Genomic DNA, 56,886 nt, shown 5'->3' on the forward strand with positions numbered 1-56,886 from the left:
ATGACGAAAGAAGAATGGGGCCAGCTGAAGCAAGATCTGCGGAGCACTGTCGGGGCAAGCAACTACAAGAACTGGATTGAACCGCTTGACTATGTCGGCGTAACCGACGGGATCGCCGTGTTTCATGTCCCGACCAGTTTCATGGGCAATTACGTGTCGCAGAATTTCGGCGACCGCATTCTCTACCAGATCAACCAGATGTCGTCGGATGTGCGCCGGGTGCAGTTCAAGGTACCTGCCAACGCCCCGCGCCGCCCGACCCGCACAGCGCCCCAGCCCGAAGCCGCGGCCGCCAGGCAAGAGGATGACATGCTCATCCCGACCGCTCCGCTGGATGAGCGCTTCACCTTCGAGACCTTCGTCGTCGGCAAGCCGAACGAGCTCGCCCATGCCGCCGCCAAACGCGTGGCAGAGGGCGGCCCGGTCACCTTCAACCCGCTCTTTCTCTATGGCGGCGTCGGCCTGGGCAAAACGCACCTGATGCACGCCATCGCCTGGGAATTGCAGGAAAACCGCCCCGAGCTGAATGTCGTCTACCTGTCGGCGGAACAGTTCATGTACCGCTTCGTGCAGGCCCTGCGCGACCGCAAGATGATGGATTTCAAGCAGATGTTCCGCTCGGTCGATGTGCTGATGGTGGATGACGTGCAATTCATCGCCGGCAAGGAAAGCACACAAGAGGAATTCTTCCACACGTTCAACGCGCTGGTGGATCAGAACAAGCAGATCATCATTTCCGGCGACCGCGCCCCGGGCGAGATCAAGAACCTCGAAGAGCGCATCAAATCGCGCCTGCAATGCGGGCTGGTGGTGGATCTGCATCCCACCGATTACGAACTGCGCCTGGGCATCCTGCAATCCAAGGTCGACCGCTATCGCGCCCAATATCCGGATCTCGACATGGCCGACGGTGTGCTGGAATTTCTGGCCCACCGGATCAGCACCAATGTCCGCGTGCTCGAAGGCGCGCTGACCCGGCTTTTCGCCTTTGCCTCGCTGGTCAAGCAGGAGGTGACGCTGGAGCTGACCCAGGATTGTCTGGCCGATGTGCTGCGCGCCTCCGAGCGCAAGATTTCCATCGAGGAAATCCAGCGCCGCGTGGCCGAACATTACAACATCCGCCTGAGCGAGATGATCGGCCCCAAACGCCTGCGCAATTTTGCCCGGCCGCGGCAGGTGGCGATGTATCTGTGCAAGCAGCTTACCTCGCGCAGTTTGCCCGAGATCGGCCGCCGCTTTGGCGGGCGTGACCACACGACGGTCATGCATGGGGTCAAACGGATCGACGAGCTGCGCATCCAGGACGCCCAGATCGCCGAAGACCTCGAAATCCTGCGCCGCACGCTCGAAAGCTGACCCGGGCCGCTCGTCCGCCCTCTCAGGCGGCCTCGCAAGGGCGGGGCCGCGCTTGACCTTCCGGGCATATCATCTGAAAACGGCATAAACCGCTTGATCGGGCAGGGGAAGGTGATACCGTGCCCCTCCCGGCTGAGACCGGGCACCTGATACGAGGGAGCGAGGGCATGAAATTCTCCATCGAACGCGGCGCGCTGCTCAAGGCTGTGTCACAGGCACAATCCGTCGTCGAGAGGCGCAACACGATCCCGATCCTCGCCAATGTGCTGATCGAGGCCGAGGGCGACACCGTTCAGTTCCGCGCCACCGACCTCGATATCGAAGTGGTCGACAAGGCCCCGGCCAAGGTCGAGCGCGCAGGCGCCACCACGGTCAGCGCCGTGACCCTGCACGAGATCGTGCGCAAACTGCCCGATGGTGCGCTGGTCACGCTCAGCGATGACAGCGCCGCAGGGCGTCTGGCGGTCGAGGCGGGGCGGTCGAATTTCAACCTCGCCACCCTGCCCAAGGAAGATTTCCCGGTGATGGCGTCGTCGGAATATGCCTCCAACTTCAAGGCCAAGGCGGCCGAACTGCGCCGCCTCTTCGACAAGTCCAAATTTGCCATTTCCACCGAAGAAACCCGCTATTACCTCAACGGGGTCTATATGCATGTGGCGGATGCCGATGGCGGCAAGCAACTGCGCTGTGTCGCCACCGACGGGCACCGCCTGGCCCGGATCGACGCCGATCTGCCCGAAGGCGCCGCCGACATGCCCGGCGTGATCGTGCCGCGCAAGACCGTGGGCGAGTTGCGCAAGCTTCTGGATGAGGACGACATGGATATCGCTGTCTCGGTGTCCGAGACGAAAGTGCGCTTTGCCACGCCCGAGATCATCCTGACCTCCAAGGTGATCGACGGCACCTTCCCCGATTACACCCGCGTCATTCCCACCGGCAACACCCGCAAGATGGAGGTGGACGCCGCCGAGTTTGCGCAGGCCGTGGACCGGGTGGCGACCGTCAGCTCCGAACGCTCGCGCGCGGTGAAACTGGCGCTGGACGAGGATCGGCTGGTGCTCTCGGTCAACGCCCCCGACAGTGGCGCGGCAGAGGAAGAGCTGGCCGTGGCCTATGGCGACGAACGGCTTGAGATCGGCTTTAACGCCAAATACCTGCTGGAGATTGCCAGCCAGGTGGACCGCGAGAACGCCGTGTTCCTGTTCAACTCCGCAGGCGATCCGACGCTGATGCGCGAAGGCAATGACACATCGGCGGTTTATGTGGTCATGCCGATGCGCGTCTGACGGCATGGGAATGGCCCGTTCCGCTTTGCTGCTCAGCTGCCCGGACTCACGCTGCGCCGGGATGTGATCTTGTCACGCACGGTCTTTCATGCGCGGCTTTTCGCGATCGGTCTCTGTCTGTCGATGGCCGCCTCGGTCATGGCGGAAACCTGCATCGATGCGCCCGGCGCCCCCCCGCAAACCGACGTGCAGCGCGGGCTGTCCACCCTTTATGAAAATGCGATGCGGGCGCTGGAAAGCTTTCCGTCGCTTCGGGACACCGTGTCGGACCGGTCCCCCGGCCTTTGCTATGCAGAGCGGATGGATGGGGCGCATGGTTATCTCGATGTCGAGCGCAACCGCATCTACATCACGCAAGACCTGCCGGAGGAGATGCAGCTGGGAATCCTTCTGCATGAAATCCGCCACCTGGATCAGATCGCGCTGGGGGCCTGCCCCTCTGATCACCTGGCGATGGAGGAATATGCCCGCGCCACCTTCGCGCTCGAAGCGGATGCAAGTGCGATCTCCCTTCTCGTTGCCTGGCAGCTGAAGGAAAAAGGCCAGCCCGCCGTCTGGTCGGCGCTATCCTCCTGGGACAGCCAGTCAGACATCGCGGCGCGTTTCAAGCAGGAGATGGCAACCGTTGGAACCACCGGCGCAGCCGTTTCAGCAGCCTTCGATCAGTGGTACGCCTCCGATCACCGGCGCGCGCAATACTACCTGTCGATCTGTAGCGCCTATCTCGACAGGCAGGACGCCAGCAAAGCCTTGCCGCGGTACCTCGTGCTCTCCCCTGCCTTTTTCGACGAACTGTGTACCCTGCCTGACGGTCAGCGCTACCTCTGCTCGGAACCGGAACATGCACGGCCCTGACCGCAAGGATTTGCCACTGGAAAGCAACTCGCTCTCACGCTAGTCCGGATATATGGCCCTTTACCTGTCCTCCTTGTCGCTCTCGCATTTCCGGTCGCATCTCGGGGCGAAGCTGACGCTCGATGCGCGCCCTGTCGCGATCTACGGGCCCAATGGCGCGGGCAAGACCAACATCCTCGAAGCGGTTTCGCTGTTTTCTCCCGGGCGCGGGCTCCGGCGGGGGGCCGCGCAGGACATGGTCCGCAGGCCCGAGGCGCTGGGCTGGAAGCTGACCGGCATCCTGCACTCGCTCTACCAGACCCACGAGGTCGAGATCTGGTCCGAAGGCGGGGCCGCGCGCCAGCTGAGGATCGACGGCAAGGCGGCAAGCCAGGTGGCGCTGGGCCGCATCGCGCGGGTGCTCTGGCTGATCCCCGCGATGGACCGGCTCTGGATCGAAGGGGCGGACGGGCGGCGGCGGTTCCTCGACCGGATCACGCTCAGCTTCATCCCGTCCCATGCCGAGGTCTCGCTTGTCTACGAAAAGGCCATGCGCGAACGCAACCGCCTGCTGAAGGACCAGGTGCGCGACGGGCATTGGTATGTCGCGGTCGAAAAACAGATGGCCGAGGCGGGCAGCGCCATTCATGCCAACCGGCAGGCCGCGCTTGAGCTTATTCAGGGCGCGCAGGATGAGGCAGAGACAGCCTTTCCAACCGCCGAGCTGGAGCTGACCATGACCGAGGGCGAAATGCCCGCCAACGCCACCGATTTCCGCGAGGCGCTCTCGGAAAGCCGCTTTCGCGACCTCGCCGCGGGGCGCACGCTCATTGGCCCGCACCGCGCGGATCTTTACGGGGTCTATGCGGCCAAGGGCGTGCCTGCCCGCGATTGCTCCACCGGCGAACAGAAGGCGCTTCTGGTTTCGCTCATCCTCGCCAATGGCCGCGCGCTCAAACGTGACTTCGGCGCGCCTCCCATCCTGCTGCTTGATGAGGTGGCCGCCCATCTCGATGCCACCCGCCGTGCCGCGCTTTATGACGAGATTTGCGCGCTTGGCTCTCAGGCGTGGATGACCGGCACCGGGCCCGAGCTTTTTACCGAGCTGGGCGACCGCGCGCAGCACCTTGAGGTGACCGAGGCAGAGGGAACAAGCGCGGTGATGCAGCATTCATAGTACACTGCGACCTCGCGGCGATTGAGCTACCCGGTCGATACTGCTAAGCCCGGTCAAGCCAGAAGAGCACCGGGTGAGGGACCCCATGTCGAACAACGATTTTGAGCCGCGTCACCTTGAGACGCTGGACCGCGACCTTGGGCGCCTGTCCAATCTGGAAATGGCCACCGCCTATGTCGGCCGGCCCCTTGTCGCCCCGGCCATCGGGCTGATTTTCATCATCATGGCCTGCCTGCTGGCGATGCTGCTGCTGGGCGAGACCACCAACACCTTCATCATCGTGGTGGCCGCCGGGTTCGGCGCCTACATGGCGCTGAATATCGGGGCCAATGACGTGGCCAACAATATGGGCCCCGCCGTCGGCGCAAATGCCCTGACGATGGGCGGGGCCATCGCCATTGCCGCCATCTTTGAAAGCGCCGGTGCGCTTCTCGCGGGGGGCGACGTGGTATCGACCATCGCCAAGGGCATCATCGCGCCCGAAAGCATGCAGACGGCCTCGGTCTTTGTCTGGGCAATGCTGGCGGCACTCCTGTCTGCCGCGCTCTGGGTCAACCTGGCCACCTGGATCGGCGCGCCAGTCTCGACCACCCATTCGGTCGTTGGCGGCGTCATGGGCTCGGGCATCGCCGCGGCGGGCTTTGCTGCGGTCAACTGGGCCACGATGAGCAAGATCGCCGCAAGCTGGGTCATCTCGCCCGTGCTTGGCGGGCTGATCGCCGCCGCGTTCCTCTGGCTGATCAAGGCGCGGATCATCTATCAGGAGGACAAGATCGCCGCGGCCCGCAAATGGGTGCCGATCCTTGTGGGCATCATGGCAGGCGCCTTTGCCACATACCTCGCGATGAAAGGCTTGAAAAAGGTCATCAAGATCGACCTCGGCACCGCCGTGATGATCGGCGCGATGATCGGCGTGGCCATCTGGCTGGTGATGATCCCTGTGATCCGCCGGCAATCCGAAGGTCTGGAAAACCGCAACCGCTCGCTCAAGGTGCTCTTCGGCATTCCGCTGGTGATCTCGGCAGCGTTGCTGAGCTTCGCACACGGTGCCAATGACGTGGCCAATGCGGTGGGCCCGCTCGCCGCCATCGTCCAGGCCAGCCAGTCGGGCAACTTCACCGATGCGGTCTCGATCCCGCTCTGGGTCATGGTCATCGGGGCGATGGGCATCTCTTTCGGCCTGTTCCTCTTTGGCCCGAAACTGATCCGCATGGTCGGCAGCCAGATCACCAAGCTCAACCCGATGCGCGCCTATTGCGTGGCGCTGTCGGCGGCGATCACCGTGATCGTGGCAAGCTGGCTCGGCCTGCCGGTCAGCTCCACCCACATCGCCGTTGGCGGCGTTTTTGGCGTCGGCTTCTTCCGCGAATGGGACAGCGCGCGGCGCATGCGCAACGCCCGTCTGGCCATCCCCGACCCGGCCGAGCAGCCGACCGAAGAGCGCCGCCGCCGCAAGCTCGTGCGCCGGTCGCATTTCATGACCATCATCTCGGCCTGGATCATCACCGTGCCCGCCGCTGCCGGGCTGTCGGCGGTGATCTTCCTTGTAATCCGGTCGATCTCGGGCGGCTCGTAAGGAGCGCGCCCGATGACCGATACCGCCGTCAGTCCGCAGATGCGCGCCGCGATCGTGGCGCGCCTGAAGGATATCGAGGCTGAAGAGCAGGTGCGTATCCTCTTCGCCATCGAATCCGGCTCTCGCGCCTGGGGGTTCCATTCACCCGACAGCGATTATGATGTCCGGTTTGTCTATGCCCGCCCGGTCGAATGGCATTACCGGCTGGAAAAGACCCGCGATGTCATTGAGCGGCCTATCGACGACGAACTCGACATCTCCGGCTGGGAACTGGGCAAGGCACTGGGTCTGGCGATGCGCTCCAACGCCGTCATCGCCGAATGGCTGCAATCCCCCATCACCTATCTGGCCGATACAGAGGCGGTGCAACAGCTTACCGCCTTTGCGCGCGATGTGCTCGACCGCCGCTCTGTCACCTGGCATTACCTGGCGCTGCTTGAGCGTCAGAGGTCGCGGCTGGCGGCCCCGGAGGGCGGGATCCGGATCAAGCGGTATTTCTACGTGTTGCGCCCGTCTCTGGCACTGCGCTGGATGCGGCTCAACGATCAGGCGATGCCGCCGATGGACATGGCAACCCTGCGCGCCGGATGTGATCTCTCGCCCGATCTTGCCGCGTCGCTGGACCGGTTGACCCAGCAGAAGATGGCCGCGAAAGAGCGCGCCGAAAGCGCCGGGTCCGATCCGCTTCTGGACCGCTTCATCGCGGGCGAAGAGGTGGCTGCGCGCGATTGGCTGTCGCGCTCGGAAAGTCGGGCGCAGCCGCGTGACTGGCAGGCCGCAAACGCCCTGCACATGGCCCTGTCGCGTCGCGCCGGGTGAGCTTCGGAGTTTTGTACAAAACAGGGGTGGATTTTGTACAAAACGTACAATTCTCCGCTGGTTTCGCCTGAGCGGGGCCTCTTGTTATAAATGCCACGCCGACCCACAAAATCTTGTGGTCATTGCGTGACAAGGCCCCTGAAAAATCGTATAAAATCCGAAAGTACAGAGGGACATTTCGCATGGCGGAACCGGCAGCGGCACCCGAAGAATACGGCGCTGATTCTATCAAAGTTCTCAAGGGCTTGGAGGCTGTTCGCAAACGGCCCGGGATGTATATCGGGGATACCGATGACGGCTCGGGCCTGCATCATATGGTCTATGAGGTCGTCGACAACGGCATCGATGAGGCGCTCGCCGGTCACGCCGACGCCGTGACAGTCACAATTCACGCAGATTCCTCTGTGTCTGTTAGCGATAACGGCCGCGGCATCCCTGTTGAGACGCACGAAGAAGAAGGTGTTTCGGCGGCGGAAGTCATCATGACCCAGCTCCATGCGGGCGGGAAGTTTGACAGTAATTCCTACAAGGTTTCCGGGGGGTTGCATGGTGTTGGCGTGTCGGTGGTCAACGCGCTCAGCGACTGGCTGGAGCTGCGGATCTGGCGCGGCGGCAAAGAGCATTACGCCCGGTTCGAGGGCGGCGACACCGTGGAGCATCTGCGCGTGGTCGGCGAAGCCAATGGGCGCAAAGGCACCGAAGTACGCTTCCTCGCCTCCACCAACACGTTCTCAAATCTCGACTATTCCTTTGAAACTCTTGAGAAAAGACTCCGTGAGCTGGCCTTTCTCAACTCCGGTGTGCGGATCATCCTGACCGACGAACGCCCCGCCGAACCCCTGCGCACCGAGCTGCATTACGAGGGCGGCGTCAAGGAATTCGTCAAATATCTCGACCGGCACAAAACTCCGATGGTCCCAGAGCCGATCTTCATCACCGGAGAGCGTGACGATATCGGCGTCGAGGTGGCGATGTGGTGGAATGACAGCTACCACGAAACGGTGCTGCCTTTTACCAACAACATCCCGCAGCGCGATGGCGGCACCCATATGGCGGGCTTCCGTGGCGCGCTGACCCGCACGATCAACAATTACGCCCAGACAAGCGGCATCGCCAAGAAAGAGAAGGTCAGCTTCACCGGCGACGACGCCCGCGAGGGGCTGACCTGTGTCCTGAGCGTCAAGGTGCCGGACCCGAAATTTTCCAGTCAAACCAAGGACAAGCTGGTCAGCTCCGAGGTGCGCCCGGCGGTTGAAGGGCTGATGAACGAGAAGCTGGCCGAATGGTTCGAGGAAAACCCGAACGAGGCCAAGATGATTGTCGGCAAGATCATCGAGGCCGCACTCGCCCGCGAAGCCGCCCGCAAGGCCCGCGAACTGACCCGCCGCAAGACGGCGATGGATGTGAATTACCTCGCTGGCAAGCTCAAGGACTGCTCGGAAAAGGACCCGTCCAAGACGGAGCTTTTCATCGTCGAGGGTGACAGCGCCGGCGGCTCCGCCCAGACCGGCCGCGACCGGGGCACGCAGGCAATCCTGCCGCTCAAGGGCAAGATCCTGAACGTGGAGCGCGCGCGGTTCGACCGGATGCTCAGCTCTCAGGAGATCGGCAATCTGGTCATGGCGCTTGGCACCGGCATCGGCCGGGACGAGTTCGATATCTCCAAACTGCGCTATCACAAGATCGTTCTGATGACCGATGCCGATGTCGACGGCGCGCATATTCGTACGCTGCTGCTGACCTTCTTCTATCGGCAGATGCCCGAGCTGATCGAGGGCGGGTATCTCTACATTGCGCAACCGCCGCTTTTCAAAGTGTCGCGGGGCAAGTCGGAGGTTTATCTCAAGGACCAGCCCGCGCTGGAGGATTACCTGATCGCGCAGGGCACCGAGGATGCGGTGCTGCGGCTTGGCAGTGGCGAAGAGATCATGGGCCAGGACCTTGTGCGTGTCGTGGAAGAGGCCCGCACCGCCAAGCGGATTCTGGAAGCGTTCCCAACGCATTACCCGCGTCACATTCTAGAGCAGGCGGCGATTGCCGAGGCCTTCGTGCCGGGGCGTGTGGACGCTGACCTTCAGGGCGTCGCGGATGCGATCGCGGCCCGGCTGGACCTGATCGCCGTCGAGTATGAGCGCGGCTGGCAGGGCCGCCCGACACAGGATCATGGCATTCGCCTGACCCGCGTGCTGCGCGGGGTGGAGGAGGTGCGCACGCTTGACGGCCCGGTGCTGCGTGGCGGCGAAGCGCGCAAGATCGCCACGATCACCGACAGCCTGCGCGAGGTCTACACCCGGCCTGCAACCCTGCACCGCAAGGATCGCTCGCAAATCATCAATGGCCCGCTCGACCTGCTCGATGCCATCCTTCAGGAGGGCGAGAAGGGCCTGGCCCTGCAACGCTACAAGGGGCTGGGCGAGATGAACCCCGACCAGCTTTGGGAGACGACGCTGGACCCCGAAGCGCGCACGCTGTTGCAGGTGAAGGTGGACGACGTGGCTGATGCCGACGATCTGTTTACCAAGCTGATGGGCGACGTGGTGGAGCCGCGCCGCGAGTTCATCCAGCAAAATGCGCTGAACGTCGAGAACCTCGATTTCTGATCCGCTGTCAAGCGGAGTGCGCTGACGCGCACGCATGGTATCTCGGGCCTGCCTGCGGCCGGACCCTGCGCGCGTGTGGCGGGCGCGACGCCTCAAGCGAATTGTCTTGACAAGTGGCGGCCGTGGTCACAGCGTCACGCCAGAGATTTGATGAGGGGCGCGATGCCACATCAGGTGCAGAACCGGCGTATTGGCCGCCGCGCGGAGCGGGTGGATCTGGTCGTCTAGACCGGGCGCATAACCGGGCGTCGGCCCGATATTGTCTGCTTTATCCTCACATCTCCGGACACATACATGACCACATCCGCCCTCAGGGTCGCCGTCGATATTGGTGGTACCTTCACCGATACCGTTCTCATGACGGGTGACGGCACCGTCATCGCCACCGCCAAGACCCCGACAACACCGAGAAACCCGACCGAAGGTGCCCTGCATGGCGTCCGCGACGTGTTGCGCGATGTCGGGGCTGACTGGGCCCGGATCACCGGGTTCATCCATGGCACCACGCTCGCGACCAATGCGCTGATTGAACGGCGCGGGGCGCGGGTGGCAAGCGTTACCAACGCGGGCTTCCGCGATATTCTCGAGATCGCCTATGAGCGGCGCTACAGCCAGTATGACATCAATATCGACAAGCCTGATCTGATCGTGCCGCGCGCGCGCAGCTTTACCATTGCCGGGCGGATGGACGCACAGGGGCGCGAGTTGACACCGCTCGATGAGACAGGAGTGGACGCGCTGGCGGATGCCCTGCGCGACAGCGGGGCCGAAGCGGTCGCCATTTGTCTGTTGCACAGCTATGCCAACCCGGCCCATGAACAGCGGCTGCGGGACCTGCTGCTGGCGCGGCTGCCTGGGCTTGCGATTTCCATTTCCAGCGATGTCAGCCCCGAGGCGCGCGAGTTCGACCGTCTCTGCACCACCGTGGCCAATGCGTATATTCAGCCGCTCATGGCGCATTACCTGGCGGATTTCGCATCCGCCTTTGCCGCTGAGGGGGTGCGATGTCCGATCCTGATGATGACGGCGGGCGGGGGCATGACGACGATTGAAACGGCCGCCGCGCTTCCGATCCGCCTGGTCGAATCCGGCCCGGCCGGGGGGGCGATCCTTGCGGCGCGCATTGCCGAAAGGGCAGGGGCGCGCGAGGTGCTGAGCTTTGACATGGGCGGGACCACGGCAAAGCTGTGTCTGATCGACGAGTATCAGCCGCAAAGCGCGCGGAGGTTCGAGATTGCCCGTGCCGAACGGTTCATAAAGGGCAGTGGCATGCCTGTGCGTATTCCCGTTCTGGAAATGATCGAGATCGGGGCAGGCGGCGGCTCCATCGCGCATGTCGACCGGCTTGGACGCATTCAGGTGGGCCCCCATAGTGCCGGGAGCGAGCCGGGGCCCGCTGCCTTTGGCAAGGGGGGCCAGAACGCCACGGTGACCGATGCCGACATTCAGCAAGGGCTGATCGAACCGGCAAGTTTTGCCGAAGGGCGGTTGCGGATCGATACAGGTGCCGCGGCTGATGCGATTGACCGCTGTTTTGAGGGCGCTGGCCTTGGCACCGATGAGGCTGCTGCAGGGATCAGCGAGATTGTCGACGAGAGCATGGCGGGCGCGGGCCGGATGCACGCGGTGGAGTCGGGCAAGGACCTGGGTGCGCGTATCATGATCGCATTTGGCGGCAACGGTCCTCTGCATGCCACGCGTGTGGCGCGCCGTGCCGGTGTTCAACGGATCCTCATTCCGCGTGCCCCGGGCGTTGGGTCTGCGGTCGGGTTTCTCTATGCGCCGGTGTCGTTCGAGATTGTGCGCAGCCGCTATGCAACGCTGGACAGCCTCGATATTGACGGGCTGAATGCTTTCTTCGACACGATGATCGCGGAAGCTGAATCGGTGGTCCGGGCAGGCGCACCCGAGGCGTTGCTGACCACCCGACGAACGGCCTTCATGCGCTATCACGGGCAGGGTCATGAGATTGAGATCACACTGCCCGACAGGGCGCTTGCCGCCGAAGATCTTGCACATCTGCGACACCTGTTCGAAGCCGAGTACCGCGCGCAATTTGCCCGCTCCGTGCCGGGGATGGTGATCGAAATTCTGAACTGGTCGGTGCGTGTGGCCTCCTCTGCCGATCCGGCGGGACGGGTTGCCCGGACCGAACCGGCGGGGAGAGCTGTACCGCAGCGGCGGAGCTCGATCCTCTGCGAGGTGAGCCAGACCCGGCGGGAGGCTGATATCTATGACCGCGCCACCCTGCGCCCCGGTCAGAGCCTGCAAGGCCCCGCCCTGATCATTGAGCCGCAAACCACCACCTATGTCAGCGCTGATTTTTCCGCCACGGTGGACGGCGATGGCACCCTCATCCTCACTGCCGAAGGATACACCGCATGACCCAGATCACCACCCCCCGCCTGCAAGTCATGTGGAACCGGCTTCTGGCGGTTGTCGAAGAGCAAGGTCAGGCGCTGATCCGCGCGGCCTTCAGCCCCATCGTGCGCGAAAGCGGTGACATCTCGGCCGGCATTTTTGACCGGCGCGGGCGCATGCTGGCCCAGGCCGTGACGGGCACGCCGGGGCATATCAACACCATGGCCGAGGCGGTGAAGAACCTGCTGGAGAGGTTCGAAATCCAACACATGAAACCGGGCGACATCTACATGACCAATGACCCCTGGCTCGCCTCGGGGCATCTCAACGATTTCCTGCTGATGCAACCGGTCTTCTACAAGGATCGCGTGGTGGGCTTCACCTCCTGTACTTCGCATCTGGCCGATCTGGGCGGGCTTGGCATGGGGCCGGATGGTTCGGACGTTTATGACGAGGGGCTTCTGATCCCGCCCTGCAAACTGGTGGATGCGGGCGAGGTCAACGCGCTGCTGATGGAGATCGTGCGCGCCAACTCGCGCGAGCCGATTGCCAATGAAGGCGACATTTATGCGCTCATTGCCTGTTGTGAAACCGGGGCGCAGCGGCTGGCCGGGATGATGGCGGAGTTCGACCTCGATGACCTCGATCCGCTGGCCGAGTATATCATCGAGACGTCGCGGCGTGGTACGCTGGAGGCAATCGCCGAGGTTCCAAAAGGCACTTACCGAAGCGAGTTGATGGTTGACGGCTATGACATGCCGATCCTGCTCAAGGCCGCGCTGACGGTGGCCGATGACCACATTCTCCTGGATTTCGATGGCACCTCCCCTTGTTCGCCCAAGGGTATCAACGTGCCACTCAACTATGCCACCGCCTATTCCGTGTTTGCCCTGCGCTGCATTATCGGGGCCGATATTCCCAATAATGCCGGGTCTTTAGAGCCGTTCCGCGTGACCGGGCCGAAGGGGTGTATCCTCAACGCGCAGCGCCCGGTGCCGGTTGCGATGCGCCACTCCATCGGGCAGATGACACCCGATCTGGTCTATGGATGTCTGTCGCAGGCCCTGCCTGAGAAGGTGCCTGCCGAGGGGGCATCCTGCCTCTATGACGTGCCGCTGCGCCACACGGCGGAAAGCGCGCGCGACGGCGGGCAGGCCTTTGCGCTGGAGCTGGTGTTCAACGGCGGCACGGGCGCGCGGCCCACCAAGGACGGGCTCAGTGCCACGGCCTTTCCCAGCGGTGTCTGGGGCAGTCAGGTGGAGCCGACCGAAGCCGTGGCTCCCGTTCTGATCACCCGCCGCGAGCTTCGCGAGAACAGCGGCGGTGTGGGCCAGTTTCAGGGCGGCCATGGCCAGCATATCGAGATTGCCGCCGCAGGGGAGGAGGCGTTTCTGGTCTTCCTGTCGGTTGAGCGCGTATGTTTTGCCGCTGCTGGTCGGCATGGCGGTGGCGAGGGGGCCAAGGGGCGCATCCGGGTCGGGCATGACGGCCCGGAGCTGCCCAGCAAGGGAACGATCCGGGTGCCGAATGACAGGCCGCTGATCCTTGAGACGCCCGGTGGCGGCGGCTTCGGTCCTCCGGGCAAGCGCGATGCGGCACTGATCCGCCGCGATCTGGAGGAAGGCATAATCAGCCGTGCCACCGCCGAGGCGCATTATCCGCATGCGTTGGAGGACAGGTCATGATCCCCCCCGTTCCCCATATCGGCTCCATGGCGGGCTATGCCCTGGCTGATCTGAGCGCACCGGCGGGCAAGCGGCTCGTCTCGCTCAGTCAGAACGAAAGTCTGCGCCCGCCGAGCCCCGCCGTGGCCGAGGCGCTTGCCCGGGCCGCCACATCACCGCAGCTTTATCCGGACCCGGACTGGACCGTCCTCAGAGAGGCGATTGCCGACAGGCATGAGGTGACTGCCGCCAATATCCTTTGTGGAAACGGGTCGCTTGATCTGATCGGATGCTTGGCGCGTGCCTATCTCGACCCCGGCACCGCCGCCCTTGCCCCGGCCCATGCCTATCCGTTCTTTCGCACCGCGACGCAGATGACCGGCGCGCGGTTCGATACGGCCTCTGAGACAGGCGCCACCGTCGATGTCGATGCCCTTCTTGCGCAGGTCACGCCGGAGACCCGGATCGTCTTTGTCGCCAATCCCGGCAACCCGACCGGTACGCGCATTTCCCGGGCCGGGCTCCTGCGTCTGCGCGAGGGGCTGCCGGGCGATGTGATGCTTGTGATCGACGAGGCTTATGGCGAGTTTGCCGACCATCTGGGCGAGCGGATGTTCGACCTTGTGGAGCGGGGTGATACGGTTGTCCTGCGGACCTTTTCCAAGGCCTACGGGCTGGCCGGGATGCGGGTTGGCTGGGGGCTGTTTCCGCCTGCCATCGCGGCCGAGACGCGCAAGGTCATGAACCCCAACAACGTCGCCCTGCCCGGGCAGATGGCCGCTCATGCCGCGCTACTTGATCACGACTATATGCGTGAAACCTGCGCGCAGACCGCTGTGCTGCGCGATGCCTTTGCAACCCGCCTGCGCGCTGCCGGATACGAGCTGCATGAAAGTTTCACAAACTTCGCGCTGATCCGTTTCGCCTCTCCGGAGGCGGCGGAAAGCGCCAATCGGGCCCTGCGGACGGACGGCGTTTTTCTGCGCCCCCAGGGCGGCGCGGGCCTGCCCGAGTGCCTGCGTGCGACCATTTCCGTCGCGGACGACATGGACTTGGCGGCTTCGCTGTTGGAGGATTGGGCCAGAAACGGAGGGAAACGATGAGCGACTATTCGTCCAGAGGCCGCGCGCGGATCGGCGTTCTGGTGCCCTTCACCAATACCAACCTTGAACCCGACATGGTGCTGCTGCGCCCCGATGGCGTGTCGGTCCATTTTGCGCGCATGGGTGGTTATGACGCCGATGAGATCCCCGATGAGGATCAGATGGCGGGCCTTGGCGAGGCCGATCTCGATGGCCCGCTCGGCCTGCTGCTGGGGGTCAGACCAGATGTGATCCTGTATGGCTGTACCTCTGCAACCCTGGCGCATGGCCCCGGCTTTGACCGGGATCTGGCGGCCAGGATCAAGGCGCAGAGCGGGGCCGAGACGGTCACGGCGGCGGGCGCGCTGGTCAACGCCCTGCGCACGCTTGGATGCGACAAGATCGCCTTCGCCTCGCCCTATGTGGCCAGTTTGAACGACGTCGCCATTGCCTTTCTCGCCGATGAGGGGGTCACCACCGTGTCGCGCGCGGATTTTCCCGAGCAGCTTGGCAATGACGGGCAGGGCGCGCTGACCCCGGATCAGGTGGCCGCGCTTGCCCGGCAGGCCGATAGTGACGCGGCGCAGGCGATTGTCCTCTCCTGCACCGATATGCGCGCGGTGGAATGCATCGCCGCGCTGGAGGCAGAACTGGGCAAGCCGGTGATCACCTCCAATCAGGCGATGATGTTCCAGACATTGCAAATGCTCTCCCTTACCTATGCCTCTGCCGGTTATGGCGCTCTTTTCGAAAGGCTGAACTGATGAATGACATGTCCCGTAATATCGCCCGCACCAATGACCCGCAGTTTTCGGCCATTGCCGAGTTTGCCCTGAACGGTGCGCTCGACATCCCCGAGCGGGCGCTCAAACACTGCGCGACCCTGCTGATCGACACGCTGGGCGTGGCCGCCGGGGCCACGGTGCTGGAGGTGGGCCAGATTGCCCGCGATCATGCGGTGGAGTTTCATGCCGCCGGGTCAGCGGCGAACGCGGCCACCATGCTTTTTGATGGACGCCGCGTGTCACTGACCGGGGCCGCCTGGGCGCTGGGCACCCAGATCGACAACCTGGATGGCCATGATGGCTTTGCCCCCTGCAAAGGCCATATCGGGGCGGCGGTGGTTCCCGCGCTCATGGCCTTTGCCGAGCGGCACTCCGAAATAAGCGGCCCGCAGGCCCTGGCGACCATGACAATGGCCTATGAGATCGCCGCGCGCGCGGGGCTCAGCCTGCATGCCACGGTGAGTGATTATCACACGTCAGGGGCCTGGAACGCGCTGGGCGTGGCGGCACTGGGCTGTCGGCTTGAGCGGAGCACACCAGAGCAATTGCGCCATGCGCTGGGCATTGCCGAATACCACGGCCCGCGCAGCCAGATGATGCGCGAGATCGACAATCCGACCATGCTGCACGATGGCTCGGGCATGGGGGCCCTGGTGGGCAGCACCGCCGCGTTGCTTGCCATGCGCGGCTTCACCGGTGCACCGGCGATCACCATCGAAGCGCCGGAGGTCGCGCATTACTGGTCTGATCTGGGGGAGCGGTGGACCGTTGCGGAAAACTACATCAAACCCTATCCAAGCTGCCGATGGGGGCATGCCGCGATGGATGCCGTGCGGCACCTGATGCGAACCGAAGGGCTGACCGCCGATCAGGTGGAGCATATCGAAGTGCGCACCTTCGACGAGGCGGCCCGGCTTTTTGCCGGGATGCCCGAAACCACGACGCAGGCGCAGTATTCCATGCATTTCGTCATTGCCACGATGCTCAAGCACGGCACGGTCGCGCCCGAGCATATCGAAGGCGCGGGCCTGCGTGATCCGGATGTGGCCGCGCTGATCCCGCGCATTTCGGCCGTGGCGAGCGACCATCACAACGCGACCTTCCCCGAAGGACGCTGGTCTGATGTGGTGGTGACCACGCGCGACGGGCGCACCCTTGCGTCAGGCGATATCGCCGCGCGCGGGGGCGTGGATGCCTGGATGAGCGATGCCGAGGTTGAAGAGAAATTCCATGGTTTCTGTGCCGGGGTGCTGAGCGAGGAGCGTGCCCACGCGCTCTGGGCGATGCGCGACCGGTTGCTGCAGCCGGACAGCCGCATTGCCGACCTGACGGAGCTTGTCAACGCGCCGGGAGATACTGCATGAGCCTGCGCGTTCTGATCCTCGACAGCGATCCCGCACCGCTGCGCGACCGGCTGGCCGAAGCGATGCCCGATGTGGTCATCGAGACCTGCGACAGTTACGCGGCCATGCACGATCTGGTCCCGGCCTTCAAACCCGATGTGCTTTACTCGGTCAGTTTCGCGGGCCGGGCGGGCTATCCCTGGCAGCCGCTTTATGGTGCGGACGGGCCGAAGTGGATTTCGGTCGGCGGCTCGGGCGTGGACCACCTTGAGCCGTGGGACCCTTCGCGGATCACCGTGACCAACTCGGCTGGGGTCGCCTCGGCGATGATGGCCGAGTATGTTTTTGGCAGCATCCTGCATTACACGCTCGATATCGATGGGCTGGCGGCGGACAAGGCAGCCCGGCGCTGGGATCCGGCGCGCGAGATGCAGCCGCTACAGGGTAAGACGATGCTGATCGTGGGGCTTGGCCATACCGGTCAGGCCGTGGCGCAGCGGGCGAAGGCGTTTGAGATGAGCGTGATCGGTACCCGCGCGCGGCCCGTCCCGATGGAGCATGTGGACGAGGTCCGTGCCAGCGATGACCTGCCCCAGCTTTGGGAGCAGGCGGATTTCGTGACTGTCAGCGTGCCGCTTCTGCCCAGCACCAGGGGTCTGGTGGATGCCCGCGCCTTCGCGGCGATGAAGCCGTCGGCGATGCTTGTCGATGTCTCGCGCGGCGGGGTGGTTGATCAGGATGCGCTGGTTAATGCGCTGCGAAGCGGGGCCATCGCGCACGCCGCTCTGGACGTGTTTCCCGAGGAACCCTTGCCCGAAGACAGCCCGCAATGGGGCCTTGAGAACGCGATCCTGTCACCGCATTGTTCGGCGGTGTTCGACGGTTGGGCGACGCGCTCTTTCGGGCTGTTCCTTGACAATCTGGAGCGCTGGCGCGCGGGAGAACCGTTGCAGAATATCGTGGATCCGGCGCGCGGCTATTGACGCCTGAGATTGTCAAGCCGTTCCGGCCCTCCTATCCTCGGTCGTCGAGGGAGAGAGGATGCACCGGCTTCAGATCATTCTGGCCTTTCTGGCCGTTGTGGCTGCCATTTCGGCGGGGGTCTGGTGGCTTGGCTATCGCTCGGCCATCGTGCAGGTGGCGGATCAGGGCGCGGCGGTGCTGCGCTCGGCCTCGGACCGGCTGGTGGGGCAGCTCAGCCGCTACCGTTTGCTGGCCGTAACGCTGGCGGATCACCCGGATATTCTGGCCCTGGCGAAGGGAGAGCAGACGCCTGATGCGATTGCTCCGCTTCTGTTGAAAACCGCTGATTTCAGCGGGGCGCTTGAGATTTCCTTTCTGACGCCTGAGGGCGCGCCTCTGGCCAGCTCAAGCGCCGCGCCTGCCACCGACAAGACGATCATGGACCGCCCGCGCACCGGTGCCTTGGGTTTCAGCCACGGCGTCAGCGGCACCGGTCAGCGCGATTTTGCCTTTCTGGCCCCGGTGCATACGGGGGGTGGCATTGCCGGGGCCGTGGCGGTGCGGGTCGATATGGAAACGGTTGAGGAAAGCGACTGGCGCGGCGTGCCGCAGGTCGTGCTGTTCACCGATGAGGAGGGGCAGATTTTCATCTCCAACCGCTCGGAGCTTTTGTTCCGCTCCTTCATGCCGGGCGTCCCAGGCGCGGGCTTTGGCCCCGATCATGCCTGGACCTTGCGGGGGCTGACGCTTTGGGCCACCTCCGAGAGCCGCTATGTGCCCGACCGTGCGGTCTATGGCACATTGCCCTTGCCGGTGATCGGGATGACGGGGCATTCGCTCATCTCGACCCAGCCCGCCGAACGCATCGCCCTGTTGCAGGCTGCCGTGACCGCGGCCCTTTGTCTGGCCTTCGGGGCGATCCTGTTCTGGGCGACCGAGCGCCGCCGCACGCTTGCGCTGGCCAATACGCGGCTGGAACATCGGGTGGCCGAGCGCACGGAGGAGTTGACCCGTGCCAACACCCAGCTACGCCAGGAGGTGAGCGAGCGGCTGGAGGCCGAAAAGGCGCTGCGCCGGGCGCAGGCCGATCTGGTGCAGGCTGGCAAGCTGTCGGCGCTGGGGCAGATGTCGGCGGGGATCAGTCACGAACTGAACCAGCCCCTGATGGCGATCCAGTCATTTTCAGAGAACGCGCAGCTTTTCATGGACAAGGACAAGCCCGAGGAAGCGCGCGCCAATCTGGGCCGGATTGCCGAGCTGTCGCGGCGCATGGGCCGGATCATCAAGAACCTGCGCGCCTTTGCCCGGCAAGAGACCGAGCCGATGACGCGGGTGGATATCGGGGCGGTGATCGACGCGGTGCTGGAACTGGCCGAGACACGGCTCCGACGGGATGGTGTGCAGGTGGAGTACACGCCACCCGCTGCCCCCGTCTATGTCCGTGGGGGCGAGGTTCGGCTGCAACAGGTGCTGATGAACCTGATGACCAATGCGCTGGATGCGATGACGGGCCGGGAGGCAAAGCGCATCGAGCTGAACGTGGCGCGCGACGGCGGCGATGTGCTGGTCAGTCTGCGCGACACCGGGCCGGGGCTGGATGACCCGGAGAAAATATTCGACCCGTTCTATACCACCAAGGAGGTCGGTCAGTCCGAGGGGATGGGCCTGGGCTTGTCGATTTCCTATGGACTGGTTCAGAGCTTTGGCGGCGATATCACCGGGCGCAATCATCCCGAGGGCGGCGCGGTGTTCCGCATCCGGCTTGCGTCGGCCCCGGTTGAGGAGGTGGCCGCATGATCGCACGGGTTCTTCTGGTGGATGACGACGCCTCGGTGCGCGAGGCGCTGGGGCAGACGCTGATGCTGGCGGAGTATGAGGTGACCACCGCGGGCAGCGTGATCGAGGCGAAGGATCATATCGCGCCCGGTTTCGAAGGCGTGGTGATCTCGGACATCCGGATGCCGGGGCAGGATGGCTTTGCCCTTCTGGCCCATGTCCGCAAGGTCGATGCGGATCTGCCGGTGATCCTGCTCACCGGTGAAGGCGATATTCCCATGGCGGTGCGCGGCATGTCGGACGGCGCCTATAGCTTTCTCGAAAAACCTTGCCCGCCGAAAGAGCTTCTGGCGGTGGTCGAGCGGGCCATGCAGACGCGGGCGCTGGTGATGGAAAACCGGGCTTTGAAGTCACAGCTTGAGACAGGTGACGCTGCGTCGCGTTTGCTTTTCGGAAGCTCGGCGCTGGCCAATGGTCTGCGTGACAGCGTGCGCGCCGCGGCCCGCGCCGGGACCGATGTGCTGATCACCGGTGCGCCGGGGACAGGCATCGCCAAGGTCGCGCATGTCGTGCATGTGCTGTCGCGCCGCGATGCAACCTTTGAAAAACGCGCAGGCGCGGCGCTGAACCCGACCGCGCTGGCCGAGGCGCTGGCGCTGACGGCTGATGGTTCTCTCTTCATCGACGAGGTTGGCAACCTGCCCGCCGACAGCCAGCTTGCCCTGAATGAGGCGCAGGACGCCGGGCATGCGCCCCGTATCATTGCCGGCACTTCCCGCGATCTGGCGCAGGAGGCGCATGCGGGCCGGTTCAATCCCGATCTGTTCTATCGCCTGAATGTGATGAGCGTCACCATCCCGGCGCTCAAGGACCGGCCCGAAGATATTCCGGTGCTGTTCCGGCACTATGTGCAGGCTGCTGCCGAACAGGCGCAAATCGCCCCTCCCGAGATACCGCCCGAGGTGATCAGCCGCCTTATGCTGCGCGACTGGCCGGGCAACAGCCGTGACCTGATGAATGCCGCGACGCGCTATGTTCTGGGGTTGAGCGATTTTGACAGCGGCGAGGTGCCGGGGCTGACCGAGCAGATGGCGCAGGTCGAAGCGGCGTTTCTCATGCAGGCGCTGAGGCAGAACCACGGCAATGCGACCGAGGCGGCGCGTGCGTTGAAACTGCCGCGCAAGACCTTCTATGACAAGCTTGCCCGGCATGGCATCCGGGCCGAGGCGTTTCGGGAATGATCCGTCTCGACGGAGCAGAATGCGCCTGATACGCTCGCTTCAAACCAGAATGACCGCGCAAAAGCGGCAATGAGGAGCAGTGATCCATGAGCACCCCTTCAACCGATATGCCCAAGGGCATGATGGCGCGCGCTGTCTGGGCGGCCGAGAACACACCCGACAAGCGCAACCGCGCGGTTGATTTCTATCGCGCGCTGGCGATCTGTTTTGTCATCTTCGGGCATTGGTTCCTGGTGGCGCCGGTGATGCGCGGCGGTGAGGTCGAGCTGGACATTATCCTGGCCAGGGATCCCTGGACGCAGTACTTGACGTGGATTTTTCAGGTCATGCCGGTGTTCTTCTTTGTCGGCGGGTTTTCCAATGCGTTGTCCTGGTCATCGGCTCGCAAGGATCCGGAGAAGCGCCGCGCCTGGGCTTCAGGGCGGCTCACGCGGTTGTTGAAGCCCACGGTGCCGCTGGTGATCGTTTGGTCGGTTGCCGCTGTCATCGCTGCGCGCATGGGTGTCAAACCGGACAAGATCATCCTCATCACCCAGGCCGCGCTGGTGCCGATCTGGTTTCTTGCCGTTTACATCGTGATTACGATGGTTGTCCCGGTGAGCTATTGGGTGTGGGAAAAAATTGGCATCTGGTCGATTGTGGCCCTCATGCTCGGAGCGATTGCGGTCGATTATGTTGCCTTTGCCCATGATCAAGGCTGGCTTCGCTGGGCGAATTACGGATTTGTCTGGCTCGCGGTACATCAGCTTGGGTACTGGTGGCGCGGCGGTGGCGGTTTTGGACCCGTGTCGCTTTCCCTGATCGGGCTGGGCGTTCTCTGGCTTTATCTGCTGATTGGGCATCTGGGGTTTCCGGTGGCTATGGTCAGCGTACCGGGCGAAGAGATTTCCAACACCCGGCCGCCGACTACGGCAATGCTGGCCATGGGCTGCGTGCAGATCGGGGTGATCATCCTGCTCACTGGGGTGATCAAAAGCTGGCTTCAGCGCACGCGCCCCTGGGCCTGGGTGATCCTGCTCAACCAGATGATCATGACGATCTATCTGTGGCACATGACCGCGATGATCGCGGTTGTGGGCGTGGCCGTATGGATGGGTGGTATCGGGCTGGATGTCGACCCGGGCAGCGGAGCATGGTGGCAAATGCGGCCGGTCTGGTTTGCGGTGTTTCTTGCGGTGCTCGTACCGCTGACACTGATCTTTTTGCGTTTCGAGTCAGGTTCCAAGGGTGGGATCGCAGCAGCCCCCGGACCTCTGCAGGCCATCCCGGGCGCATTGCTGACCTGTGGCGGGCTGGTGATGATGGCTCTGAAGGGTCTTGGCGCAGACACGGCACTGGGCATCAATTGGCTGGCCATCGCCTTGGTGATGGTCGGTGTGGGCTTTGCCACGAAGCGACTCTTTTGAGCGGTATCGTGGAAAGCATGCTTTGTAACGATTCCCGCACAGAGCTGCAGAGGCATGTGTGAGATTCCGCCCACTTGATTTTTGTCAGGGACCGGAAACCGGCCGAAACCTTTACTTAAGTCTCTGTTAATAAAAGCGTCTACCGCTTACCTGCGACAAACTGCGCCTTCCCCTTGTCGCAGGGCTTGTGCCCGGCTTTGCTATAGGCATTCGCACCTGAGGAGGTGCTGATTGATTGAAAGCTTGATCAAATCGGGAGGACGATGATCATGAAATTCCTTACCACAGTAGCCGCTGCTGCCCTGGCTGTTGGCATTTCCACCACAGGTGCTCTGGCTGCCTGCGACGATGGCGAGGTCGTCATCAAGTTCAGCCACGTGACCAACACCGACAAGCACCCCAAGGGGATTGCCGCGTCGCTGCTGGAGCAACGGGTGAACGAAGAGATGAACGGCAAGGCCTGCATGGAGGTCTATCCGAACTCGACGCTTTACGACGACAACAAGGTGCTTGAGGCGCTGCTGCAGGGCGATGTGCAGCTGGCGGCACCGTCGCTGTCGAAATTCGAAGCCTTCACCAAGAAGTATCGCATCTTCGACCTGCCCTTCATGTTCAAGGACATCAACGCAGTGGATGCGTTCCAGGCCTCTGAAACGGGTCAGGCGCTGAAAGACAGCATGCAGAAACGTGGGCTGCAGGGTCTTGCCTTCTGGCATAACGGCATGAAGCAGATGTCGGCCAATGTGCCGCTGATCTCGCCGTCGGATGCCAACGGCCTGCGCTTCCGTGTGCAGTCCTCTGACGTGCTCGTGGCGCAGATGGAAGCCATCGGCGGCAGCCCGCAGAAAATGGCCTTCTCCGAAGTTTACGGCGCGCTGCAGCAGGGCGTTGTGGACGGGCAGGAAAACACCTGGTCCAACATCTATGGCAAGAAGTTCTTTGAGGTGCAGGACGGCATCACCGAGACCAACCACGGCATCATCGACTATCTCGTGGTGACCTCGGTGGAATGGCTCGACAGCCTGGAGCCCGATGTGCGCGACCAGTTCCTGACGATCCTCGCCGAAGTGACCGAGACCCGCAACGCCGAGTCGACCAAGGTGAACGCCGAAGCGCGCCAATCGGTGATCGACGCAGGTGGCGTGGTGCGCGAGCTGACGGCCGAACAGCGTCAGGCATGGGTCGACGTGATGAAGCCCGTCTGGGACCAGTTCGCAGGTGACGTGGGTCAGGAGACCATCGACGCCGCGCAGGCCATCAACAACAGCATGTAAGCTGTGACCGGCAGGGCTGGCTGTGTGCTGGCCCTGCCGTGATTTTGCGGCACGCGGGAGGAGGGGCCCCAAATGCATCCCAAACCATCACAAAACTTCATCGACCGGCTGGAGGAGAACCTTATCGCGATCCTTCTGGGTGCGATGACACTGATCACCTTCGCCAATGTCGTGGCGCGTAAAGGGTTCAACTCCAACATCCTCTGGGGGCTGGAGCTGACCGTGTTCCTGTTTGGCTGGCTGGTGCTGCTGGGCGCGTCCTATGCCGTCAAGAAAGGCGCGCATCTGGGTGTGGACGCGATTATCAATATCGTCTCGCCGCCCGTGCGCAGGACACTGGCGCTGATTTCGGTTGCCGTTTGCATCGCGTTTTCCTTTCTGCTTCTCAAAGGAAGCTGGGATTACTGGGCCAATTACGCCAACCTGCCTGCCACGGAGGGTCGCTGGTTCCCGCTTGGGTTCGAGGACAAGTTCCTCGCCAAGGGCTGGTACGAGGTCGATGACGTCCCGCACCCCGCCTTCCTGAAATGGATGGAGCCGATCTTCAACGACGGGGACAGCTATAACAAGCTGCCGCGCCTGATCCCTTACACCGTTCTGCCCCTGGCCACCGCCCTCTTGCTCTATCGCTTCATTCAGGCCGGTGTGGCCGTCTGGACCGGCAAGATCGACCGGATCGTGGCGAGCCACGAGGTTGAGGACGAAATCGAAGAAGTGCGCGAACTGCGCGGGGAGGAAAACTGATGTCTGTCATCCTTCTCTTTGTCATGGTGATCGGCTTCCTGCTGATCGGTGTGCCTATCGCTGTATCGCTCGGCATGTCGTCGGTCCTGTTCCTGCTTTGGTACTCGGACACCTCGCTTGCCTCGATCGCGCAGACGCTGTTTGAAGCCTTCGAAGGGCATTACACGCTGCTGGCCATTCCGTTCTTCATCCTGGCCTCGTCCTTCATGTCCACTGGCGGTGTGGCGCAGCGGATCATCCGTTTCTCCATCGCCTGCGTCGGACATTTCCGGGGTGGGCTGGCCATCGCGGGTGTGTTTGCCTGCATGATGTTCGCAGCTCTCTCGGGGTCGTCCCCGGCGACGGTGGTGGCCATCGGGACAATCGTCATCGCAGCGATGAAACAGTCGGGCTATACCAAGGAATTCGCCGCCGGTGTGATCTGTAACGCGGGCACGCTTGGCATTCTGATCCCGCCCTCGATCGTCATGGTGGTCTATGCCGCTGCGGTCGAAGTGTCGGTGGGTCGGATGTTCCTTGCCGGGGTCATCCCGGGGCTGATGGCGGGCTTCATGCTGATGATTGCCATCTATGTCATGGCCCGGATCAAGGACATGCCCGCCGGGGAATGGCGCGGCTGGAGCGAGATCCTCGCCTCTTTCCGCGATGCCGCCTGGGGGCTTTTGCTGATCATAATCATCATGGTGGGGATCTACGGTATTCCCGGCGTGACCGGTGCCTTCTTTACGCCGACAGAAGCGGCAGCGGTTGCTTCGGTCTATGCGTTCTTTGTCGCCTCCTTCATCTATCGCGACATGGGTCCGCTGGCCGCGCGGGACGGACAGGAACGCAAGAGCCTGTTCAGCAAGCCGCAGGCGTTGATCACCGCCTTCTTTCACCACGATACCCGGCGCACGCTGTTCGAGGGCGGCAAGCTGACCATCACCCTGATGTTCGTGATCGCCAACGCGCTCATCCTCAAGCATGTGCTGACCGAAGAGCAGATCCCGCAGGCGGTGGCAAACGCCATGCTGTCGGCCGGGTTCGGTCCGGTGATGTTCCTGATCGCGGTCAACGTCATCCTGCTGATCGGCGGGCAGTTCATGGAGCCCTCGGGCCTTCTGGTGATCGTGGCACCGCTGGTGTTCCCCATCGCCATCGAGCTTGGGATCGATCCCATTCACCTTGGCATCATCATGGTGGTGAACATGGAAATCGGGATGATCACACCCCCTGTCGGGCTCAACCTCTTCGTGACCTCCGGCGTGGCCGGGATGCCGATGATGGGCGTGGTGCGCGCGGCCCTGCCGTTCCTGGGTGTGCTCTTCATCTTCCTGATCATGGTGACCTATATCCCGTGGATATCCACCTTCCTGCCCAATACGCTTATGGGGCCGGAAATCGTCAGATAGAGACCCGGTGCCGCAACCTCGTCCGAGCGTTGCGGCACCATCTTCCTCACCAGCCGTTAACCCAGATTCCCGATCGGGATGGACGGCACATCGCACCCTGTGAGACCCTTACTATCGAGTCGCTGTGAGTCTCGGTTATGATGTTTCTTGTAGGTTTGATGGGGTTGATGGCCGTGGGCGCCACCGCGCTCTATGGTCTGGGCGACAGCTCTTCCGACAATGAGGATGACGGTATGCTCCCTCTCGAAAGCGGGGGGGATAATGCGTCTCAGCCATCCGATGACCTCAATGGCCTGTCCGATCTTCTCAATGCCGATGCGGAGGCGGAGTTTGAGCCTGATACCTCTTTGACAACTGGCACCGCAACACCGGGGACGGTGACCTGGGGTGACGACGCGGAGGACGATCTGACCGGGATCGACGGCGCGGATATGCTCAACGGATATGGCGGGGATGACACGGTCTCGGGCGGGGCGGACGATGATGAACTGCTTGGCGATGACGGCAACGATACCCTGCTGGGAGAGGGCGGTGACGACACCCTGCATGGCGGCGCCGGATATGATGCCCTTTTCGGGGGGGATGGCGATGACGCGCTGTTCGGCCATGATGAGGATGACGCGCTTTTCGGTGAGGATGGCGATGACAGCCTTGTTGGCGGCGACGGCAATGACGATCTCTTTGGCGGGGGCGGCAACGACGCGCTGCACGGCGATCTCGGCGATGACACGCTGCACGGCGATCTCGGCGATGACACGCTGGATGGTGGCGCAGGCGAAGACACGCTCTTTGGCGGCTGGGGCAACGACGTGATCAACGGCTTGCCTGAAGGCGAAGAGGACGCGGCGGTCGATTACCTCAATGGCGGCGGTGGGGATGACCTGATCGTTGCGGGTGTGCAGGATATCGTGACTGCGGGTGAGGGGGCTGACAGTATCGCGCTGGGCGAATGGCTGAGCGGGGCGGGACATCAGGCGCAGATCCTCGATTTCGACAATAGTGAAGACAGCCTGATGGTGGTTTATGATGACCTCGCGGGGGAAGAACCCGAGGTTTCGCTGGTGCCGGATGAGAATGACCCGACCACCCAGCATATCGTTCTGAACGGCATGCGGATCGCCGCAGTTGCCAATGCAGCGGACCTGACGCTGGATCAGATTGTCCTGATCGGTCAGACCACGCTGGACAGCCTGACAGGGGCATAAGATCCCGGTCAGACCGCAGCGCTTTTTTCTCTTTTCTTTCCGCGCAATATGCCCTAAACGCGGCTATCCCGCGCCTGCGTGGGACATCTCCATAGGACCCTGCTGGACGACATCCCGGCTTGTGCCCTCAACCCTTTGAACAAAGGAGACCCCGATGTCGATCACTGCTGAAGAAAAAGCCAAGGTCATGAAAGACTTTGCAACCAAGGACGGCGACACCGGTTCGCCCGAAGTTCAGGTTGCCATTCTGACCTCGCGCATCACCACGCTGACCGAGCACTTCAAGACCCACAAGAAGGACAACCACGGCCGCCGTGGCCTTCTGAAAATGGTTGCACAGCGCCGGAAGCTGCTGGACTACCTCAAAGCCAAGGACGAGGGCCGTTACAAGGACCTGATCCAACGCCTGGGTATCCGCCGCTAAGAATTCCGATCCCGTTCGGATCAAACGCGCCCGCCTCTCAAGAGGCGGGCGTTTTTTGTTGTGCGAGTCGGTGGGTTGAGGCACCGTTTTCACTCAAGAGGCGCATAGACACCTGGGAGGTGACTGCAAATGGCCGAAGGATCTGTCCTGGAAACAAATTTCAACGGGCTGGCCTCGGCGCAGCCGTCGCTTCCGGCCGAGTGGTATTATGACCCGGCGCATTACGCCCGCGAACTCTCGCAGATCTGGGGGCGCAACTGGGTTTATCTCTGCCGCGCTGAAAGCCTTGAGGGGCCGCAAAGCTTCCGCACTTTCGACGTGGCCGGGCAACCCGTTTTGCTGCTCAGGGATGGCGAAGGCCGGTTGAAAGGGTTCTTCAACACCTGTCGGCACCGCGGGTCGATCTTGTGCACTCAGGCCGAAGGCACACTTGCCAAGCCTTTGATCACCTGTCCCTATCACCAATGGGTTTATGACCTCACGGGCCGGCTGCGCGCCACCGGGCCGATGCGCCCTGTTGCCGGGTTTGATCGCGCGGACCATCCTTTGCTGGAGGTATCCGTTGCGGAATGGGGCGGGTTTGTCTTTGTCAATCTCGACAGGGACGCGCCCGGTTTCGAAAGCCTTTACGGGGCTGAAACCGCCTATGTCGCGCACTGGCCGCTGGAAGAGATGCGGGTGGGCCATCGTTATTCGAAACGGCTGAAGTGCAACTGGAAGATCTTCTGGGAGAACTTCAACGAATGCCTGCATTGCCCCAATATCCACCCCGAGCTGTCCGCGCTGGTGCCGATCTATGGCCGCGCGATCATGGCGCGCCGGGATGATCCGGACTGGCAGGCCCATGCCGAGGATGACGCACCGCATCTCTCCGGCGGGTTGCGCGATGGGGCTGAGACCTGGTCGATGGACGGCACCGCACAAGGGCGGCTGCCGGGACTGACCGATGAGGATGTGGCCAGCGGCCAGCGCTATGTCACTGTGACACCTTCGGTATTTGTTGCCCATCACGCTGATTATGTGCGCAGCGTCCAGATCACGCCGGTTTCGCCCGAGGAAATGGACCTCACCTCGGAATGGCTGTTTCATCCGGACACGCTGGCACAGCCTGATTTCGATATGGCGCGGATCACAGATTTCGCGACGCTGGTTCTGGATCAGGACGGGGCCGCCAGTGAACTCAATCAGGCGGGGCTGCGTGCGGGGGCGTTCACGCGTGGTGTTCTGATGCAGGAGGAATACGAGGTGTTCCTGTTTCAGGACTGGATCAGGCAGCAGCTTGGCGAGCCGATGCTGGGCAGCGGGGCCGCCAGCCGGGCAAGCCGTCGGGCCGCGCAGAAGAAAGAGGACTGATTCACTTTTCCGACGGCAATAAAAAGGGGCCCGCGCCATGGCGGACCCCATCGAAACCTGCGGTTCAGCTTACTTTTTCAGCGCGTCGCGGATTTCCATCAGCAGATCTTTTTCGCTGGGGCCGGGATCTTCGGCGGGCGCTTCCACCTCTTCCTCGGCCTTTTTCATCCGGTTCACGGCCTTGACCAGTATGAACACCACCCAGGCGATGATCAGGAAATTGATGATCGCCATGATGAACCGGCCATAGGCAAAGACCGCCGCTCCGGCCTCTTCGGCATCGGCCATCGACGCATATTCGCCACCATCCAGCACGGCATGCATGCCCGAGAAATCCACACCTCCCATGAAGAGGCTGATGATCGGATTGATCAGATCGGCCACAAGGGAGCTGACGATCGCCGTGAAGGCGGCCCCGATGATGATACCAACGGCCATGTCCATGACATTGCCCTTGGCGATAAACTCTTTGAATTCGTTAAGCATTAAGACGTCCCTTTTCTGTTGCGCGTCCGGGCGGCGCAGCCCGTGTGTATTAGTATGCCTCCTCTTTCAGAAAACCTGAAAAACTTTCATGGGAATGATGATGATTTTTCCCCATATTCCGCCGTATCGCCGAGTGGCCGCCGCTCAATCCTGACGCATTTCAGCAGCGAGTTTCTCGGCCATCATGATGGTGGGCGCGTTGGTGTTACCACCGATCAACCGAGGCATGACGGAGGCGTCGATCACCCTGAGACCATCTGTGCCATAGACCCGCGCCGATGGATCGACCACGGCCATATCGCCCTGCCCCATCGCGCAGGTGCCGACCGGATGATAGATCGTATCGGCCCGGGCGCGGATGTCGGCCTCAAGCGCGGTCTCACTGCCGTCATGCGGATAGAGCCTGCGCCCGCGCCAGGGATCGAGTGGCGGGGCCGCCATCAGATTGTCCAACAGCCGCGCGCCACGTTTCAGGACAACCAAGTCACGCGGATCGCTGAGGAAGGCCGGGTCGATCAGCGGCGCCTTGCGCGGGTTGGCCGAGGCCAGCGTCACCCGGCCCCGGCTATGCGGGCGTAGCATGCAGACATGGGCCGAATAGCCATAGCGGAAGTGCAGCCGCCGCATATGCCGGTCGACGATACCCACCACGAAATGCAGTTGCAGATCCGGGCGGTCGAGCCCTGCGTCGGATCGGATGAAAGCCCCACCTTCGGCATAGGGCGAGGCGAAATGCCCCTGCCCTGTCTTGCGCCAGCGCCAGGCGGCCCGCCCGAGCTGAGCCAGCCCCTTGGGGTGCAGGGCCACAACGTCGTCGCGCCTGGATGTGTCGGTTAGGATATAGTCCAGATGATCCTGCAGGTTCTCGCCCACACCGGGCAGGTTCACCACGGGTGTGATCCCATGCGCGCGCAGCTCGTCCGCGGGGCCGATCCCCGACAGTTTGAGCAGATGTGGCGATCCAAACGCGCCGCCCGAAACGATAACCTCGCGCCGGGCTTTGAGAGCGATCGAGCGGCGTCGGTGCCGGACCATCAGTCCCGTGGCACGCGTGCCGTCAAAGCTGATCCGCTCGGCACAGGCACGGGTCAGCACCGTCAGGTTGGGCCGGTGCAGAACGGGGTGCAGATAGGCCGCGGCCGCCGAACACCGCTCGCCCCGCTTTGGCCCGTCAAAGTACTGCGTGACCTGATAGAGGCCCGCGCCTTCCTGCCGTGGCCCGTTGAAATCCTCGTTCAACGGAATTTGCAAGGCTTGAGCTGCGTCGAGAAAAGCCTGTGAAATCCCGCGTGGTTTGGACTGATCGCCGACCTGGAGCGGCCCGTCCTGCCCATGCAGATCGTCCGCGCCGCGCATGTTCCGTTCGGAGCGTTTGAACCAGGGCAGGACACTCTGCCAATCCCAGCCGTCACAGCCCATATCGGCCCATTCGTCATAGTCGCGCGGGTGGCCGCGCACATAGAGCATCGCGTTGATCGCGGAGGACCCGCCGAGCGCTTTGCCGCGCGGCTGAAACCCGCGCCGCCCGTTCAGGCCCGCTTGCGGAACCGTATGCAGCGCCCAGTTGTTGATCGGGGGAAGGCCTGGCACCATCGCGGCCACCATCCCCGGCGCGCGAATAAAGATGTCGCGCCCGGTGCCGCCAGCCTCGACGAGGCAAACCGACACACCGGGATCTTCGGAGAGCCGCGCAGCCAGCACGCAACCCGCCGAGCCACCGCCCACGATGATGTAGTCGAACTCCATGAGCCGCACTCTATCGCCCTGTCGCCGCGACGCGCAAAGCGGAACGCTGCGTCAGCCCGGCAGAGTACCGTCAATCACATAACGCAGGATTTGCACCACTTCCTGAGGCGTGCGCGCCACGGCGTTGGCGGCGGCATCCACCTCTTTCAGCGGGTGGTCATGTTCGCGCCCGTGCAGGATGATCAGCGATTTTCCCAACGCCGCGGCATAGCCTGCGTCAAAGGCGGCGTTCCATTGCTTGTATTCCGTGCCGAAACGCACGACGACCACATCGGCCTCTTCGATCCCCTTGCGGGTGCGGATGGCGTTGATCAGGGCGCCCTTGCGGTCATGCCAGAATTTGTTGTCCTCCGCGCCGAGAATGGCCACGCCGCAATCGTCGCTCGCCCCATGATCGGTGACCGGACCGGTGAAGATCACGCCGAGGTCTTGTGCGCCGGTTGTGATCTGTTCGCGCCAGTCAGTGTGGATTTCGCCGGAGAGATAGACATGCAGGGTCATGGTGTCGGGTCCTTTTGCTGTTGGCAGCAACCCTAATACAGGGGCGGGCAGGGGCAACCCCCTCGGCCTTTATACCCGCCGAGCGACGATGTAGCGGCTGGGTGGGTCGGCCGGGAAATTCCCGCTTTCGATGATCTCGAACCCGCGTGAGGTGATTATTCCCTCAAGCTCGTCAATGGAGAAGCGGCGCACAAAAGGCGCCTTGCCCAGCCATTGCAGAACGGGAATTGCCAAAAGCATCAGACGGATTTTCCAACTCATGCCGGGCTGTCCAAGGCACGGCGTCTTGGAGATGAAAAGCCCGCCCGGTTTTACCTGCTCGTGAACACGGGCTATGGCCTCTTCAGTATCGGGCACGAGGTGCCACAGGTTATGGGCCAGCACCACGTCATAGGGCCCACTTTCAGGCATCTGTCCCGAGGCGTCAGCAGTGACAAACCGGACATTCTCCACGCCTTGCGTCGCGGCTTTCTGTCGGGCGATGCCGATCATTTCCAGTGAGATGTCAGTGCCGGTGATATGGCCCAGAGACGGCGCCAGTTCGAGCGCGGTCGATCCGGTGCCACAGCCAAGCTCCAGAGCGGTGCTGTCCGGGGTGAGATAAGAGCGGGTGCGTTCGCGCGTGTAGGTATAGGCTTGCATGTCGCGGATGGGCGATTTGGCATAGCGGCTGGCGGCGCGATCCCAGAATTTTGCTGAAGGTGTCATTGGGTGTCTCCTTTTGCAGGTGACATATCTATGCAAAGATCGAAAAGAAATTGCCTAAATACGCAGTTTATCTATACGTATCTGTATGAACAAACGCCCTGATAGCTTTGACTGGACCCAGGCCCGCGCCTTTCTCGCGACGGCGGAAGAAGGATCATTTTCAGCCGCGGCACGGCGGCTTAACCTGACGCAACCCACCCTGGGCCGCCAGGTCGCCGCATTGGAAGAGACGCTTGGCGTGCTTCTGTTCGAGCGTGTCGGCAAAAGCCTGATCCTGACCGATGCGGGCCGGGACATGCTCGACCATGTGCGCGCGATGGGAGATGCGGCGGATCGCATGGCGCTGATCGCTGTGGGGCGATCTCAGGGGATCGACGGGAAGGTGACGATCTCGGCGAGTGACATGATGTCGGCCTATGTTCTGCCGCCGGTTCTGCGGCTTCTGCGCCAGCGCGCTCCGAAGCTGCGCATTGAGGTGGTGGCAAGCAATGATATCAGCGACCTGATGCGCCGCGAGGCCGATATCGCCATTCGCCATGTCCGCCCCGAACAGCCCGAGCTGATCGCGCGGCTGATCCGCGAAGAACGCGCGCATTTCTATGCGTCGCGCTCTTATCTTGAGGCGCGGGGCGTGCCCCGTGATCTGGCGGATCTTGCCAGTCATGACCTGATCAGTTTCGGCGATGTCGATCGCATGCTGGGCTATCTGCATGCGATCGACCTACCGGTGACGCCCGAGAATTTTCAGGTGGGGTCCGCCAATGGAACCGTCGCCTGGGAACTGGCGCGGCAGGGTTTGGGGCTGGCCCCGATGTCTGACCGCGTGGCGGCCGGTTTCCCTGATATGGAGCGGGTTCTGCCGGAGTTGGACCGGATGACCTTTCCAACCTGGCTGACCACCCACCGCGAAGTACATCTGAGCCCCCGCATCCGCCTTGTCTTTGACATGCTGGCCGAAGAGCTGGCGCAGTAGAACAAGCTCACAGCGCCAACCGCCAGAACAGCGGATCGGGGCGCCTGGCGAGCTTGCGCAAGATCCGGTTGCGGGCCAGGAAATGCGGCACGTCCCGAGTAGCTTCGAAACAGAAGCTGCGCGGCAGGGTCGTGTAGAGAGACCGCGGCGGGTGCCGACCATAGATATTCTTGAGCGCAGCCCCCGGCCCGGGCTGATGCAGGTACACGTCCCGACAGCCTAGTTCATCACGCAGAAGCATGAGCACGGCGAGAAGCATCGCCTTTGGCCAAAGCCTGTCATAGCGGTCGCGCAGCTTTGCCTCGTAGGTCTGGCGCTGCTTCAGTTCCCGCGCACGGGGTGTGTGTTGGGCCATCACGTCGATGCGGCGGCGCAATATGCGCAACCAGTCGCTTTGCAGCTCTTCGATCAGTGCCGTGCCGGTGGCAAGGTCCACGTCAAGCCGTGCCCAGGCCAGGGTCGGGCAACCGCCCTGCCGCACGGGGTGCCATGCACATTCAAAATCTTTCCGGCTTTCGCGCGGCAGATACTGCCCCATCAGTGCGGTGTGCTCCGAGGGAAAGCCCAGTTGCAGCACCAGATTGCCACCCTTGCGGCTGAGCTGGTTCCACTGCCAGTCGGCCCCTTCGCCCCAGCTAGACAGCGACAGGCGGAAATCGAGCCAATCGCCTCCATAAAGCTGTTCCAGAGCGGCCTCGGCGGCACGGCTCAACCCATCCCATGCCATCGCCCGATCAGCATGAGCCAGCGCCAGCACATCGCGCTGCGCCAAAGCACCGCCCGTTGCCGCCGCCAATGGGCGCAACACGGGGCGCGTGAGCAGTTTCGCCGCCGAACCTTGCTTGAGCGCGGTCACGGTATCGTCGCCTGGCATCAGGTTGGCCAGAAGCCAGGCGCTTTCACGATCGGCGTAATAGGGGAAGGCCATCTCGTCCGGCAGGCAATGCCGGATCAGGCCAATGTCTTCGGGTGTCATAAAGGGTCCACATCGGGCAGGGCCGCCCGGCGCAGACCGCGGGCAGCTTAACGGGAGAGGGTGAAACGCCGCCTATACGGCGGTATCGGATGGATTTTCATCATGTACTCCTTCGGCCCGAGAGGGCCGGTCGCTGAAGGGGGGTGCTTAAGAGCGCGGGCGATTCGGATCAACCCGGAGTGGCAGGGTGGCAGCAGATGCGTTTCATCTGCACCACAGCGCATGCAAAGGGCCCCGGATCACCTCCGGGGCGCTGATGCTTTGTCAAACTTGGGTCAGCCGCGCAGAGTGCCGCCTGTGGCCTTGGTCACCTTCTCGACGATCTTGGCGCTGACGGCCTCGATATCGGCGTCCTTGAGCGTTGCCTCAGTCGGCTGCAGCCGCACGGTAATGGCAAGTGATTTCTTGCCTTCGCCAAGGCTGCCGCCGATGAATTCGTCAAACACGCGCACGCTCTCGATCAGGGCCTTGTCGGCCCCGGCGGCAGCGTTGATCAGGGTCAGCGCCTCTATGCCTTCATCCACTACGAAGGCGAAATCGCGCTCCACTGCCTGCAGATCGTTCAGCGCGAGCGCGCCCCTGTTGGCGGTCTGGTTGCGCGGCAGGGGAATTTCCTGTGGGAAAAGGGTGAAGGCCATGGCAGGGCCTTTGACATCCATCTCGCGCAGCACCTTGGGGTGCAGCTCTCCGAAGATACCCAGCACCTTCTTCGGGCCAAGGCAGATCATGCCATGCCGTCCGGGGTGCCACCACTCGCGCGCGCCGCGCAGGATCTGCACCTTGGCCGGTGCACCGAGCGCGGCCAGCACCGCCTCGGCATCGGCTTTCACGTCATAGACATCAACGGGCCGCGATCCGCCATGCACATCCTTCGGGCCGGTCCGGCCCACGAGAAGTCCGCAAAGTTGAACGTGCTGCTCTTCGGGTTCGCCACCGTGGAATGCGTGCCCCAGCTCGAAAAGCGCGAGGTCTATGAACCCGCGTGCCTGGTTGCGCGCCGCCGCCTGCAACAGGCCGGGCAGCAGGGCAGGGCGCATATGGCTCATTTCGCTGCTGATCGGGTTGGCAAGCATCGTCGCGTCATCGCCGCCGCCAAAAAGCGTGGCACTGGCGCGGTCGATAAAGCTGTAGGTCACGCATTCATTATACCCCAGCGCCGCCGCCGTGCGCCGCGCGATCTGCTCGCGCTTTTGCTGCGGCGACAGGATTGGCTTGGGCACCCCGTCGCCCATGCGCTTCATCGGGCGCCCCTGTAGCTTGGTCAGCGAGGCAATGCGCGCCACTTCCTCCACCAGGTCCGCCTGTCCCTGCACATCGGGCCGCCAGCTTGGCACATGGGCCATATTGCCCTCCATGCGGAAGCCAAGCGCGGTGAGTGTCTGGCGTTGCTCTGCCTCGGGAATGTCCATGCCCACAAGCGATTGCACACGCTTGGGATCAAGCGGATAGGCGCGAGAAACATCTGGCACTTCGCCCGCGACCACCACATCGGACGGCTCTCCGCCACACAGATCGAGGATCATCTGCGTGGCAAGCTCATGCCCGTCCATGTTGAAGGCCGGATCAATGCCCCTCTCGTTGCGATAGCGGGCATCCGAGTTGATCTTGAGGGCGCGACCCGTATGGGCGATCTGGATATGGTCCCAGACAGCGGCCTCAAGAAACACATTGGTGGTCTCACTGGTACAGCCCGTAGCCAGCCCGCCCATGATCCCGGCAATACTTTCAATCCCCTCGTCATCCGAGATCACGACCTGGCCCGCGCTGAACGTGTATTCCTTCTCATCCAGGCCGATCAGCGTCTCCCCGCCCTCGGCGCGATGCACCCGGAGGTTACCGTTCACCTTGTCGGCGTCAAAGACGTGCAGCGGGCGGTTGCGGTCGAAGGTGAAGAAATTGGTGATATCCACCAGCGCCGAAATGGGGCGCAGCCCGATGGCGCGCAGCCGCTGCTGAAGCCATTCGGGGGAGGGGCCGTTCTTGACCCCGCGAATAAGCCGCCCGGCAAAAACCTCGCAGCCGTTTTTGCGCGTATCTTCGTCTATCGTTACGCTGATCGGGCAAGGGTACTGCCCCTCTACATGGGCCTCGGGCGCGGGCTTCATCCTGCCCAGGCCCCGTGCGGCCAGATCGAGCGCGATGCCGCGCACGCCCAAAGCATCGGGACGGTTCGGCGTGATGGCGATCTCGATCACCGGATCGACCTTGACCGGATCATGCTCGGCCAGCCAGTCGACGAACCGCTCGCCCACCTCGCCCGAAGGCAGCTCGATGATCCCGTCATGCTCGTCGCTGAGCTCCATCTCGCGTTCCGAGCACATCATGCCGTGGCTTTCCACGCCGCGGATCTTGCCCACCTGGATGGTCGTGTCGATGCCCGGGATATACATGCCCGGCTTGGCCACCACGACGGTGATCCCGGTCCGCGCATTGGGCGCGCCGCAAATGATCTGTTTGGAGCCCTCATCGGTCAGGACCTGGCACACGCGCAGCCGGTCCGCATCCGGGTGCTGCTCGGCATGCGTGACCTTGCCGATGGTAAATTCTCCCAACCGCGCGGCAGGGTCCGAGACCTCTTCCACTTCCAATCCAAGATCGGTCAGCGCCTCGCAAATCTCATCGACGGAGGCTTCGGTTTCCAGGTGGTCTTTCAACCAGGACAGGGTGAATTTCATCGGGTTCGTTCCCAGAGGTTCTCAACGTCCCTGCGGCTTTATCTCATAAGAGGCAAAGGGAAAACCCTGTTGGCACCGGGGTATGAGTATTTTTGGAACAATGAAAGCAAGGCGCGCGCCCTCTTTCATTGTTCTTCAAATACTCAAAATCAGACGGGTCTCACACGGGATCACGGATGAGGCTTTGACACATGCAATGCACCCCGCCACCGCCCTGGGTGATCATCGACAGGTCCGGGTCATAGATGGTGAACCCCAGCGCCTTCAGCTTGTCTTTCAGCGTATAGGATTTTTCAGGCAGCAGCACCCGGTCTTCACCCAGCGCCACCACGTTGCACCCCAGGGCGATCGTGTCCTGGAACGGCACCTCGACGATCTCGATCTTCTTGGCGCGCAGCCAGTCGACGATCTCGGGATCGGTGCAGTCGGTGCAGACAGCGGCCAGCTTGGGGGCCAGCATGACGACCATCAGGTCGATATGCACATAGAACGGGTCGATATCGGCCAGTTTGACTTCCCAGCCCTCTGCCTCCATCCACCCGGCAATTTGCTTGGCACCCTGCTCCATCGAGCGGCCCTCTTCACCCTCCCAACCGATCAGAACACAGCCCGGCTCGATCACGTTGAAATCACCGCCTTCAAAAGTCCCGGCGGTGACGAAATCGTAAATCGGGATGCCGAGCCGCTGATAGGTCTCCACCGCGCGGAAGTTTTCGCCGCGCCGCCAGTACTGCGCCATATGGGTAATGATCGCGCCATAGGGCGTCATGACCGAGCTGTCGCGGGCATAGACCTGATAGGGCAGATGCGGGTCGGGTGCGTGGGTGTGCACCTCGACGCCCGCGGACTGATAGGCGCTGACCATCTCGGCATGTTGCCGCTTGGCCGTTTCCTGGCTGAACGGCACCCCACGGCGGAGGGATTTCTTGGACACCGAGGAGGTTTGCAGCCACTGGTAATTCTCGATCGGCCCCAGCAGCACCGAGCGCAGCGTGCCATAATCGCTATTGGCGCCCCAACCATTGAGCATGGGCGTGCCGCCGCCGTCGCGGCGTGCGTGCAAGGTGAACTCATTTGCCGGTTGGTCTTTCATTGGGCTGCCCCCTGATAACTGATGACCGGCGCAGGCTGATCCTGAAGGGGCCGCAAGTCAAGCCATTGCGCTGCTTATGCCCCGTCGGAGGGGAAAACCTTGAGATAGGAAAGGCGGGTGAAGAAATTCAGCACCTCATCCTCGGTGGCGCGCTCGACCGCCCCGTTGGCCACCTCCTCCATGGTCCACATCCAGCTATAGGCCGGATCGTCGCGCATCGCCCAGGATGGAAACAGCCGCGTTTTGATCGACCGCTGCATGAGCTTGGTCACCTCCACATGGCGATCATCCCGGCGAATACGCTGATAGCAGGCGTTCACCTTGTCCTCGGGCCCTTCAAGAAGCTGCAGGAACAGATCCTGCCGGGCAATCAGGGCGCCGGTGATGTCGTCGCGCGCGTTGCAGCGGCGCGCATCGAGCAGAATATTGGAGAGAAGCGAAGCGTCAAACCCGAAGGGCGTGGAGGCATAGATGAGTTGGGTGAGGGGCATGGGGGGCTCCTGAACTTTGTGCAGAGCCTAGAGAAAGGATTGTGATCTGTCGATTGGATGAATCTTAGCGTGTTTTTCGACTGCAAATGAGCGCGATAAAACAGCCAAAAGCGGCCAAAATCAAAGGCTGCCAGAATATCCCCGCCTCAAACACCAATGGCCCGCCAAGCAGGAATCCAAAGAGATAGAAAGCTCCAAAAGTGAGCACTCCGAGAATGGCAAGGATGATACCGATCACCTTGCCAGCCCGCTTCAGTGTATTCAGCGAGACAACCCGCCGTGCAGCGTCGGCACATCGAGCCCGGCAAACCCGTAATGCCTGAGCCAGCGCAGGTCAGAATCGAAGAACGCGCGCAGATCGGGGATGCCGTATTTCAGCATCGCGATCCGGTCGATGCCGACACCAAAGGCGAAGCCCTGCCACTCGGCGGGGTCGATATTGCCCGCTTCCAGTACCTTCGGGTGCACCATGCCCGACCCCAGGATCTCCAGCCAGTCGTCACCCTCGCCGATCTTCAGCGTCCCGCCTTCCCAGGAGCAGCGGATATCGACCTCGGCCGAGGGTTCGGTGAAGGGGAAGTGTGAGGCGCGGAAGCGCAGCTCGACATTGTCCACTTCGAAAAACGCCTTCACGAACTCCTCAAGGCACCATTTCAGGTTGGCCATGGAGATATCGCGGTCAATTGCCAGGCCCTCGACCTGATGGAACATGGGCGTATGGGTCTGGTCATAATCGGCACGATAAACACGGCCCGGTGCGATCACTCGGATCGGCGCGCCTTGGGCCTGCATCGCGCGGATCTGCACCGGCGAGGTATGGGTGCGCAGCACATGCGGCGGACGGTTATCGCCCTCTTCACGGTGGGTATAGAACGTGTCCATCTCCGCCCGCGCCGGGTGGTGGCTGGGAATGTTCAATGCGTCGAAATTGTACCAGTCGCTTTCAATCTGCGGACCTTCTGCCACCGAGAATCCCATATCGGCGAAGATGGCGGTGACTTCCTCCGAAACCTGGCTGATCGGATGAATGGTGCCGGCGCGGCGCGGGCGGCCCGGCAGGGTCACATCCAGCCATTCGGTACGCAGGCGCTCATCAAGGGCCGCATCTTCCAAAGCGGCTTTCTTGGCGGCCAGCGCCGAGTTTATCTCATCTTTCAGCGCATTCAGCTTCGGCCCGGCCACCTGCCGCTCTTCGGGGCTCATCTTGCCCAGCTCACGCATTTGCAGGCTGACCTCGCCCTTCTTGCCCACGGCCTGTACGCGCAGCTCTTCGAGCGCGGCCTCATCGGCGGCGTCGGCAATCAGGCCTAGGTATTTGTCGCGCAGATCGTCCATCGGATCATCCTCGGGCTTGGGCGGTGACATCGTCCGAGACGTGCTAGCGGGCTGCCCTTGCGAATGCAAGAGCGGCGCACGCTGGCGCGTCCTCAGATAGCGGGATTTGAGGAAAAAGCCGTTAAAAGCGGTAACAAAGCGCATTGTTTCGCCGCAGTTATGCCGCCGCGCGGTCGCCGGTCCCGGCGAGCCTCGGCATCGATTGAACCGTCTTGAAAAGGATCGACCGATGTCTGTGAAGAAATCTGTGTTGGCGCTTCCAGCGCTCGCGATTGCCCTCAGCCTGGCAACCCCTGCCGATGCGCTTTTTGGGCAGGCCAAGCGCAAGGCACAGCCCGCGCCGCCGTCAAGCTATCAGGGGCAGTGGTACACCACGCCCGATGGGTGTTCTTACAGCCGTGCCAAGGCACCGGGCTATGCGACGATGTGGGTGCTGATCCAGAACCCGCACCATATCGGGCAACCGCCCGCCGGTGCGCATTGTGCCACATTACTCAAGCAAAATGGATAACGCGGTTCAGCGCAGACCAGATATGTAGTCATGCGTGAAGCGTCGATAGCCGTCGGTCAATACGCAATGGTGGCCCTGCATGTGCTTGTGCAACTCGGGCAGCTTGTGAAACGGCACCTGAGGCAGGCTGTGGTGTTCGATGTGATAGGGCATGTTCCAGGCCAGAAACCGCACGATCCGGTTGGTCAGGGTCGTGCGCGTGTTTTCCAGCATGTTGGCCACATAGGCGCAGCGCCCATGTTCGGCCAGAAGGTACAGCCTGAGAAAAGGCTGACCCAGAAGGCAGGGCAGCAACCAAATCCAGAACAGCAAGGGTGACGCCAAAAGGCTCAAGCCCGCCAGCGCGTAGAGCACCAGCATGATCTGCGCCTCCCGCCGCACTCGGGCCCATGCGCGCTCTGGCACATATTGGCCCGGTTCTTGGCCAAGCGCGTTCGCAAAGGTGATCCGCGCCATCGCCCACCAGTAGGGCAAGCCGGAGACATGACGCAGATACGCGCCCCAGCTTTCAGGTTTGGCTCCAGAGGTGAGTTCGGGATCTTTCTCAGGGTCGTTGGTGTGGCGATGATGGGCGAGGTGAAAGTAGCGGAACCACTCGAAGGGAAGCATGATCACCAACCCGCAGAGCCGCCCCACCCATTCGTTGATCCAAAGGGATCGGAACGGGGTCTTGTGCGTTGTCTCATGTTCGAGCGTGAAGAGAAAGCAGAGTGTAATTCCCTGCGCCACCAGCACGAGCGGCCAGCCCGGCCAGCCCTGTGCGATCCATATCCCGAAGGCGAAAATCAGGCCCACATGGCCCGCCAGATGCCAAAGGCCCGGGGCATCCCGGGTCTCGTTCAACGCCGCGAGCGTGTCGTGGGGCAATGTGGCGATGAAGGCCTTGTGATCCAATCCGGTTCTCGCTCGTGTCCCGGGCGAGGCGTTCGCCCGGGAGCAGCGTGGGTCAGATTGTCAGGGCGGTCAAGGTTGCGCCTGCGCTGGTTCAGCTCCAGTTGGCCGCCGGTTTGGCGCTTGAGACAAAGAGCTCGAATTTCTTGGCCTCGCGGTCATGCGCCGCGAGCAAACGCAGGGCTTTCTCGCTCAGTGTCGGCTGTTTGGGGTCGGTCTGTTTTATCTGGGTACTCATGTCAATCGTCCTTGCGTTTCACGCGTTAGCGGCATTCTGCCCGGATGATCCATCGCAAGACGCTGTGCAGAAAGTGTGGCATTCCGGTGGTTTGTCTGGGGAGAACTCGCCGCGAAGGCGCTGCGAAGGCAGGGTGACCCACCATGAAAAACGCCGCCAGGTTTCCCCAGCGGCGCAACATTGTCCCTCGCCCGTGACGGGCGCATTATGGGCTGGCTTACTTGGCCAGCGCTGTCTTTGCCTGATCCACGATGGCGCCGAATGCGGCCGGTTCATGCACGGCCAGATCGGCCAGCACCTTGCGGTCCACTTCGATACCCGCCAGGCTCAGCCCGTTGATAAAGCGCGAATAGGTCAGCGCTTCGTCATGGCTGCGCACAGCGGCGTTGATCCGCTGGATCCACAGCGCACGGAAGTTGCGCTTGCGGTTCTTGCGGTCGCGGGTGGCGTATTGGTTGGCTTTGTCGACGGCCTGAGTGGCAACCTTGAAGGTGCTCTTGCGGCGGCCATAATAGCCTTTGGCGGCTTTGACGACTTTACGGTGACGGGCGTGGGTTACGGTCCCACCTTTAACGCGTGACATCTCTCAAATCCTCCTTAGCGGGCGTAGGGCATCATCGGCTTGATGATACCTTCGTCGGCTTTGCTGAGCGTGGTGGTGCCACGCGCGTTACGGATGAATTTGTTGGTGCGCTTGATCATGCCATGGCGCTTGCCGGCCTGAGCGGCCACCACGCGGCCCTTGGCCGTCACCTTGAACCGCTTCTTGCAGCTCGATTTGGTCTTCATTTTGGGCATTTCCGGCTCCTCTTGACTTCGGACGGTATACGCGCGACTCGGCATGCCACTCTGGCCGGTCCCGCGGTGAAGGCTGGCATATACGCCGGACCGTCCCGTTAGGCAAGAGGGGAATCGCCTGTCGCGGCTCAGACGCCCGCGCGATTGGCGGCCTCTTGCAGCATCGGCGCAAGGCGCGCGGCCCAGGCCGCTTGCTGCTCAGGCGAGCGGATCAGATCGTTGCGCAGCTCGATCAGGATGTTGGGGCGCTCATAGGCGATGGCGTGGCGGGCGATCGCATCGCCGGGCAGGTGGCCGCCATAGGGCTCGTTCTCACCCACGCAGAGATCGGGCTCGGCATGCAACAGATCTGCCAATGGCCGTGCCAGCCGCGTATCGGCGGCATAAAGCAGGCCCACATGCCAGGGGCGCGGGGCGTACCCCTTGAGCTGTGGAGTGAAGCTGTGCACGGCCACGATCACCGTATCGGCGCGTTTTGCAGCAAGTTCGGCCAACGCCGTGTGATAGGGGCGGTAGCATTTGTTCAGCCGATTTTGCACCTCGGCCTCATCGGCATACCGGTTACCGGGGATGATCGTGCCATCGTAAAGCTTCATCAGCAGGGTCGGGTCATCCTCGCCCCGGTTCGGGTCGATCACCAGCCGCGAGAAATTCGATAGAATCGCAGGCCCGTTCAGAAGCCGCGCCAGTTCCCGGCTCAGCCCATCGGCCCCCACATCATAGGCGATATGGCGGCCCATTTCCTCTTCGGGCAAGCCAAGCGTGCCGCCATTCACGAAAGGCGGGACAGTGTTGGCCGCGTGATCGCAGGTGACCAGCCAGCGCTCGGGGCGGTCCGCGCCGACGATTTCGAAGGGGTGATATGTCATCGAAGTGTTACGTCCTTTGGCCATGCCTTTAGGACAGTTGCCAGCGAATGTGAATTGGGCAATAAGGCCGCAAGACCGTTGTTAGCGATAACGTCATTTGCGGTGTAGCCCGCGCGTTTCGCGTCACACCGATTGACAGGTTTCGGTCGTATGGCCAGCCTGTTCACAGGATCAATCAGCAGCCCGGTCGCTGGGCGCAGAAGGACATGCCGTATGAGACGCTTCCGCAATGTGAAAATCGTGGCCACCCTGGGCCCGGCCTCCGAGGATTACGACACGATCCGCGCGCTGCACGAGGCGGGGGCGGATGTGTTCCGGCTCAACATGAGCCACGGGGACCATGACAGCATCCGCGAGAAGCACCGCATCATCCGTCAGATCGAGCATGATCTGGACAGTCCCATCGGTATTCTTGCGGATCTGCAGGGGCCGAAGCTGCGCGTCGGTGAGTTTGCCAATGGCGAGGAAGAGCTGGTCGAAGGGGCGGCCTTCCGGCTTGATCTTGACCCGGCCCCTGGCACGGAGATGCGCGTCTGCCTGCCGCATCCGGAGATTTTCGAAGCACTGGAGCCGGGTGCGCGCCTGCTGGTGAATGACGGCAAGATCCGTCTGACAGTCACCGAATGCGGCAAGGATTATGCCGAGACAGAGGTGATCACCGGCGGCACGATCTCGAATCGCAAAGGCGTGAATGTGCCCGATGTGGTGCTGCCGCTGGCAGCACTCAGCGAGAAAGACCGCGCCGATCTGGAATTTGCCTGCCAGCTTGGTGTCGATTGGCTGGCGCTCAGCTTCGTGCAGCGTGCGGCGGATGTGGAGGAGGCGCGCAAGCTCTGCGATGGTCGTGCGGCGATCCTCAGCAAGATCGAGAAACCCTCGGCGGTCGAGTGGTTCGACAATATCCTTGCCGCCTCGGACGGGATCATGGTGGCGCGCGGCGATCTGGGTGTGGAACTGCCCGTGCAGAACGTGCCACCGATTCAAAAGCGGCTGGTGCGCAAATGCCGGGCTGCGGCAAAGCCCGTGATCGTGGCCACGCAGATGCTGGAAAGCATGGTCGAAAGCCCGATGCCCACCCGCGCCGAAGTGTCGGACGTGGCGGCGGCCATTTATGAAGGGGCCGATGCGATCATGCTTTCGGCCGAATCGGCAGCGGGCGACTATCCGGTCGAGGCAGTGCACACGATGGACAATGTCGCCCGCGAGGTGGAAAGCGACCCCACCTATACCGAAATCATCGAAGCCTCGCGCCGTATCGAACGCCGCTCGGTCGCCGATGGGATCGTGGCGGCGGCGCGCGAGATTGCCGAGGCGACGGATATCAAGGCGATCTGCTGTTTCACGCAGAGCGGGACAACGGCGCTGCTGACCGCGCGGGAACGTCCGCGCGTGCCGATCATGGCGCTCAGCAACCTGCGCGGCACGGCGCGGCGGCTGGCCCTGAGCTGGGGGGTGAACTGCGTGCTGTGCGGGGAGTTGGAACGCTTCAAAAGCGCGGTGATCTCCGCCGCCCGAGCAGCGCGCGAGCAGGGCTATGCCGAGGCGCTCGATCAGATCGTGATCACCGCAGGCGTGCCCTTCAACGTGCCGGGCACAACGAATATCCTTCGCATCGCGCCCTGTCAGGAAAGTTTGCTTTATTCCACTGATCCGGGCTAAGCTTCACGCGATTTGTTTCGATTTAATTTGGAGGGGCACATGGACCCCGATCTGGTCCTCGTCATAGGTGTAATTCTGGGCGTTTTTTCGGTCCCTTCAATCCTGTCTGCGATCTCCGAAGGCCGGGCGCCCCGCGTTGCCGCTTTCACCATCATCTCTTCCGGTGCCCTTATCCTCTGGGCGATTTCGCTCAAACCCGGAGGCTATACGCTTGAAGATGTCCCCGGAGCATTTGTCCGCGTGGTGGCGCAGTTCCTCGGCTGATGGATTGCGCTTGTCTCTGATCCCGTTTGCAGCGCACCATGCCGCGAAACGGAGGAGCAGACTTGCCACATATCGTTATCGAACATTCCGCCGGGCTTGAGAGCAGCCACGACCTGCAAGCCCTGTGTGACACGCTTTGGGAGCGTTTCGCCCATCACCCGCATGTCAACGGCCCCGACACCGTGCGTCTGCGCACCATTGCCGCGACGGCCTCGCGCATCGGGGTGGACCCGCAGAGTTTTGCGCATGCGACGCTGCTGCTTCTGCCGGGGCGGTCAGATGCGGTGCGCCAGGAAATGGCCGAGATCATCCTTGCCTGCCTTGAGGAGGCGCTGTCGGATGTGGGCAGCCTGACGGTGCGATTGACGGACTTGCATCAGCCCTATCTCAAACGCATGTTGTGACCGATATCGAGGAGGATGATGATGGACGACCAGACCCGTATCGAGCTTGAAGCGGCCGCCTTCCGTGCGCTGCGCGAACACCTGATGGAAAAGCGCACCGATGTGCAGAATATCGATATGATGAACCTTGCCGGGTTCTGCCGCAACTGCCTGAGCCGCTGGTACCAGGAGGCGGCCAATGCGCGCGGCATCGAGATGGACAAAACCCAGGCGCGCGAAATTTTCTATGGCATGAGCATGGACGACTGGAAGGCCAATTATCAGACCGAAGCCAGCGCCGAGACGCAGGCGGCGTTCAAGGTGGCGTTTGCCGAGAATGTCGGTGAGGACAAGCCCTGATGGACATAGACGCCCTGCGCGCCGAGACGCCGGCCACAGCCGACATGATCCACTTCAACAATGCCGGGGCGTCGTTGATGCCGACACCGGTCTATCTGGCGATGAGCGCGCATCTGGCGCTGGAACAGAGTGTCGGCGGATATGAGGCCGAAGATACGAATGCCAGCCAGCTTGCTGCCTTCTACACGGAATTCGCCGGGCTGCTGAATGCCGATCCGGGCGAGATCGCCTATGTGGAAAACGCCACCCGTGCCTGGGATATGGCCTTTTATGGCCTCCCCCTGAAGGAAGGCGACCGGATCCTCACCCACGCCTCGGAATATGTGTCGAATTATCTGGCCTTCCTGCAGCTCAAGCAGCGGCGTGGCGTGGAAATTGACCTGGTGCCATCCGACGCAACCGGCCAGATCGACGTTGAGGCGATCGCGGGTCTGATCACGCCGCGTACGCGCGTAATCGCCATCACCCATGTGCCCACACAGGGCGGGTTGGTGAACCCGGTCGAAGAAGTGGGCCGCGTCGCGCGTGAGCACGGGCTGATTTATGTGCTCGATGCCTGCCAGTCAGTCGGGCAGATCGACCTGGATGTCGAGCGCATCGGATGTGATGTGCTGTCTGGTACCGGGCGCAAATATCTGCGCGGACCGCGCGGCACGGGGTTTCTCTATATGCGCCGGGCCCTGGCGGACCGGACGGACCCGCCCTTCATTGACCTGCGGGCCGCCACCTGGAGCCGCGATGACGGCTATGACTGGGCGCCGGGCGCCAGACGCTTTGAGAACTGGGAGAGGTTCATGGCCGGGCAGATCGGTCTTGGCGCCGCTGTGGCCTATGCCCGCGCGGTCGGCCTGCCTGCGATCGAGGCGCGGGTGGCGGAGATTTCGGGCGCGCTTCGGGCGGCCCTGTCGGATATTCCGGGCGTAACCCTGCAGGATCAGGGCGCGCGCAAGAGCGGGATCGTCACCTTCACCAAGGACGGCCAAAGCGCGTCGGCGATCTATGAGGCCCTGAAGGCGCAGAGGATGAATGTCTCGGTTGCGCTGACCACCTCGGCCCGGCTCGATATGGTGCCGCGGGGGCTGACTGATGGGCTGACGCGGGCATCAGTGCACTATTTCAACACCGGCGAGGAGGTCGAGAAATTTGCCGAGGCCGTTGCACAGCTATAGAAGGACATGCCGGGTTTCGTGAACTCACGCCGCCTGAGGAACGACGTCACACATCTTGCATCATGCCAAGCGCGTTGTCACAGTGAGCACAGGCAGAGCAACCGGGTGAGACGATGAAGCCTTCCGACCAATTGGCATTTTTCGTGCGCGATGCTCTGAACGCCGGGCGATCGCGCGATGACATTCGTGCGGCTCTTGCGCAGGCGGGATGGAGTGCGCCGGAAATCCGCGAGGCGCTGGGGTCATGGGCGGAGGTGGACTTTAGCCCACCCGTGCCGCGTCCGCGCCCGTTTGTTTCGGCACGTGAGGCGTTCCTCTATGGGCTGATGTTCATCGCATTGGCCATGACCGCCTGGCATGTCACCGCTCTGATGTTTCACCTGATTGATCAGTGGATCCCTGACATAGCGGACCGCCGTACCTATGGCAGCCGCAGCACCATGCGGTTCTCAATTGCCTCGCTGATCGTCTTCTTCCCGCTTTTTGCGTGGCTCAACCGGCAGGCCAATCGCCGTATCCGTGCGAATGAGGGTCGGCGGCGGTCGGGCGTGCGCAAATGGTTCGGGTATATCACGCTGTTTTTGTCGGCAATCACCCTACTGGGCAACCTGATCTATACGATCTACGCCTTTCTCAACGGAGATCTGGATGCGCGGGTTCTGTCCAAAGTCATCGTCGTGGCGGTCGTGGCTGGCATGATCTTTTTCTACTTCCGCGCGGATATGACGGAGGATGCGCATGAAGGCGAATGACGCGCCCCCTTACGTGATTGGCGTGGTCGTGTTGTTGACGATTGCGGCGGGGATCTGGGCCGTGGGCGGACCGGCCACCGGCAAGCAGGAAAAGCGCGACAAGGCGCGTATGTCGGATCTTTCCAAGCTCAATGGCCATGTACGCTGCCTGGCGCGGGTGAATGACAAGGTGCTGCCCGATGCGTTGCCTTCGGAAGAACGCACGCCCGCCGAATGCGCGCCCGCACCCCGTCGCATCGACCCGTTCTCGAACGAGGCATATGTTTACGAGCGTCTGTCCGACAAGGGTTTTAGGCTGTGTGCCGGGTTCGAAAACCCCGAGCTTATTGCCTATGGGCAGGCGTTCGATCCGGACACGGCCTGCATGACGTATAAATTCACGCCGTAAGCCGTCTCGTACGGGGCGCGTCTTTTATGCGCGCCCTACGATGTGGCCTGTTCGGCCGCGAGCAACGCCGCCAGCCCGGCCTTGTAGTCGGGGTAGAGCAGGGTCACGCCCAGTTCGTCCTTGATGCGGCTGTTGTCCACACGCTTTGATTCCGCATAGAAGCTGCGGCCCATGGGCGACATCTCGGCCTCCTCAAAAGGAATGGCAGGCGGTACCGGCACGCCCAGAAGCTCGGCCGCGTGGGCGATGACATCCTGTGGCGGGGCCGGGTCATCGTCGCAGACATTATAGGCCGCACCGGGATTGGGCCGGGCAATGGAGGCGGCGAGCACCTGGGCGATATCCTCCACATGGATGCGCGAGAACACCTGCCCCTCCTTGATGATCCGGCGCGCGGTGCCATTGCGCACCTTGGAGAACGGGCCGCGTCCGGGGCCGTAAATCCCGGCCAGCCGGAAGATGTGCAGAGGCAGGCCGGGAATGCTTTGCCACGCCGCCTCTGCCTCCACCCGCATTTGGCCGCGTTCGGTGGACGGGGTGAGCGGCGTGTCCTCCGTCACCCATCCGCCCTGATGATCGCCATAGGTGCCGGTGGTCGAGAGGTAGCCCACCCACTCGAACTGTCCTGTGCGGGCGGCGATCTCGTCGCGATAGCGGTTCAGAACCGGATCGCCCTCCGGCCCCGGTCCGGCGGAGACCAGGAGATGGGTGGCGTTCTCAAAAGCGGCTGACAGGTCGCCATCGGGCCAGAGAACAGGGATGACCCCCTCGGCCTTGAGCCTGTCCGCCTTGTCGGGGTTGCGGGTGGTGCCGAAGATGGTCCAGCCCTGCGGGATCAGAAGCCGAGCCAGCGCGCGGGCGGAGTAACCGTGACCGAAAGACAAAAGCGTTTTCTTCATGCCCTTTATGTGACGCGGCACCGGCGCCTTGGCAAGATCAGGCGTGCATCTTCTTTTTGCGATCGCGGGTGATGCGTGTGGCCTCTTCACTGCCGTCATGGAACGTTCCGAACCAGCGGTCCCAGGGCATTTCCTGGTTGCCGTAATTGCATTCGTAATAGCGGTGATGCAGCTGGTGATAGAAGGTTCCGAGCGCGAGGCGGCGCTTGTCCTTGATCAACAGATCCTCATAGCCGGCATGGGTCATTGCCGCCCCGGGGCCGAGATAGATCACATGGAAGAACAGCAGGATCGGGTCGCTTGGCACGATCCAGTGGATGCACAGGCTGGAGCAATAGAGCAGGTGTTCGACCGGGTGCATGGAGAAGCCCGACCATGGCCCGACATTGACATTGCGGTGATGCAGCGAATGCACGCGTTTGTAGAGGAACGGGACGTGCAGCAGGCGGTGCACCCAGTAGAAATGAAACGCCGACCAGATCGGCAAAAGGATCAGGCTGAGCACGAACCAGATCGGATTGCCCGCGGGGGTGATCGTGGGGGCATAGCCGTTGGCCATGAGCCACATCGTGATCACCAGAAACCCGGTGAGGATCGCCACGCCGCTGCCCAGTGACCAGAACATGTTGTCATGCACCTGGTCGGAGAAGTTCCACAGCTTGTTACCCTTGGCCTGCCCGCGCCTGTCAAACTTCAGGCGCATGCCCTGACCCTTGCGGATGTAGAAATACCAATGCAGCGCCCCTGCGGTGAGCGCGGTGATGGCGAAGGTCACGGCCCAGCTCTGAACGATCCATCCCCAGGCAAAGCTCTGCGCCGTTTCCAGCGCGGGGTAGAAGAACAGCCACAACACCACGGCGAGCAGCACCATCATCACCCGTTCGCTGAGCGTCAGCCAGTTGCGCCCGAACCACCGGGCGAGATAGCCCGGCTCGGGTGGCCAGCGAAACACCGACGGGTCCCGCAGCGGCAGGTCAGGGTGATAGTTCCAGTCACGGGATTTGGACGGATCGGTGTCGGTCATCGGGATCTCCCCAAAGCAAGGGCCCCGTGTCAGGCCCGGAGTGGTGTAGCTTACGAGGCGTAGTTGGCGCCTTCCTCGTCGAGGATAGCCATCAGCTCGGACAGGTGTTTTTCGGCCTGGCCGGGGTAATCTTCCAGCTCCTGCGCGGTTTTCTCGGCGATCTCATCGGAGAGGACCCGTAGCGGTTGCCCCGTCCAGAGCGCCTTGATATAGGTCTCGGCCGCGCGTTCGAAGTAATACATCCGGTTAAAGGTTTCAGCCACGGTCCGGCCGATCACCATGATCCCGTGATTGCCCATGATCAGCACCGTCTTGGAGGGGTCCGACAGGTTGGAACAGCAACGCTCGGCTTCTTCCTCGAACGCCAGCCCACCGAAATGGTCGTCCACGGCCACGCGGTTGTAGAAGGTGGCGGTGTTCTGGTCGATCGGCGGCAGGGTGCTGTCGGCGAGGCTGGCCAGAACGGTGGCGTGGATCGAATGCACATGCATCGCACAGCGCGCGTGCGGGCAGAGCCGGTGCAGCGCGCCATGCAGGCCCCAGGCGGTCGGGTCGGGCGCGTCGGGGCCTTCCATTGAGGCAGGATCATTGGCGTCGAGCAGCAACAGGTCGCTGGCTTTGATCCGGCTGAAATGCATCTGGTTGGGGTTCATCAGGAACTGCGTGCCGTCCTCGTTGACAGCGAGCGAAAAATGGTTGGCCACGGCCTCGTGCAGGTTCAGCCGCTCGGTCCAGCGGAAGGCGGCGGCAAGTTCCACACGCTCTTGCCAGTGTTCCATATTGCGGTGCAGTTGGGTGACGGACATGACGGGCCTCCTTATCGGGTTTGACATAACCTGCCCAAGCCTTGCGCGCTTTACCAACGAAAAAAACGCAGGCATGCTATAAGTCAGACTAATGGATAGGTTATGACATGGCGCGGCCCCTCCCTCCGCTGAACTGGCTGCGCGCGTTCGAGGCGGCGGCACGGCACTTGTCATTTACCGGCGCGGCCGGAGAGTTGAACATGACCCAATCCGCCGTCAGCCAGCAGATCAAATCGCTTGAGGGGTATCTGGGCCGGGCGCTGTTTCATCGTCGTCCGCGTGTGCTGGACCTCACCGAGACAGGCAGCGCCTACCTGCCGATCGTGCGTGATGCGTTCCGCACGCTGTCGCGCGGGACGCTGGCGGTGACCGGGGGCCGCGAGACGGTGGTGCAGGTGCATACCAATATGGCGTTCGGCACGTTCTGGCTGGCCCCGCGGCTGGGCCGGTTCTATGCGCGCCATCCCGGCGTGCGGCTCAATATCATTGCTGAGCAATGGGAACCGCAGGAGGGGATCGTCTCGGGTGCCGATGTCGAAATCCGCTATTCGGTGCGGCCCTATGAGGGCGTGTCGGCGGAACGGCTTTGCACTGACAGCTATTATCCGGTGGCCGCGCCCGGCTGGTCCGGGACGTTGGACGGGCTGGCGCAGGAAAACCTCTTTGACGTGGCCAACCTGCTGAGCACCTGGAGCGCGTGGTATGAGGATCAGGGATTGATCTGGCCCGGTTTGCCGGTGACCTTCGCCTCAACCTACGCCATTTCGCTGAGTGCCGCCGTGGCCGGGGCGGGGGTGTGCATGGCGCATGACACGGTGGCCGGGCATATGATCCGCCAAGGGCGGCTGGTGCCGGTGTTGGAGCATCGCGCCAGGATGCAGGAGGCCTATTACCTGATCACAGCGCCCTTGGTGGCCGAACTGCCGGGCGCTCAGGCTTTTGCGGAGTGGCTGCGCGAAGAGATGGCAGAGGATCAGGCGTGGCGCACGGCGCGTGGTCCCTTGTCACAAGGCCCGTGACGCCACCCACGCATAGCCATTGGCATCAAGGATATAAACCTCGCGCAGGCCATGCGGCTTGTCTGTCGGCTCTTGCAGGATATGCGCGCCGTGATGCGCCTCCGCCCGTGCAGCGGCCTCGTCCGGGTCGGTGTCATAGAGCCTGAGTTCCACCCCCGCCCCGCGCGCGCCCGCTTCGGGCAGAAGCCCCGGCAGGGGGTGCGAATGATAGGTGTGATCGGCATGGATCTGAAAGACTTGGTCGCCATAGCGCATGATCGCGAAATCGGCGGTGGGCTGACGGACCAGCATGCCGAACACGTCTTGCAGAAACGCCACCTCTGCCGCGACATCGCGCACAAGGATGTTCAGCCCGATCCCGCGCAGCGATGCGCCAAACGCCTCTGCGCCGACCGTGTCATACTCCATGCTGTCCTCCGCGCTGTCCGGCTCAGCTTGATTGTGCCTGCGCCCCATGTCAACGTGCGCCCACTCAAAGGATAGCCATATGCCGCACAGCCCGTTTCAGGATCAGATCGACACGCCCGATAGCCCCGGCCCCGAGGAATTCACCAGCGCGAAGGCGGCGGTGGACCGGCTTTGTCTGCTGTACGGTCAGGCGGTCAGCTTCTTGTGCGAGCGGTTTGCCGGGGCGATGCAGGGCACCCCGCCCTATCACCGCATCCGCGCCTTTTATCCCGAGCTGCGGATCACGACGACAAGCTATGCCAAGATCGACAGCCGTCTGAGCTTTGGCCACGTGTCAGAGCCCGGCACCCATGCGACGACCGTGACCCGCCCCGATCTGTTCCGGAATTACCTGGAACAGCAGATCGACCTGATGCTCTGCAATCATGGCGTGCCGGTCACGGTGCAGGTCTCGGACACGCCCATGCCCGTGCATTTCGCCGTGGCCAATGACCCGATGATCAATGTGCCCCAGCAGGGCGCGGCCGATTTCACCCTGCGCGACGTGTTCGATGTGCCCGACCTGAAGATCACCAACGATGACATCGTCAACGGCACCTACCGCCCAGAGCCGGGCGAGGCAGAGCCGCTGGCGCCGTTCACCGCGCAGCGGGTCGATTACTCTCTGGCGCGTCTGGCGCATTACACCGCCACGGACCCCGAACATTTTCAGAATTTCGTGCTGTTTACCAACTACCAGTTTTACGTCTCGGAGTTTGAGGCCTACGCGCGGAAAATGCTGGCCGATCCGGAGAGCGGCTACACCTCTTTCGTGGCGACGGGCAATGTCGAGATCACGGATGCCGACACCAAGATCGCGCCGCCACGCAAGCTGCCTCAGATGCCCACCTATCACCTGAAGCGGGCGGACCGGTCGGGGATCACGCTGGTCAATATCGGGGTGGGGCCGTCCAACGCCAAGACAGCGACCGATCACATTGCCGTTCTGCGCCCGCATGCCTGGGTGATGGTCGGGCATTGCGCGGGCTTGCGCAACTCGCAGAGCCTGGGCGATTTCGTGCTGGCCCATGCCTATCTGCGCGAGGACGGGGTGCTTGATGCCGATTTGCCCGGCTGGGTGCCGATCCCCGCGCTGGCGGAAATCCAGATCGCGCTGGAGCAGGCGGTGGCCGAGGTCACGCAGCTTCAGGGATACGAGCTGAAACGCGTGATGCGCACCGGCACTGTGGCCAGCTTTGACAACCGCAACTGGGAGCTGCGCGACCATTCCGGCCCGGTACAGCGGCTGAGCCAGTCCCGCGCCGTGGCGCTGGATATGGAGAGCGCGACCATCGCCGCCAACGGCTTCCGGTTCCGGGTGCCCTATGGCACGTTGCTGTGCGTGTCGGACAAGCCTTTGCACGGGGAGCTGAAACTGCCGGGCATGGCCTCGGATTTCTATAAAACGCAGGTCTCACGGCATCTGATGATCGGAATCCGGGCGATGGAATCCCTTGCGCAAATGCCCCTGGAGCGCATTCACAGCCGCAAATTGCGTAGTTTCGACGAGACGGCCTTCCTCTGAGGGGCAAAAAGCAGCACAAAATAGGGGAAAATACCCCCTTGTGTGCCTCTATTTGTTGTGTTCAAACACCAGATAGCGTTAAATATAAGGCATGAGGCCCAAGTCGGGCAGTGTAAGGAGACCACAAAATGGCAAAACCGATGACCAAAACTCAGCTCGTGGCAGCATTGGCCGAGGAAATGGGCAGCGACAAGAAATCCGCAGCAGCCGCGCTGGATGCCGTCACCTCGATCATCACCCGCGAAGTGGCGGGCGGTGGTGCCGTGACCCTGCCCGACGTCGGCAAGATCTACTGCCGTGAGCGCCCCGCACGCATGGTGCGCAACCCTGCCACCGGCGAGCAAATCCATAAAGAAGCGGACAAGGTGGTCAAGATGACCATCTCGAAGAAGCTGAAGGACAGCGTGAACGGCTAAGCCTGCGCTTTTCGAGTTTTGGACAGGGCCGCAATGCGCGGCCCTTTTCTTTTGCGGGTCGGTGTGACAAGGGGCGGTCATGGATATCAGAGCCATTATCATGGGCGTGGCCTTTTGTGTCATGTGGTCGAGCGCCTTCACCTCGGCGCGGATCATCGTGGCCTCGGCACCGCCTCTGACGGCGCTGAGTATCCGGTTTCTGATCTCCGGGCTTCTGGGTGTGTTGATCGCGTGGATGCTTGGGCAATCCTGGCGGCTGACCCCGGCGCAATGGCGGGCGACGGTGATTTTCGGTATCTGCCAGAACGCGCTCTATCTGGGGCTCAACTTCGTCGCCATGCAGACCATCGAGGCGTCGCTCGCGGCCATCATTGCCTCGACCATGCCGCTTCTCGTGGCGCTGGCAGGCTGGGTGATCTTTGGTGAGCGGATCAGCGGGCTCGCCTTCGCCGGTTTGGTTGCCGGGGTCATTGGGGTGGCGATCATCATGGGCGCGCGGTTTCAGGGCGGAGTGGACCTTTACGGTGTCCTGCTGTGTGTGGGCGGTGTTATCGCTCTGACCTTCGCCACGCTCGCGGTGCGCGGCGCCACGTCAGGGGGCAACTTCCTGATGGTGGTGGGGTTGCAAATGCTGGTGGGCAGTGCGGTGCTGAGCGTCGCGGCGGTGAGCCTTGAGACGTTCCACGTCACCTGGAGCTGGCAGCTTGTCGCGGCCTTTTTCTATACGACGCTCGTGCCTGGGTTGGCGGCAACCCTCGTCTGGTTCATCCTGGTTCAGCGGATCGGGGCCACACGGGCGGCGACCTTCCACTTTCTCAACCCGTTCTTCGGCGTGGTCATTGCGACCCTGATCCTCAGCGAGGCATTGCGGCTGAGTGATATGGTGGGCGTGGTGGTGATCATGGGCGGCATCCTGGCGGTGCAATTGTCGAAGCAGCGCACTCCCCGGGGTTAAGCGCAAAAGAAAATTCGTACGAATTTTCTTACGTCCTACCCGATTGTTCCGCGCGGCCCGTCGCCCACCTGCCCACGATGAAGCAGCAGATGATCCAGGACCACACAGGCCATCATCGCCTCGCCCACAGGCACGGCGCGGATGCCGACGCAGGGGTCGTGCCGCCCCTTGGTGACCACCTCGGTTGGGCTGCCATCCATGCGGATCGATTTGCGCGGGGTCAGGATCGACGACGTTGGCTTGACCGCGAAACGCACGACGATGTCCTGTCCGGTGGAAATGCCCCCAAGAATACCGCCCGCATGGTTGGAGCTATACTCCGGGCCGTTCTCGCCCATGAAAATCTCGTCGGCATTCTCGGTGCCGGTGAGGGTTGCTGCGGCCATGCCTTCGCCCACTTCCACGCCCTTCACGGCGTTGATCGACATCATGGCGGCGGCGAGATCGGTGTCGAGCTTGCCATAGACCGGCGCGCCCAGTCCCGCGGGAGCCCCGCGACAGACCACCTCGATCTCGGCCCCGACGGAGTTGTGATCCTTGCGCAGCTTTTGCAAATACGCCTCCCACGCGGCAGCTGCCTCCGGCCCCTGCGGAATCCAGAAATCATTGCTGTCGATTGCGTCCCAGTCAAAGGCGCTGCGGTCGATCTCCATCTCCCCCATGCGGGTCATGTAGCCCTTGATCTCGATCCCCGGGGCCAGTTCCTTCAAAGCTGCCCGGGCCAGCCCGCCTGCCGCCACCCGCGCTGCTGTCTCGCGCGCCGAGCTGCGCCCGCCGCCGCGATAGTCGCGCAGCCCATATTTCTGGTGATAGGTGATATCGGCATGACCGGGCCGGAAGGTCTGGGCGATCTCGCCATAATCGCGGCTGCGCTGGTCGGTGTTCTCGATCATCAGCTGCACCGGTGTTCCGGTTGTCTGCCCCTCGAACACGCCTGACAGAATTTGAACCGCATCGGGTTCGTTGCGCTGGGTCATGTTCTTGTTCTGACCGGGGCGCCGTTTGTCGAGGAACTGCTGCAGATACGCCTCATCCACCGGCACGCCCGGCGGGCAGCCATCGACCGTCGCGCCAAGCGCAGGCCCGTGGCTTTCGCCCCAAGTGGTGACGCGGAAGAGATGTCCGTAGCTGTTCAGGCTCATGGGTGCGGCTCCTTTGCTTGCGGAAATAGCGGCGGCGCGCGCGGGCCTCAAGGGATTTCGTTGCAGGGCGGGGCCGGAGGCGTCTAACGTAGCGGTCAGAATGCCAAAGAACATCCTCTTCATCATGTCTGACCAGCTCAGGTTCGACTATCTGGGCTGTACCGGTCATCCGCATATCCGCACGCCGCATATCGATGCGCTGGCCGCGCGGGGCATCCGTTTTGACCGGGCCTATGTGCAATCCCCCATCTGTGGGCCATCGCGGATGAGCACCTATACGGGCCGCTACCCGCGCAGCCACGGAAGTACTTGGAACGGTGTGCCGTTGCGCGTGGGCGAATGGACCATGGGCGATCATCTGGACGAACTGGGCATGCGCACGGTGCTGTGTGGCAAGACCCATATGCGCGCCGATCTGGAGGGGATGAGGCGGCTGGGCCTGGACCCGGCATCGGGGATCGGGGCGCGGGTGGCCGAATGTGGTTTCGAGATCTGGGACAGGCTGGACGGTCTGCATCCCGATCCCGTGCCGGAGCCCGCGCCCTATGCGGACTATCTGCGCGGGCTGGGCTATGGCGGGCCGAACCCGTGGGAGCAATGGGCCAATTCGGCCGAGGGCGATGAGGGGGAGATCCTCTCCGGCTGGTTGATGGAACACGCCGACAAACCCGCACGCATCCGAAACGAAGACAGCGAAACGCCCTATACCACCACCCGCGCGATGGAG

At 62.6% G+C, this 56,886-nt stretch carries 55 protein-coding genes (1 of these 55 only partly in view); 36 read left to right on the plus strand and 19 right to left on the minus strand.

Going from position 1 to position 56,886, the window contains the following annotated elements:
* The 22 genes from dnaA (at nucleotide 1) to EI983_RS00400 (ending at nucleotide 28,660) form a co-directional block, all read left to right on the plus strand.
* Nucleotides 1-1,356, plus strand: coding sequence for a chromosomal replication initiator protein DnaA (dnaA, locus tag EI983_RS00295; RefSeq protein ID WP_157705236.1), 1,356 nt, complete (start codon nucleotides 1-3; stop codon nucleotides 1,354-1,356).
* Nucleotides 1,357-1,523: 167 nt separating this feature from the next.
* The gene (gene dnaN / locus EI983_RS00300; RefSeq protein WP_157705237.1) at nucleotides 1,524-2,642 is read left to right on the plus strand and encodes a DNA polymerase III subunit beta; all 1,119 of its coding nucleotides are present in this window, start codon (nucleotides 1,524-1,526) and stop codon (nucleotides 2,640-2,642) included.
* A gap of 69 nt (nucleotides 2,643-2,711) precedes the next feature.
* Nucleotides 2,712-3,497, plus strand: coding sequence for a DUF6782 family putative metallopeptidase (locus EI983_RS00305; protein ID WP_157705238.1), 786 nt, complete (start codon nucleotides 2,712-2,714; stop codon nucleotides 3,495-3,497).
* Nucleotides 3,498-3,549: 52 nt separating this feature from the next.
* On the plus strand, nucleotides 3,550-4,653 hold the full coding sequence (recF, locus tag EI983_RS00310; RefSeq protein WP_157705239.1) for a DNA replication/repair protein RecF: 1,104 nt from the start codon (nucleotides 3,550-3,552) through the stop codon (nucleotides 4,651-4,653).
* Between the two features lie 85 nt (nucleotides 4,654-4,738).
* The gene (locus EI983_RS00315; protein ID WP_157705240.1) at nucleotides 4,739-6,229 is read left to right on the plus strand and encodes an inorganic phosphate transporter; all 1,491 of its coding nucleotides are present in this window, start codon (nucleotides 4,739-4,741) and stop codon (nucleotides 6,227-6,229) included.
* A 12-nt stretch (nucleotides 6,230-6,241) separates the two neighbouring features.
* A complete protein-coding gene (locus EI983_RS00320) occupies nucleotides 6,242-7,048 on the plus strand; it encodes a nucleotidyltransferase domain-containing protein (protein ID WP_157705241.1) in 807 nt (268 codons plus the stop codon).
* A 182-nt stretch (nucleotides 7,049-7,230) separates the two neighbouring features.
* Entirely contained in the window at nucleotides 7,231-9,648 is a 2,418-nt protein-coding gene (gene gyrB, locus EI983_RS00325) for a DNA topoisomerase (ATP-hydrolyzing) subunit B (protein ID WP_157705242.1), read from the plus strand.
* 294 nt (nucleotides 9,649-9,942) lie between these two features.
* A complete protein-coding gene (locus EI983_RS00330) occupies nucleotides 9,943-12,033 on the plus strand; it encodes a hydantoinase/oxoprolinase family protein (RefSeq protein WP_157705243.1) in 2,091 nt (696 codons plus the stop codon).
* Complete coding sequence (locus EI983_RS00335; RefSeq protein WP_157705244.1) at nucleotides 12,030-13,694, plus strand: hydantoinase B/oxoprolinase family protein; 1,665 nt, start codon at nucleotides 12,030-12,032, stop codon at nucleotides 13,692-13,694. The genes EI983_RS00330 and EI983_RS00335 overlap by 4 nt, the downstream gene beginning before the upstream one ends.
* Complete coding sequence (locus EI983_RS00340) at nucleotides 13,691-14,776, plus strand: pyridoxal phosphate-dependent aminotransferase (RefSeq protein ID WP_157705245.1); 1,086 nt, start codon at nucleotides 13,691-13,693, stop codon at nucleotides 14,774-14,776. Before EI983_RS00335 ends, EI983_RS00340 begins: the two co-directional genes overlap by 4 nt.
* Entirely contained in the window at nucleotides 14,773-15,519 is a 747-nt protein-coding gene (locus EI983_RS00345) for a maleate cis-trans isomerase family protein (RefSeq protein WP_157705246.1), read from the plus strand. Before EI983_RS00340 ends, EI983_RS00345 begins: the two co-directional genes overlap by 4 nt.
* Nucleotides 15,520-15,527: 8 nt before the next feature.
* On the plus strand, nucleotides 15,528-16,904 hold the full coding sequence (locus EI983_RS00350) for an MmgE/PrpD family protein (RefSeq protein ID WP_157705247.1): 1,377 nt from the start codon (nucleotides 15,528-15,530) through the stop codon (nucleotides 16,902-16,904).
* Entirely contained in the window at nucleotides 16,901-17,866 is a 966-nt protein-coding gene (locus EI983_RS00355; protein WP_157705248.1) for a D-2-hydroxyacid dehydrogenase, read from the plus strand. The genes EI983_RS00350 and EI983_RS00355 overlap by 4 nt, the downstream gene beginning before the upstream one ends.
* 58 nt (nucleotides 17,867-17,924) lie before the next feature.
* Nucleotides 17,925-19,643, plus strand: coding sequence for a sensor histidine kinase (locus tag EI983_RS00360; protein WP_157705249.1), 1,719 nt, complete (start codon nucleotides 17,925-17,927; stop codon nucleotides 19,641-19,643).
* Nucleotides 19,640-20,863: a sigma-54-dependent transcriptional regulator gene (locus tag EI983_RS00365; RefSeq protein WP_157705250.1), complete on the plus strand. Its 1,224-nt coding sequence runs from the start codon at nucleotides 19,640-19,642 to the stop codon at nucleotides 20,861-20,863. The genes EI983_RS00360 and EI983_RS00365 overlap by 4 nt, the downstream gene beginning before the upstream one ends.
* Nucleotides 20,864-20,949: 86 nt before the next feature.
* Entirely contained in the window at nucleotides 20,950-22,269 is a 1,320-nt protein-coding gene (locus tag EI983_RS00370; protein WP_157705251.1) for an acyltransferase family protein, read from the plus strand.
* 269 nt (nucleotides 22,270-22,538) lie between these two features.
* A complete protein-coding gene (locus tag EI983_RS00375; RefSeq protein WP_157705252.1) occupies nucleotides 22,539-23,543 on the plus strand; it encodes a DctP family TRAP transporter solute-binding subunit in 1,005 nt (334 codons plus the stop codon).
* 72 nt (nucleotides 23,544-23,615) lie between these two features.
* Nucleotides 23,616-24,287, plus strand: a complete 672-nt coding sequence (locus tag EI983_RS00380) for a TRAP transporter small permease (RefSeq protein WP_157705253.1) — start codon at nucleotides 23,616-23,618, stop codon at nucleotides 24,285-24,287.
* On the plus strand, nucleotides 24,287-25,678 hold the full coding sequence (locus EI983_RS00385) for a TRAP transporter large permease (RefSeq protein ID WP_157705254.1): 1,392 nt from the start codon (nucleotides 24,287-24,289) through the stop codon (nucleotides 25,676-25,678). Before EI983_RS00380 ends, EI983_RS00385 begins: the two co-directional genes overlap by 1 nt.
* 137 nt (nucleotides 25,679-25,815) lie before the next feature.
* Nucleotides 25,816-26,883 carry a calcium-binding protein gene (locus tag EI983_RS00390; protein WP_157705255.1) on the plus strand — a complete coding sequence of 356 codons (1,068 nt, stop codon included), beginning with the start codon at nucleotides 25,816-25,818 and terminating at the stop codon, nucleotides 26,881-26,883.
* A gap of 154 nt (nucleotides 26,884-27,037) precedes the next feature.
* Nucleotides 27,038-27,307, plus strand: coding sequence for a 30S ribosomal protein S15 (rpsO, locus tag EI983_RS00395; protein WP_157705256.1), 270 nt, complete (start codon nucleotides 27,038-27,040; stop codon nucleotides 27,305-27,307).
* A gap of 129 nt (nucleotides 27,308-27,436) precedes the next feature.
* Nucleotides 27,437-28,660, plus strand: coding sequence for an aromatic ring-hydroxylating oxygenase subunit alpha (locus tag EI983_RS00400; protein ID WP_157705257.1), 1,224 nt, complete (start codon nucleotides 27,437-27,439; stop codon nucleotides 28,658-28,660).
* Nucleotides 28,661-28,729: 69 nt separating this feature from the next.
* Here EI983_RS00400 and mscL read toward each other — a convergent pair whose 3' ends face one another.
* The 4 genes from mscL to EI983_RS00420 form a co-directional block, all read right to left on the minus strand.
* Entirely contained in the window at nucleotides 28,730-29,146 is a 417-nt protein-coding gene (gene mscL / locus EI983_RS00405) for a large conductance mechanosensitive channel protein MscL (protein WP_157705258.1), read from the minus strand.
* Nucleotides 29,147-29,290: 144 nt separating this feature from the next.
* Nucleotides 29,291-30,892: a GMC family oxidoreductase gene (locus EI983_RS00410; protein WP_157705259.1), complete on the minus strand. Its 1,602-nt coding sequence runs from the start codon at nucleotides 30,890-30,892 to the stop codon at nucleotides 29,291-29,293.
* Between the two features lie 51 nt (nucleotides 30,893-30,943).
* Nucleotides 30,944-31,393: a YtoQ family protein gene (locus tag EI983_RS00415; protein WP_157705260.1), complete on the minus strand. Its 450-nt coding sequence runs from the start codon at nucleotides 31,391-31,393 to the stop codon at nucleotides 30,944-30,946.
* A 69-nt stretch (nucleotides 31,394-31,462) separates the two neighbouring features.
* Complete coding sequence (locus EI983_RS00420) at nucleotides 31,463-32,101, minus strand: class I SAM-dependent methyltransferase (RefSeq protein ID WP_157705261.1); 639 nt, start codon at nucleotides 32,099-32,101, stop codon at nucleotides 31,463-31,465.
* Nucleotides 32,102-32,186: 85 nt separating this feature from the next.
* Between EI983_RS00420 and EI983_RS00425 the strand changes: the two genes are divergently transcribed.
* Complete coding sequence (locus EI983_RS00425; RefSeq protein ID WP_157705262.1) at nucleotides 32,187-33,074, plus strand: LysR family transcriptional regulator; 888 nt, start codon at nucleotides 32,187-32,189, stop codon at nucleotides 33,072-33,074.
* A 7-nt stretch (nucleotides 33,075-33,081) separates the two neighbouring features.
* On the opposite strand, the gene EI983_RS00430 is transcribed toward EI983_RS00425, so the two are convergent.
* From EI983_RS00430 to pheS, 5 genes are all read right to left on the minus strand, one after another.
* A complete protein-coding gene (locus EI983_RS00430; RefSeq protein ID WP_157705263.1) occupies nucleotides 33,082-34,050 on the minus strand; it encodes a hypothetical protein in 969 nt (322 codons plus the stop codon).
* A gap of 275 nt (nucleotides 34,051-34,325) precedes the next feature.
* A complete protein-coding gene (gene pheT / locus EI983_RS00435; protein WP_157705264.1) occupies nucleotides 34,326-36,725 on the minus strand; it encodes a phenylalanine--tRNA ligase subunit beta in 2,400 nt (799 codons plus the stop codon).
* A gap of 160 nt (nucleotides 36,726-36,885) precedes the next feature.
* Complete coding sequence (locus tag EI983_RS00440) at nucleotides 36,886-37,818, minus strand: dimethylarginine dimethylaminohydrolase family protein (RefSeq protein ID WP_157705265.1); 933 nt, start codon at nucleotides 37,816-37,818, stop codon at nucleotides 36,886-36,888.
* A gap of 74 nt (nucleotides 37,819-37,892) precedes the next feature.
* Nucleotides 37,893-38,309, minus strand: a complete 417-nt coding sequence (locus tag EI983_RS00445; protein WP_157705266.1) for a BLUF domain-containing protein — start codon at nucleotides 38,307-38,309, stop codon at nucleotides 37,893-37,895.
* Between the two features lie 261 nt (nucleotides 38,310-38,570).
* A complete protein-coding gene (gene pheS, locus EI983_RS00455) occupies nucleotides 38,571-39,644 on the minus strand; it encodes a phenylalanine--tRNA ligase subunit alpha (protein ID WP_157708936.1) in 1,074 nt (357 codons plus the stop codon).
* Between the two features lie 229 nt (nucleotides 39,645-39,873).
* Here pheS and EI983_RS00460 point away from each other — a divergent pair, with 229 nt between their 5' ends.
* The gene (locus tag EI983_RS00460; protein ID WP_198389349.1) at nucleotides 39,874-40,155 is read left to right on the plus strand and encodes a hypothetical protein; all 282 of its coding nucleotides are present in this window, start codon (nucleotides 39,874-39,876) and stop codon (nucleotides 40,153-40,155) included.
* Between the two features lie 6 nt (nucleotides 40,156-40,161).
* On the opposite strand, the gene EI983_RS00465 is transcribed toward EI983_RS00460, so the two are convergent.
* From EI983_RS00465 to EI983_RS00485, 5 genes are all read right to left on the minus strand, one after another.
* Nucleotides 40,162-41,049, minus strand: a complete 888-nt coding sequence (locus tag EI983_RS00465; protein WP_157705269.1) for a fatty acid desaturase — start codon at nucleotides 41,047-41,049, stop codon at nucleotides 40,162-40,164.
* Between the two features lie 91 nt (nucleotides 41,050-41,140).
* Nucleotides 41,141-41,284 (minus strand): hypothetical protein, encoded by a 144-nt coding sequence (locus EI983_RS00470; protein WP_157705270.1) that lies wholly within the window; start codon nucleotides 41,282-41,284, stop codon nucleotides 41,141-41,143.
* Between the two features lie 217 nt (nucleotides 41,285-41,501).
* Nucleotides 41,502-41,867 (minus strand): 50S ribosomal protein L20, encoded by a 366-nt coding sequence (rplT, locus tag EI983_RS00475; protein WP_157705271.1) that lies wholly within the window; start codon nucleotides 41,865-41,867, stop codon nucleotides 41,502-41,504.
* Nucleotides 41,868-41,881: 14 nt separating this feature from the next.
* Complete coding sequence (gene rpmI / locus EI983_RS00480; protein ID WP_157705272.1) at nucleotides 41,882-42,082, minus strand: 50S ribosomal protein L35; 201 nt, start codon at nucleotides 42,080-42,082, stop codon at nucleotides 41,882-41,884.
* Between the two features lie 128 nt (nucleotides 42,083-42,210).
* Nucleotides 42,211-42,951, minus strand: a complete 741-nt coding sequence (locus EI983_RS00485) for an N-formylglutamate amidohydrolase (protein WP_157705273.1) — start codon at nucleotides 42,949-42,951, stop codon at nucleotides 42,211-42,213.
* A 213-nt stretch (nucleotides 42,952-43,164) separates the two neighbouring features.
* On the opposite strand from EI983_RS00485, the gene pyk reads away from it, so the two are divergent.
* The 7 genes from pyk to EI983_RS00520 all read left to right on the plus strand — a co-directional run bounded on the left by pyk (nucleotide 43,165) and on the right by EI983_RS00520 (nucleotide 47,926).
* Nucleotides 43,165-44,610, plus strand: coding sequence for a pyruvate kinase (gene pyk / locus EI983_RS00490; RefSeq protein ID WP_157705274.1), 1,446 nt, complete (start codon nucleotides 43,165-43,167; stop codon nucleotides 44,608-44,610).
* Nucleotides 44,611-44,649: 39 nt separating this feature from the next.
* The gene (locus EI983_RS00495) at nucleotides 44,650-44,874 is read left to right on the plus strand and encodes a hypothetical protein (protein WP_157705275.1); all 225 of its coding nucleotides are present in this window, start codon (nucleotides 44,650-44,652) and stop codon (nucleotides 44,872-44,874) included.
* A gap of 62 nt (nucleotides 44,875-44,936) precedes the next feature.
* Complete coding sequence (locus tag EI983_RS00500) at nucleotides 44,937-45,278, plus strand: tautomerase family protein (RefSeq protein ID WP_157705276.1); 342 nt, start codon at nucleotides 44,937-44,939, stop codon at nucleotides 45,276-45,278.
* A 21-nt stretch (nucleotides 45,279-45,299) separates the two neighbouring features.
* A complete protein-coding gene (locus EI983_RS00505; protein WP_157705277.1) occupies nucleotides 45,300-45,617 on the plus strand; it encodes a DUF1244 domain-containing protein in 318 nt (105 codons plus the stop codon).
* Complete coding sequence (locus EI983_RS00510) at nucleotides 45,617-46,786, plus strand: aminotransferase class V-fold PLP-dependent enzyme (protein WP_157705278.1); 1,170 nt, start codon at nucleotides 45,617-45,619, stop codon at nucleotides 46,784-46,786. Before EI983_RS00505 ends, EI983_RS00510 begins: the two co-directional genes overlap by 1 nt.
* Before the next feature lie 113 nt (nucleotides 46,787-46,899).
* On the plus strand, nucleotides 46,900-47,538 hold the full coding sequence (locus tag EI983_RS00515) for a DUF5671 domain-containing protein (RefSeq protein ID WP_157705279.1): 639 nt from the start codon (nucleotides 46,900-46,902) through the stop codon (nucleotides 47,536-47,538).
* The gene (locus tag EI983_RS00520) at nucleotides 47,525-47,926 is read left to right on the plus strand and encodes a hypothetical protein (RefSeq protein WP_157705280.1); all 402 of its coding nucleotides are present in this window, start codon (nucleotides 47,525-47,527) and stop codon (nucleotides 47,924-47,926) included. Before EI983_RS00515 ends, EI983_RS00520 begins: the two co-directional genes overlap by 14 nt.
* Before the next feature lie 35 nt (nucleotides 47,927-47,961).
* On the opposite strand, the gene EI983_RS00525 is transcribed toward EI983_RS00520, so the two are convergent.
* The 3 genes from EI983_RS00525 to EI983_RS00535 are packed head-to-tail and all read right to left on the minus strand — an operon-like array spanning nucleotide 47,962 to nucleotide 50,655.
* The gene (locus EI983_RS00525) at nucleotides 47,962-48,825 is read right to left on the minus strand and encodes an SDR family oxidoreductase (RefSeq protein WP_157705281.1); all 864 of its coding nucleotides are present in this window, start codon (nucleotides 48,823-48,825) and stop codon (nucleotides 47,962-47,964) included.
* A 37-nt stretch (nucleotides 48,826-48,862) separates the two neighbouring features.
* A complete protein-coding gene (locus EI983_RS00530) occupies nucleotides 48,863-49,849 on the minus strand; it encodes a sterol desaturase family protein (protein ID WP_157705282.1) in 987 nt (328 codons plus the stop codon).
* 50 nt (nucleotides 49,850-49,899) lie between these two features.
* The gene (locus tag EI983_RS00535) at nucleotides 49,900-50,655 is read right to left on the minus strand and encodes a class II aldolase and adducin N-terminal domain-containing protein (protein ID WP_157705283.1); all 756 of its coding nucleotides are present in this window, start codon (nucleotides 50,653-50,655) and stop codon (nucleotides 49,900-49,902) included.
* 107 nt (nucleotides 50,656-50,762) lie between these two features.
* On the opposite strand from EI983_RS00535, the gene EI983_RS00540 reads away from it, so the two are divergent.
* Nucleotides 50,763-51,674: a LysR substrate-binding domain-containing protein gene (locus EI983_RS00540; protein ID WP_157705284.1), complete on the plus strand. Its 912-nt coding sequence runs from the start codon at nucleotides 50,763-50,765 to the stop codon at nucleotides 51,672-51,674.
* Here EI983_RS00540 and EI983_RS00545 read toward each other — a convergent pair.
* Nucleotides 51,660-52,082: a VOC family protein gene (locus tag EI983_RS00545; RefSeq protein ID WP_157705285.1), complete on the minus strand. Its 423-nt coding sequence runs from the start codon at nucleotides 52,080-52,082 to the stop codon at nucleotides 51,660-51,662. The genes EI983_RS00540 and EI983_RS00545 overlap by 15 nt on opposite strands.
* Nucleotides 52,083-52,161: 79 nt before the next feature.
* Here EI983_RS00545 and EI983_RS00550 point away from each other — a divergent pair, with 79 nt between their 5' ends.
* From EI983_RS00550 to EI983_RS00560, 3 genes are all read left to right on the plus strand, one after another.
* A complete protein-coding gene (locus EI983_RS00550; protein ID WP_157705286.1) occupies nucleotides 52,162-53,646 on the plus strand; it encodes an AMP nucleosidase in 1,485 nt (494 codons plus the stop codon).
* A 128-nt stretch (nucleotides 53,647-53,774) separates the two neighbouring features.
* Entirely contained in the window at nucleotides 53,775-54,062 is a 288-nt protein-coding gene (locus EI983_RS00555; RefSeq protein WP_157705287.1) for an HU family DNA-binding protein, read from the plus strand.
* Between the two features lie 79 nt (nucleotides 54,063-54,141).
* A complete protein-coding gene (locus tag EI983_RS00560; protein ID WP_157705288.1) occupies nucleotides 54,142-55,017 on the plus strand; it encodes a DMT family transporter in 876 nt (291 codons plus the stop codon).
* 35 nt (nucleotides 55,018-55,052) lie between these two features.
* Here the strand turns inward: EI983_RS00560 and aroC are convergent, their stop codons facing one another.
* A complete protein-coding gene (gene aroC / locus EI983_RS00565; protein WP_157705289.1) occupies nucleotides 55,053-56,159 on the minus strand; it encodes a chorismate synthase in 1,107 nt (368 codons plus the stop codon).
* 100 nt (nucleotides 56,160-56,259) lie between these two features.
* On the opposite strand from aroC, the gene EI983_RS00570 reads away from it, so the two are divergent.
* Nucleotides 56,260-56,886 carry the start of an alkaline phosphatase family protein gene (locus EI983_RS00570; protein ID WP_157705290.1) on the plus strand. The gene runs 984 nt beyond the window's last position, so 627 of the gene's 1,611 nt are visible here — the first part of the coding sequence; the start codon lies at nucleotides 56,260-56,262; its stop codon lies off the right edge, out of view.

The organism is Roseovarius faecimaris, from assembly GCF_009762325.1.
Classification (GTDB): Bacteria; Pseudomonadota; Alphaproteobacteria; order Rhodobacterales; family Rhodobacteraceae; genus Roseovarius; species Roseovarius faecimaris.

Coding starts and splice junctions, on each gene's coding strand:
- dnaA (WP_157705236.1), top strand. CDS start 1: ATGACGAAAGAAGAATGGGGCCAGCTGAAGCAAGATCTGCGGAGCACT.
- dnaN (WP_157705237.1), top strand. CDS start 1,524: ATGAAATTCTCCATCGAACGCGGCGCGCTGCTCAAGGCTGTGTCACAG.
- recF (WP_157705239.1), top strand. CDS start 3,550: ATGGCCCTTTACCTGTCCTCCTTGTCGCTCTCGCATTTCCGGTCGCAT.
- EI983_RS00315 (WP_157705240.1), top strand. CDS start 4,739: ATGTCGAACAACGATTTTGAGCCGCGTCACCTTGAGACGCTGGACCGC.
- EI983_RS00320 (WP_157705241.1), top strand. CDS start 6,242: ATGACCGATACCGCCGTCAGTCCGCAGATGCGCGCCGCGATCGTGGCG.
- gyrB (WP_157705242.1), top strand. CDS start 7,231: ATGGCGGAACCGGCAGCGGCACCCGAAGAATACGGCGCTGATTCTATC.
- EI983_RS00330 (WP_157705243.1), top strand. CDS start 9,943: ATGACCACATCCGCCCTCAGGGTCGCCGTCGATATTGGTGGTACCTTC.
- EI983_RS00335 (WP_157705244.1), top strand. CDS start 12,030: ATGACCCAGATCACCACCCCCCGCCTGCAAGTCATGTGGAACCGGCTT.
- EI983_RS00340 (WP_157705245.1), top strand. CDS start 13,691: ATGATCCCCCCCGTTCCCCATATCGGCTCCATGGCGGGCTATGCCCTG.
- EI983_RS00345 (WP_157705246.1), top strand. CDS start 14,773: ATGAGCGACTATTCGTCCAGAGGCCGCGCGCGGATCGGCGTTCTGGTG.
- EI983_RS00350 (WP_157705247.1), top strand. CDS start 15,528: ATGTCCCGTAATATCGCCCGCACCAATGACCCGCAGTTTTCGGCCATT.
- EI983_RS00355 (WP_157705248.1), top strand. CDS start 16,901: ATGAGCCTGCGCGTTCTGATCCTCGACAGCGATCCCGCACCGCTGCGC.
- EI983_RS00360 (WP_157705249.1), top strand. CDS start 17,925: ATGCACCGGCTTCAGATCATTCTGGCCTTTCTGGCCGTTGTGGCTGCC.
- EI983_RS00365 (WP_157705250.1), top strand. CDS start 19,640: ATGATCGCACGGGTTCTTCTGGTGGATGACGACGCCTCGGTGCGCGAG.
- EI983_RS00370 (WP_157705251.1), top strand. CDS start 20,950: ATGAGCACCCCTTCAACCGATATGCCCAAGGGCATGATGGCGCGCGCT.
- EI983_RS00375 (WP_157705252.1), top strand. CDS start 22,539: ATGAAATTCCTTACCACAGTAGCCGCTGCTGCCCTGGCTGTTGGCATT.
- EI983_RS00380 (WP_157705253.1), top strand. CDS start 23,616: ATGCATCCCAAACCATCACAAAACTTCATCGACCGGCTGGAGGAGAAC.
- EI983_RS00385 (WP_157705254.1), top strand. CDS start 24,287: ATGTCTGTCATCCTTCTCTTTGTCATGGTGATCGGCTTCCTGCTGATC.
- EI983_RS00390 (WP_157705255.1), top strand. CDS start 25,816: ATGATGTTTCTTGTAGGTTTGATGGGGTTGATGGCCGTGGGCGCCACC.
- rpsO (WP_157705256.1), top strand. CDS start 27,038: ATGTCGATCACTGCTGAAGAAAAAGCCAAGGTCATGAAAGACTTTGCA.
- EI983_RS00400 (WP_157705257.1), top strand. CDS start 27,437: ATGGCCGAAGGATCTGTCCTGGAAACAAATTTCAACGGGCTGGCCTCG.
- mscL (WP_157705258.1), bottom strand. CDS start 29,146: ATGCTTAACGAATTCAAAGAGTTTATCGCCAAGGGCAATGTCATGGAC.
- EI983_RS00410 (WP_157705259.1), bottom strand. CDS start 30,892: ATGGAGTTCGACTACATCATCGTGGGCGGTGGCTCGGCGGGTTGCGTG.
- EI983_RS00415 (WP_157705260.1), bottom strand. CDS start 31,393: ATGACCCTGCATGTCTATCTCTCCGGCGAAATCCACACTGACTGGCGC.
- EI983_RS00420 (WP_157705261.1), bottom strand. CDS start 32,101: ATGACACCTTCAGCAAAATTCTGGGATCGCGCCGCCAGCCGCTATGCC.
- EI983_RS00425 (WP_157705262.1), top strand. CDS start 32,187: ATGAACAAACGCCCTGATAGCTTTGACTGGACCCAGGCCCGCGCCTTT.
- EI983_RS00430 (WP_157705263.1), bottom strand. CDS start 34,050: ATGACACCCGAAGACATTGGCCTGATCCGGCATTGCCTGCCGGACGAG.
- pheT (WP_157705264.1), bottom strand. CDS start 36,725: ATGAAATTCACCCTGTCCTGGTTGAAAGACCACCTGGAAACCGAAGCC.
- EI983_RS00440 (WP_157705265.1), bottom strand. CDS start 37,818: ATGAAAGACCAACCGGCAAATGAGTTCACCTTGCACGCACGCCGCGAC.
- EI983_RS00445 (WP_157705266.1), bottom strand. CDS start 38,309: ATGCCCCTCACCCAACTCATCTATGCCTCCACGCCCTTCGGGTTTGAC.
- pheS (WP_157708936.1), bottom strand. CDS start 39,644: ATGGACGATCTGCGCGACAAATACCTAGGCCTGATTGCCGACGCCGCC.
- EI983_RS00460 (WP_198389349.1), top strand. CDS start 39,874: ATGTCTGTGAAGAAATCTGTGTTGGCGCTTCCAGCGCTCGCGATTGCC.
- EI983_RS00470 (WP_157705270.1), bottom strand. CDS start 41,284: ATGAGTACCCAGATAAAACAGACCGACCCCAAACAGCCGACACTGAGC.
- rplT (WP_157705271.1), bottom strand. CDS start 41,867: ATGTCACGCGTTAAAGGTGGGACCGTAACCCACGCCCGTCACCGTAAA.
- rpmI (WP_157705272.1), bottom strand. CDS start 42,082: ATGCCCAAAATGAAGACCAAATCGAGCTGCAAGAAGCGGTTCAAGGTG.
- EI983_RS00485 (WP_157705273.1), bottom strand. CDS start 42,951: ATGACATATCACCCCTTCGAAATCGTCGGCGCGGACCGCCCCGAGCGC.
- pyk (WP_157705274.1), top strand. CDS start 43,165: ATGAGACGCTTCCGCAATGTGAAAATCGTGGCCACCCTGGGCCCGGCC.
- EI983_RS00495 (WP_157705275.1), top strand. CDS start 44,650: ATGGACCCCGATCTGGTCCTCGTCATAGGTGTAATTCTGGGCGTTTTT.
- EI983_RS00505 (WP_157705277.1), top strand. CDS start 45,300: ATGGACGACCAGACCCGTATCGAGCTTGAAGCGGCCGCCTTCCGTGCG.
- EI983_RS00510 (WP_157705278.1), top strand. CDS start 45,617: ATGGACATAGACGCCCTGCGCGCCGAGACGCCGGCCACAGCCGACATG.
- EI983_RS00515 (WP_157705279.1), top strand. CDS start 46,900: ATGAAGCCTTCCGACCAATTGGCATTTTTCGTGCGCGATGCTCTGAAC.
- EI983_RS00520 (WP_157705280.1), top strand. CDS start 47,525: ATGAAGGCGAATGACGCGCCCCCTTACGTGATTGGCGTGGTCGTGTTG.
- EI983_RS00525 (WP_157705281.1), bottom strand. CDS start 48,825: ATGAAGAAAACGCTTTTGTCTTTCGGTCACGGTTACTCCGCCCGCGCG.
- EI983_RS00530 (WP_157705282.1), bottom strand. CDS start 49,849: ATGACCGACACCGATCCGTCCAAATCCCGTGACTGGAACTATCACCCT.
- EI983_RS00535 (WP_157705283.1), bottom strand. CDS start 50,655: ATGTCCGTCACCCAACTGCACCGCAATATGGAACACTGGCAAGAGCGT.
- EI983_RS00540 (WP_157705284.1), top strand. CDS start 50,763: ATGGCGCGGCCCCTCCCTCCGCTGAACTGGCTGCGCGCGTTCGAGGCG.
- EI983_RS00545 (WP_157705285.1), bottom strand. CDS start 52,082: ATGGAGTATGACACGGTCGGCGCAGAGGCGTTTGGCGCATCGCTGCGC.
- EI983_RS00550 (WP_157705286.1), top strand. CDS start 52,162: ATGCCGCACAGCCCGTTTCAGGATCAGATCGACACGCCCGATAGCCCC.
- EI983_RS00555 (WP_157705287.1), top strand. CDS start 53,775: ATGGCAAAACCGATGACCAAAACTCAGCTCGTGGCAGCATTGGCCGAG.
- EI983_RS00560 (WP_157705288.1), top strand. CDS start 54,142: ATGGATATCAGAGCCATTATCATGGGCGTGGCCTTTTGTGTCATGTGG.
- aroC (WP_157705289.1), bottom strand. CDS start 56,159: ATGAGCCTGAACAGCTACGGACATCTCTTCCGCGTCACCACTTGGGGC.